This window comes from Streptomyces sp. NPDC058257 (assembly GCF_042881845.1).
Taxonomy (GTDB): domain Bacteria; phylum Actinomycetota; class Actinomycetes; order Streptomycetales; family Streptomycetaceae; genus Streptomyces.
In genome coordinates, this window is sequence record NZ_JBHVXJ010000005.1 from 220,650 (window position 1) to 275,469 (window position 54,820).

Here is a 54,820-nt window from a genome sequence, read left to right on the forward strand (position 1 = left end):
GGTGTTCATCCTCGTGTCAGGGCTGCGCGGCTCGGCGTGGGTGAGCGCGCTCAAGGACATGCTGGTGATCGTCGCCGTCGTGTTCCTCGCCGTGTACATCCCGATGCACTACCTCGGCGGGTTCAGCGACTTCATGCAGCGCATGGTGACCGAGAAGCCCGAGTGGCTGACCTTCCCCGGGCACGAGTCCGGCGGGCGCAACGCCATGTGGTTCCTGAGCACCGTCGTCCTGAACGCCGTGACGATCACCATCTTCCCGACCACCGTCGCCGGTTACCTCAGCGCCAGGAGCCCCAACGCGCTGCGTCGCAACGCGCTGCTCCTGCCTTGGTACCAGCTGCTTCTCTTCGTCCCGATGGTGGTCGGCGCCACGGCGCTGTTCGTGATGCCGACCCTGGGCAACCCCGACCTGGCCCTCTTCAGCCTCGTCACCGACTCCCTGCCCTCACCCGTCGTCGCGCTCATCGGCGTCGCGGGCGCCCTCTCGGCGATCGTGCCGATGAGCGTCTTCATGCTCTCCATCGGCACGCTGTGGGGCCGCACCGTTCTCGGCGGCGGCAACGGCGCCGATCCGCGGGCGCGCCGCCGGGCGCTCGGCACATCCGGCGACGCCCACGACATGCGGGCCAAGCGGCTCTCCCAACTGGTGTGTGTCATCGCCGGGTTGATCGCACTCGCGGGAAGCCTCTTCTATCCGAACACCCTCGTGGAGCTCTCCGTCCTGTCGTACGAGGGTCTGGCGCAGCTCGTTCCCGTCGTGCTGCTCGCCCTGTTCTGGCGGCGGTTGACCGCGCGGGCCGCCGTCTGCGGGATGCTCACCGGTCTCGCGGTGATGACATTGCTGTGGGCCACCGACAACGACCCGTACCACGGTGTGAACGGCGGCATCATCGCCCTCGCCGCCAACCTCGTCGTGCTGCTCGCGGTCGTCTGGCTCGCGCCGGGGCAAGGACCGGCCGCGGTCTCCTCCGCGACCCCGGCCGTCCCGGACGAGGGCACGGCGAAAGCCGCCTTGAAGGAGACCTGATGAGCGATGTCTTCGAGGTGCCGGGACTCCAGGAGCCCGTGGAGATCCGGATCGACCAGTGGGGCGTCCCGCATCTGTACGCCGCGTCGCAGGACGACCTCTTCCTGGCCCAGGGCTTCAACGCCGCGCGCGACCGACTCTTCCAGCTGGACCTCTGGCGGCGCCGCGGACTCGGGCTGCTCGCCGAGGTCCTCGGGGAGCGGTACGCCGAACACGACCGTGCGGCGCGGCTGTTCCTCTACCGCGGTGACATGGCCGAGGAGTGGCGTGCGTACGGGGACGACGCACAACGGGTGACGACGGCGTTCGTCGACGGCATCAACGCGTACGTGGCGCTGTGCCGCGCGGACGCGCGCCGACTCCCGCCCGAATTCGCCCTGTTGACGTACGAACCGGCGTACTGGCATCCCTCCGACGTGGCCCGCGTCCGCAGCCACGGCCTGCAGTACAACCTCCGCGACGAGGTCGCCCGCGCCCTCACCCTGCGCGACCACGGCCCCGACGCGGAGGAGCTGCGCCGCCGCCGTGAGCCCGCCCCGCACCGGCTGCGGGTCCCCGAAGGACTCGACCTGTCCGTCATCCCGTCCGACGTCCTGCGCGTGTACGAGATGGCCACCACGCCACCGTGGGCGGAGGGCGCGGCGCCCCGCCAGGGACTGGACGGCTCCAACAACTGGGTCATCGCCCCGTCCCGGACCGCGACCGGCCGCCCTCTCCTCGCCAACGACCCGCACCGCGGGATCGCCCTGCCCGCCCTGCGCTACCTCACGCACCTCTCGGCGCCCGGCATCGACGCCATCGGGGCGGGCGAACCGGCCCTGCCCGGCATCTCCATCGGCCACAACGGCCAGGTCGCCTTTGGTCTGACGATCTTCCCGATCGACCAGGAGGACCTGTACGTCTACCGCACGAACCCCGCGAACCCGCACGAGTACTGGTACCAAGGCCGCTGGGAGCCGATGAGGCGCGTCACGGAACCGATCCCGGTACGCGGCGGCGGCGCGGTGTCGGCCGACCTGTGGTTCACCCGTCACGGCCCGGTCATCCGTGAACTCCCCGAGAAGAACGCGGCGTTCGCGGTCCGCGCGGCCTGGCTCGGCCCGGGAATGGCCCCCTACCTGGGCAGCATGGACTACATGCGGGCGGCCGACCCCGACGCGTTCGTCACGGCGATGCGCCGCTGGGGGGCACCCGGCGAGAACCAGGTCTACGCGTCCCCCGACGGCACGATCGGCTGGCGCCCCGCGGGCCGTGTCCCCGTCCGCCCCGGCTGGGACGGCACCCTGCCCGTGCCGGGCGACGGCCGCTACGAATGGGACGGCTTCCTGGACGTGGAGGAACTCCCCTCGGTCCGCGACCCGGCCCAGGGCTGGTTCGCCACGGCCAACCAGCTGAACCTGCCGCCCACGTATCCGAACGCGGAGAAGACGGTGACGTACGACTGGTACGCGCCGACACGCCACGACCGCATCACGGAGAGACTGAGCGCGCACGCGGCCTGGACGGTCGAGGACTGTGTAGGACTGCAGACGGACTATGTGAGCCTGCCGGGGCGGCGGGTGCAGGCGCTGCTCGCGGGGTTGCGGAACGGGAGCGCGGCATCCGGGGCTTCCGCGTCCGGCGACCCCCTCACCACCGCCCTGGCCCTCCTGTGCGACTGGGATGCCCGTCTCACCGTCGACTCCCCGGCCGCCGCCCTCTTCGAGGTCTGGTACCGGCGGCACCTGCGGCCCGCCCTGCTTGCGCGTGCCCTCGACGGGGCCGTGGGCGAGGGGCAGCGCGAGCGGGCCCTGGCGCGGATACTGCCCGCCGAGGACGCGGCGGCGGACGCCCGTGTCGATCTGGAGCTCCTGGAGGGTGACCCGGATCCCGGGTTGCTGCTCGGTACGCTCTTGGAGGCGATCGACGAACTCGGCGGGCTGCTGGGCACCGACCCGGCCGCCTGGTCCTGGGGCGCCCTTCACCACGCGCACCCGCACCACCCCATCGCCGCCCTGCTCGGCGGTCCCGCGCCGGACTGGGCCTCCGTGGGCCCAGTACCGCGCGGCGGCAGCGGCGACACCGTGGGAGCCGCCGCCTACGGGCCCGGGTTCCGGCAGACCGCGGGGGCCACCTTCCGGATCGTCGTGGACGTCGGCTCCTGGGACGACTCCGTGGCGATGAACTCGCCGGGGCAGTCCGGCGATCCGGGCAGCCCGCACTACGACGACCTGTTCGCGAGCTGGGCCGCCGACGGTTCCTTCCCGCTCCTCTACTCCCGCGACGCGGTGGAGAGACACACACGGCGGACGATCACACTGCGACCGTCCGCCGCCGCGAAGGCTCAGGGGGTGGCCGACCCGGAGGGCGGATAGTCCACCTCGTACCCGAAGCAGCGGGGACCGGCGAGCGCGAGCCCGTCCGGAGTGATCCAGCGGGGGGGGCGTGGCGCGCGGCGATGACGCTGACACGCAGGCCGTAGCGCAGGCCGTAGCGCAGGCCCTCCGTGGTCACCGGGTCGCTGGTCCCGCTGTCCAGGACGCAGATCAGGTCGGGCATGGTCGCGACGGTTCCCCCCGTCGAGCGTGGCGTGCAAGTTCCCGTCGCGGAAGCCGAGTTCGAGCACCCGCTCGGCATCACCTCGCGTCCCTTCGACACGGGCGTGCCCGCGGGAGCGTGCCCGCGCGCGAAGCCACCTCCGTACGACGGACCACGTCGACCACCTTGCCCGCAGGAGCGGGATGGCGGCCAGCATCGCCCGCGCCGCCGCCACCGGATCACGGTGCGAGGCCCGCGCCTCACGCACCACCGCACCGAGCCGCCGCGCGCGCGATCCGCCCGGCCGCGTGATTGTCGACGGCCTCCACGATGGCCGTGTTGTCCCTGTCGTAGGCGGGCGCCATCGGCGAGTTGGCGATCCCGGCAAGGCCCGGCAGCACCATCTGCGCCTCGGGAAACGCCCGACCCATCGCGTCCCCGTCCACTAGGGGAAGCCCGGCCTCAGGACGGGACGGGACAGGACAGGGCAGGGCAGGGCAGGGCGAAGCCACCCCGGTCACCACCTGGTCCGCCCTCTCAGGCCCCCCGCCGCTACGGGAACTGCGGCTTCTCCGGAGCCATCGAGCGCCCCGCCACCTCTGCCGCCACCCGGGCGTGAATCTCCTCCGGTGAGAGATAGACGTCCGTCATCTCGAAGTCGTTGAGCGTGGCCGGACGTTGCCTCTGGAACCCGGTCCGTACGAAGTCGTCGCCCGCGAGCGCGTTGAGCCCCCAGTTGGCGGCCGTGCGGAAGCGTGCCGTGAAGGTGCGCAGCGCCCCCAAGTGATATCCGCGCGCCACGACTTGGGCGGGCAGCCCCGTCAACTCCACGCCCATCGGCTTCGATACGGCCTGGATGCCGCCGAGGTCGACGACCAGACCCATGTCCTTGTGCCGGTAGGCGGTCAGCGGCTGCCCCTTCAGGGCCGCGGTGACGTTCTTCGCGGCGGCCCATCCCTGCCGCATCGCGTGCTGCGCGGTCGGCGGGCAGGTCGCGTCGCCGCCCTTGACGAGGTCGGGCACGGCCGCCGCGTCGCCGAGCGCGAACACGCCGTCGAGCCCTGGCACCGTCAGATTCGGCTCGACGACCAGGCGGCCCCGGTTGGTCTCGGCGCCCAGCGTGGCGATGAGCGGGCTCGGCGCCACACCGGCGGTCCAGATCAGCGTGTGGCAGGGCAGCGTGCGTCCGTCGGTCAGCGTGACGCTGTCCTCGGTCGCCTTCTCCACCGTCACCCCGAGCGACACATGGATCCCGCGCCGCTGCACTATGGCGAGGGCCTTCTCGCCGAGCCGGTCGCCCAGCTCGGGCATCAACTTCGGTGCCACATCGACCAGATGCCACTTGATCTGTGACGGCTCGAGCCCGGGGTAGCGCTTGACGGCGGCACTCGTCAGGCGGTGCAGATACGCCGCCGTCTCCGTACCGGCGTACCCGCCACCGACGACCACGAACTGCAGCCGGGCCTCCCGCTCGGCCCGGTCCGAGCTCGCGGCCGCCAGGTCGAGCTGGGAGATCACGTGATCGCGGATCCAGGCCGCCTCGGCCAGCGTCTTCACGCCCACGGCATGCAGGTCGACACCGGGGATGTCGAACTGCCGGGTCACGCTGCCCGGGGTCAGGACGAGGTAGTCGTAGCGCTCGACGACCTCATCGCCGTTGATCTTCCGTACGATCACGGCCTTCGCGTGCGGATCCACCCCAATGGCCCCGCCCGGCACGATCGCCGTACGGCGCAGCATGCGGCGCAGCGGCACCGCGACCGACTGCGGGGTGAGCACGCCGGACGCGACATGGGGGAGAAGGGGGAGATACAGCTGATGGTCCTGCGGGCTGATCAGCCGCAGTTCGGCGTCCTGCGCCTTGAGCGTCCGCTCCAGCTTGTGCGCGCACTCCATACCGGCGAAGCCACCGCCGATGATCAGAATCCGGGGACGTTGCATAAGAGATCGCTCCAGGGTTGGGCGAGGGGTCCGGTCAATCCTCCGACGAGGGACTGCCCGGCGCACGTCGGGTGCGCCGGGCGAGTAATCCGAGTACCCCGCAACCGTGACCTTCACGCGCTCTTCCCCGAGCGCTACTTCTCAGAGTCCTGCGTCCCCGAGCCCTGCTCCCCCAGGCTCCGCACGACGACCGAGGCGACGCGCCTGGCGACCGTCGAGATGACCGCGGTGTCGCGCCGCACCTGCGCGAGAAGGAGCGCACCCTGCAACGAGGACAGTACGAGCTCGGCGAGCTCGGCGGCCTCGTCATCGGCGGCGCCCCACCCCCGCAGCGAGTCGGAGAGCCCAAGCAGCCAGGTGTCGTAGGTGAGTTGGCAGACCTCGCTGATGGGCCCGTCACCCCCCGCCTGCTCCAGCGCGACCGTGGCGAGGGGACACCCGTCCCGGAAGCCGGACTCCCGCAACTCGTCGGCGAGCAGCTCACCGACCCCGACGACGGCGTCCCGCGGCCCGGCGGCCGAGCCCACGACCGAGGCCATGCGCTCTCCCAGCTCACCCCCGGCGAGCGCCACCGCCTCGGCGGCCAGCTGCTCCTTGCCCCGCGGAAAGTGGAAGTACAGCGACCCCTTGGGGGCACCGCTCTCCGCGAGGACCTGATTGAGGCCCGTCGCGCCGTAGCCCTGCCGCTGGAAGAGCTCGGCGGCCGTACGCAGGATGCGGGCGCGGGTCTCACCGCGTGGCTTGGTCACGAAGGAGACATTAGACCGACCAGTCTAGAGAGGGCAAGGAGGCGGTGAGCAGGGGTGGGGCGGGAGAGGCCGGCGCGACTCAGATGCCGGGCCGGTAGCGGATGGGGTGGTCCTCCGGCACCTCGACGATGACGATCTTGACGCCGTCCGGGTCGGTGATCCACATCTCCACGAGCCCCCAGGGCTCCTTCACCGGCTCCCGTTCGACCTCCACGCCCCGCGCCACGAAGTCCGCGTGCGCCGCCCGCGCGTCCGCCACCTGGAGCCACAGCTGAAGGCCGGGTACGGGCGGAGTCTGCGAGCGGCCGGAGACTTCGAGGAAGCCGCCGCCGAGGAAGTAGACCGTGCCGCGCTCGGGGCCCGTACCGAACTCGCGGTAGACCGCGAGGCCCAGTGCGTCGCCGTAGAACGCGCGTGAGCGCTCGGGGTCGGTGGGACGGAGGAGGATCCTGCTGCTCAGTACATGCACCATGCAGCCGCACCTTAGTGGGGGGATACCCTCGGCGGTGCCTCGCCCACGCCGCGCCGGACAGCGGCGGGCCAGAGAGATCGGAGAACCCGCCCCATGGACACCGCACCGCGCCCCAGCACGAGCGACCTCACCTTCCGGGACGCCACCGACGCGGACGTCGACGTGCTCGTCTCGCTCATCGAGTCGGCGTACCGAGGCGACTCCAGCCGCGCCGGCTGGACCACCGAGGCGGACATCCTCCAGGGGCAGCGGACCGACTCGCGGGGAGTCGTCGACGTCATCAAGTCGCCCGCGGGCAAGCTGCTCACGGTCGAGCGCGGCGGCGAGGTCGTCGCCTGCTGCCAGCTCGAACACCGCGGTGAGCACGCCTACTTCGGGATGTTCGCGGTGAGTCCGGCGCTCCAGGGCGCGGGCCTCGGCAAGGTGATCATGGCGGAGGCCGAGCGGACCGTGCGCGAGGCGTGGGGCGCGAAGGAGATGCACATGACCGTGATCTCCGTACGTGACGACCTCATCGCGTGGTACGAGCGGCGCGGCTACCGCCGTACGGGAAAGATGACCCCCTTCCCGTACGGCGACGAGCGGTTCGGCATTCCGCAGCGGGACGACCTGCAGTTCGAGCTGCTGGTCAAGCCCCTCACCTGAGCTCGGCCGGGAGGACCGGGCGCGACCCGGAGAACCCGGGCTCGGCCGGGAGGAGAGGTCAGGCCGTGAAGCGGCCCGTCCGCTTGATGTCCGGATAGTCCGTGGTCGCTCCGTCCAACTGCAGCGCGCGCACGAGCCGCAGATCGTCCTGTGTGTTCACGACCCAGCCGATGATCCGCAGGTCGGCCTTCCTGGCGCGCTCGGCGATCTCCAGGGTCAGGCGCCTGATGTTCAGCACGAGGGTGGTGGCGCCGACCGCCGTCGCACGCTCCACCACGTCGGTGCCGTAGCGGCTCGCGACGAGCGCGGTGCGGACGCCGGGGACCAGGCGGGCGATCTCGGCGATCGCCTCGTCGTGGAAGGAGATCACCTCGACGCGGCCGACCAGATCGCGCCGGTGCATCACCTCGGCGAGGGCGCGGGCGGCGGCCACATCCTTGATCTCGGCCTGCAACGGCGCCTGCACGGCGTCCAGGACCTCTTCGAACACGGGGACGCGCTCACCGCGCCCCGCGTCGAGCTCCCGCAGCTCGGCCAGGGTCTTCTCGGCGATCGGTCCCTTCCCGTCGGTCGTACGGGCCACGTCGGCGTCGTGCATGACGACGAGGGCACCGTCCTTGCTCAGATGCAGATCGAGCTCGATGAGATCGAGGCCCGCGGCTTGCGCGGCGATGAAGGACCGAAGGGTGTTCTCGGGTTCGACACCCATGACCCCGCGGTGACCGATGGTGAGGAAGTTCAAGGTTCACTCGCTTCCGTCGACGGCGGCTCGGCGGCCACGCGGCGAGGACGGAGGTGCCACGCGGCAATTGCGCAGCCTAACGGCCCGCCTCGGTGAAGGAACCGCCCGTACGGGGGCGCCCCGAAGAATCGGAGTCGTCCGCTCTCATTCCCACGATCCCGAGCAGGAGCCCGGTGATGACGGCGGCGACAAGGACGGCGCGGGTGCTCACAGGTGCACTGCTCCATACGGCGGGGTCGGCTGACACCGTCCGTCCTACCGGCCGGCGGCCCCGCACCGCGAGCAACGTCACCCGTGGGTGGGCGAGTCCTCGACGGGTTGACCGGAGGTGACGAGGTCGTCCGTTTCCGCGAGATCGGCGAGCATCGCCTCCGCCAGTTCGATCTCCGCCTCAAGACGACGGCCGCTCCAGCGGAGCGCGATCTGCGGATGCGTCCACGCCTCCTGCCCGTCCGCCCGGGCGAGCGCGTCGCGCACCTCCTTCAGCTCGCCTCGCGTGTGCGCGATGTGCTCGATCACCAGGGCCCGCAGATGATCCGGCGCCGCGAGGTGCCCCAGCCAGACCCGGAGCAGCAGCGGGTGCTTCAGGACGGGCGGCCCCGCGTCCTGGGAGCCCCCCGCCCAGCCGACGAGCGCGGCACGGCCCTCCGCCGTGATGGCGTACGACCGCTTCGCGCGGGGCTCCTCGGGTCCCGAGCGCCGCGACGTGGCGTACCCGAGCCCTTCGAGGCGGCGCAGTTCGGCGTAGATCTGGCTGATGGCGGGCGCCCAGTAGAAGTGCCGGAGCGAGGCGTCCGCCCACTTCTTCAGTTCGTACCCGGTCCGCTCCCCGGGGAAGGAGAGCAGGCCGAGCACGGCCCACGCGGTCGGCGGCAGCTCGGTGGGCCGCTGGTGCTTCGGTGAGGTGGGGCGAGGGGCTGCCATACGACTGATTGAAGTGAACGTCACATCGCCGGCGCAAGACATGTGCGGTGCGAAGGGCGTGCGGGGGTATAGGGGGTTCATGAGTGATCTCCCGACGCCGCACATCCGCAGACTGCTCGGCGCCACCGACCGCTTCGCGTTCCGCGGCGTGGCCGCCCGCTCCTGGCCGGCGGCACAGCCCGTCCTGCCCCGGCTGAGCCGCAGTGCCGACCACGGACTGCTGTGGTTCGGCATCGCCGCCGGAATGTGGGCCTTCGGCGGTGCGCGCGGCAGGCGGGCGGCCGTGCGCGGTGTCGCCTCCCTGGCACTCGCGTCGGCCACGGTCAACACCCTGGGCAAGAGCGCGGTGCGCCGCTCCCGGCCGGTCCTCGACACCGTGCCGGTGATACGGCATCTCTCCCGGCAGCCGATCACCAGCTCCTTCCCCTCCGGGCACGCGGCCTCGGCGGCGGCGTTCGCCGCCGGTGTGGCCCTGGAGTCGCGGGGGATGGGCGTGGCCGTGGCCCCGGTCGCGGCTTCGGTGGCCTTCTCCCGCGTCTACACCGGAGTGCACTACCCCAGCGACGTCCTGGTCGGCGCGGCCCTTGGCGTGGGCGCCGCCTACGCGGTGCGCGGCATGGTGCCGTCCCGGGCGCAGCTGCCACCGCCCGCACGGCCCCGCACGGACGCGCCCGCGCTGCCGGACGGTGAGGGCCTTGTCGTCGTGGTGAACCCCTCCTCCGGGGCCCAGCCGCAACTGCTCGACCCGGTCAGGCAGTTGAAGACCGCCCTGCCCCGGGCAGAGGTGATCCTCTACGAGGAGGAAGCGGGGCCCCTGCCCAAGGTCCTGGAGGAAGCGGCCAGGGACGCGGCCCGGCGCGGCGGAGTCTTCGGCGTGTGCGGGGGAGACGGCACGGTGAACGCCGCCGTGACACCGGCCCTGCGGTTCGACGTGCCGCTGATGGTCCTTCCCGGCGGAACGTTCAACCACTTCGCCGCGGACCTGGGCGTCGACACGGTCGCGGACGCCTGCGCCGCCCTCGCCGTGGGCAGTGCCGTACGGGCCGACGTCGGCCGGATCAAGCCCCTGGCCGGGATCGGCCCCGACGGCCGGTCGTACTCCGAGCCGGTGTACTTCCTGAACACCTTCAGCCTCGGCGCCTACCCCGAACTCGTACGCATCAGGGAGGAGTGGTCGCCGAAGGTCGGCGGTCCGCCCGCCGCCATGCTCGGCGTCGCCCAGATCATCCACACGGGGCGGCCGCTGCGCGCGGTGGTGAACGGCAAGGCCCGCTCGATGTGGCTGCTCTTCGCGGGCAACGGCGCCTACCGCAGCACCGGCATCGCCCCGGTGCGCAGGCACGACCTGGCCGACGGTCTTCTCGACGTCCGCATCGCGCACGGCGGGCACTTCGCGCGCAGCCGCCTGCTCGCCGCGGCGGTGGCCGGTCAGCTGGCCAAGACCCGCCTGTACGCGTCCGCCAAGGCCCAGCGCCTGGTGATCTCCGGCCTGCCCGAGGACACACAGATGGCGTACGACGGTGAACTCGCCCCCGCGCCCGCCGCCCTGCTCATCGACAAGCTCCCCGAGGCCCTCACCGTGTACCGGCCGATCGCCGACTGACCGCGGCGCGGGCCCGGAACGCATTACGCCAAGCGGCGCACACTCGGCGTGCGCGCCGGGCCCGTCGCCAGTGTGCTGGCCCTCATGGGCTACGACATAGACAGCCCGCGTGAAGCGGGCACCACACGACGTGACGTACTGAGCGTCGCCGCGGTCCTCATGGCCGGCGGCGCCTTCACGGTGGCGGGACCGGCGCCGCACGCAGCCGCGGAATCCGACGGCGGCTGCGGCGTCGGCTACGACGAGGAGTTCGAGGCGGCTCTCGCCGAGGCGGACGAGGCGATCCCGGAGACCCGCGCGCTCGCCCCTGAACGACCGCCCGGCAGATTCGCCCTGCCGCTGCGCCGGGGCTTTCGCGTCACCGCCCGCTACGGCGTGCGCGGCAACTGGATCGCGGGGCACCACACCGGCATCGACCTCGCCGTCCCGCGGGGAACCCCGGTGCACGCCGTCGGCGGGGGCACCGTCGTCCTGGCGCGCTGGTCGGGCGCGTACGGCAAGGCGGTGACGGTGCGGCTGCGGGACGGGCACTACTCCGTGTACGGGCACCTCTCCCGCATCTCGGTACGCCAAGGGGCCCGGATCGGGACCGGGGACCGGATCGGCAGCAGCGGGGCCACGGGGCGTGCCACAGGGCCCCACCTCCACCTGGAGATCCGGGCCAAGCGGGGCTATGGATCGGACATCAATCCGGTCACCTATCTCGCGAGGCGCGGAGCCCGGCTGCTGTGAGGCGCACGGGGGCGGGTGACTCGATACTTACTGTCGAGTAAGGTCGGCCTCCCTTCGCCACCTCAGGAGGCAGCATGCCCTCGGCATCCCGTTCCCCCATGCTCCTGGCCGGTCTGCTGGCCGGCGCCGGAGTCGCCCACTTCGCCGCCCCGAGACTGTTCGACCACACCGTGCCGCGCTTCCTGCCCGGATCGCCGCGCACCTGGACGTACGCGAGCGCCGTGGTCGAGTTCGGCCTCGCGGCCTCAGTGGCGCTGCCCCGCACCCGGCGGCCCGCGGCGCTGGCCACGGCTGCCTTCTTCGTCGGCGTGTTCCCCGCCAACGTGCAGATGGCGGTGGACTGGCGCCACCGCCCCGCCCCGCTCAAGGCCGCGGCGATAGGCCGCCTCCCGCTCCAGGTGCCGCTCGTGCTGTGGGCCAGGAACGTGGCGGGGGCGGCGCGTCACGCCGACGACGGGTCCTAGCCCACACGAACGCGGCCCGCGACCGTCGTGGAGGTCGTCGTGGTGTGGGCCGGGCGCGCGGTCCGCGTGGGGACGTCGACCGTGTAGGTGTCCACGGTCATGGCCCGCTCGGAGACCTTGAGCACCATGAACCCCACGTCGGAGAAGTTCTGCCAGGCGGCGGGGTGGTCGAAGTGCGCCCGGCCGTCACCGGACTTGGCGGCGGCCCCGCAGACGATCTGACGGGTGCCCGCCGTACGGGTCGTGGGTTCGAGGACCTGGAGGGTGTGGTCGTGCCCGGACAGGATCAGGTCGGCCCTGCCGCACACCACCTGCTCGTACAGCTCCTTGAGGTGGATCCCGCTCGTGTAGTGGCCGATGACGAATCCGTCGTACGAACCCGCGCTGCCGTGCTTGCCGTTGTTCAGGTAGGGATGGTGGCCCAGAACCACCTTCCAGCGGGCCCGTGACGCGGTGAGCGCGGCGTCGAGCCACTGGCGCTGGGCGCGCATGTAGGGGCCGTCCCACCGGTAGCGGGACGACGTCTGGGCGACCGTCGAGGCGACCGGGTTGGTGTCGAGGGCGAAGAACTCCACGACCGGGTCGCCCCGGCCGGGCCCCTGGGACGACGGCAGCGCGACGTTGTAGTAGCGGCTCGGCATGTACCAGCGCGGTGAGGAGAGCGCGTAGGAGACCTCGCGGTCGCCGCGCGAGGGATCACCGCCGCTGCCCGGGATGAGACCCGAGCAGTCGTGGTTGCCAAGGACCATGAGCCAGGGGACGTCGATGCCGGTGTTGGGCGTCTCGAACTTGTCCCGGAACTCGGAGTCGTGGTCGGACTCGGGCCCGTTCTCATAGATGTTGTCGCCCAGGCCGACGGCCAGCGATATCCCTTCGTCACGGCAGACCCGCCGGGCGGCCTCGGTCACGGCGAGCTGCTCCTCGCCACCGGTGCCGGAGTCCCCGGTCACCAGAACGGCGAACTCTCCCCGCCGGTTCGGCTCCTCGGGGAAGGGGAACTTCGCGGCGCCCTGCGCCGCCGTTGCCTGCCGCGCGCCGGACGGCAGCACCGCGAGGGCGGCTCCGGCGGCCGCACCGCCGAGCAGCGTGCGCCGGCCCAGCGCCAGGGCCTGCGGCCCCCACGTGGCGGCAAGGTTCCGGGCGAGCGGCGCGTCGGCCCGCAGCCACTGTTTCTCGGTCAAGTCCGCGCGCGGCGGGACCAGTTCGTCATCGCACATCCGAGCGTTCTCCCATACCGGCGCGGACAGGGGAAGACGATCAGGCGAATTGCCGGTGGCGGTCCGATCACCGGTCACGTGGCCTTCCGGTGCCGCCGAGCTCGTGCAGCGCGGCGCCCACCAGCGTCCGCACTCCCGGCAGCAAGGCCGAGAGATCCGGGGCGAACAGGGGGCTGTGGTTGCCCGGCACGCCGGTGATCTTCTCGCTGAGCTCCTGTCCCGCAGCGGCCTGCCAGGTGGCCCCCGATGTCGAAGGCACGAACCAGAAGTCGTAGGGCACCCCGGCGGGCACGAGGAGGGAGAAGTCCTCGCTGCCCATGGCGGGACCGAAGTCGACCACGCCGGCCTTGCCGAACAGTTCGCGGTGCACGGAGGTGATATCCGCGTCGAGCGCGGCGTCGTTGACAGTGGCGGGGAAGCTCGCACCGATGGTCACCTCGGGCGGCGTGGGGCACCCGGCCGCCTGGCACTCTCCCTCGGCGATGCGGCGGATGGCCGACAGGACCCGCTCGCGCACCGCCATGTCCTGCGTGCGGAGGTTGAGGCCGAGCCGGGCCTCCGCGGGGATGATGTTGGGCCGCTGCCCCGCGTTGAACTGGCCGGTGGTGAGCACCACCGCGTCCGACGCGGACACCTCCCGGGACACCACGGTCTGCAGCCGGGTCACGATGTACGCGGCCGTCACCACCGGGTCGACGGTGGCCTCGGGCCGTGAGCCGTGGCCACCGACGCCGTGCACCACGATCTCCACGTCGTCGGCGGACGACATGATCAGCCCCGGCGTGTGGGAGACGAATCCGACGGGCCCGGGGGCGACGTGCTGGCCGAAGACCGCGTCGGGCCGGGGGAAGCGCTCCTGGAGCCCGTCGGCGACCATCGCGTTCGCTCCGCCACCCGCTTCCTCGGCGGGCTGCCCGATCACCACGAGGGTGCCCGACCAGGTCTCACGGGCCGCCGCGAGGGCCTCGGCGGCGAACGTCAGCCAGGTGACGTGCATGTCGTGGCCGCAGGCGTGCATGACACCGTCGACGGTGGAGGCGTACGGAAGGCCTGTGGTCTCCGTGACGGGCAGTGCGTCCATGTCCCCGCGCAGCCACACCACGGGCCCGTCGCCGTTCGCCAGGACGCCCACGACGCCGGTGCCGCCCACACCGGTGGTCACCGCGTACCCGGCGCCGCGCAGCCGTTCGGCGAGGATCCCGGCCGTGCGGTGTTCCTGGAAGGAGAGCTCGGGGTGGCGGTGCAGGTCCTGGTAGTAGCCCTCGATGTCACTCGACCTCAGCCCCGAGGTGACGTCCAGGGTCTGGCTCGCTGCGGTTGCTGCCTTGGGCATGCGGCTCCTCGCGTTTCGAGACGGTCCTCCTCACCTTCGCACAGGGTGCGCAGCCGGTCCTTGGCGAACTCCACGGGCCCTGCGTCCACGGGCCTTGTGGAGAGCGAGGGGCTCTCCGGCGTGAGGGGGGACCTGGCACACCACGGCTGGCCACTCAGTGGCACGACTCGGCCTTCCTGCAGATCATGCGCGGCGGCAGGCTGGATGACGCGGGGCGGGGAACGATCAGGAGAGGAGAACCGCGATGCGCTACATCAAGCTGCGTGACCTGGAGGTTTCGCGTATCGGTCTGGGCGCGATGGGCATGTCCCACGGCTACACCGACTCCGGGACCGACGAGGCGGAGTCCATCCGCACGATCCACCGGGCACTGGACCTCGGCGTCACCTTCGTCGACACCGCCGAGATCTACGGTCCGTACGTCAATGAGGAGCTCGTCGGCCGCGCCCTGAAGGGGCGCCGTGACCAGGTGGTCCTGGCGACGAAGTTCGGCCTCGTCTCGCACGCGGGCGACGGAGCATGGAACCTCGACAGCGCCCCGGCCAACATCCGCACCGCCGTCGAGGGCTCCCTCAGGCGTCTGGGCACCGATCACATCGACCTGTACTACCAGCACCGCGTCGACCCGGACACGCCCATCGAGGAGACCGCGGGCGCCGTGGCCGAGCTGATCGCCGAGGGCAAGGTCCGCGCGTTCGGCCTGTCCGAGGCAGGACCGGACACCATCCGGCGCGCCCACGCCGTCCACCCGGTCACGGCCGTGCAGTCGGAGTACTCACTGTGGACCCGCGGCCTGGAGGAGCGTGTACTGCCGCTGCTGCGCGAGCTGCGCATCGGCCTCGTGCCCTTCTCGCCGCTCGGACACGGTTTCCTCACCGGCGCGATCCGCTCCACCGACGACTTCGAGGAAGGCGACTTCCGGCACGGCAACCCGCGCTTCACCGGAGAGAACTTCCGGCGCAACCTGCGTATCGCCGACGAGGTCCAGGCAGTCGCCGCCGAAGCAGGTGCCACCCCGGCGCAGACCGCCCTGGCCTGGCTCCTCGCCCAGGGCGACGACATCGCCCCCATCCCCGGCACCAAGCGCGTCCACCGGGTCGAGGAGAACACCGCCGCCGACGGCGTCGAACTGACCCCCGCGCACCTCGCGAAGCTCGGCAGCCTGCCGCAGGCAGCGGGGGAGACCCACCCCGAAGGCGCCCGCCAGATGCTCGAACGCTGACGACCGCCTGATCCGGAGAACTCATCGACTGGATCAACTGACTTCCCATGCAGGAAAGTTGATGTATTCCGGAGACATGCTCCAGTACGCTCCGTGCAACATCGACCACCCGCCGCACGGCGGTCACGTACGGCACGGGGGTGCGCCGGATGAGCCGGGAGCTGGGATTCGAAGGGCTCATCGAGGACGAAGGTTTCTTCCCCCGCCTGCTCGGCCGTAGTGCCCGGGGGCGCGGCGAGAAGTTTCTGTACGGCCCCGACCTGCCCGTCGTGCTGCTCACCGGCGGCCCCGGCATGGGCAAGCAGCGCCTCCTCGAGCTGCTGCGGGACCGGTTCGGGCGGAAGGTTCCGGTGGCGTACGTGGACTGTGCGGACGCACGGTACGCCGAGGAGGCGGCGTGGCGTCCGGCCTGCCGCTCGGAGGCCACGGAGACGATGTACGACATCGCGCTGCGGATGAGCGAGTGGGAGGGACCCGGCGGGGCGCTGTCCGCACCCCGCTTCTTCGCCGGGATGGCGGCGGTGGCGGCGGGCGCACGGCTGCGTCGGCGCGGCCTGGAGGAGGAACTGGCCCGCTACCGCGTCCTGTTGCAGCCGCACAGGGCGCTCGGCAGGTTCATGCGCAATCTGGTGACCGGCTATCTGTCCGCCCTCGCCGGAGTGGTCGCCCCCGCGGCGGCGCCGCTGGTGGGCGCCGCCCTCACGGAGTTCCTGGAGAATCTGGCGAGCACCGGCGCCGAACCGGTGCGCGCCACCTACGGCGACTATCCCGGCGCCGCGGGCAGCGCGGCCACCGGGCTGCGGCTGCTCGCCCACGACTTCCAGCAGAGCGCCGACGAGCGGAGCTTCGCGGAAGGCTTCCTCTTCCGCGCCCTGCGCGAGGATCTGGACGCCGCCTACACCGGATTCGGCGCCGCACTCACCCGGGTCGGCCGCCCCGCGGTGCTGCTGCAGCACGCCAACTGGCCGGTGGGCCGCGGACTCCTGGCGGCGGTGCTCGCCGACCGGGCCCACGGCCACCGTGAGCGCACGGTGCTCGTCGCGAGCGAACGGGCGGCCGAACCCCTCTTCCTGGCCGACGAGCCGCGCACCGAGGAACTCGCGGGCTACCGGCCGGACCAGGAGGAGCCGCCCCACTGGCAGCGACTGCCCGCGCGCGGCCGTCTCGGACAGGGCGTGCTGCTCCTGCGGATGCCGCTGCTCACCACCGAGCACATCAACAAGGAGCTGCAACGGCATACCGGAGCCGCGCCGGAGGCGGCGCGGCTGCGCCGGGCGCAGAGCGCGGTGCACCGGCTCTCCGGCCGCCGCCCCAGGACGGTGCAGCGCCTCGTAGAGTCGGCCGGAGACCTGCCGGAGCTTGGCAACGACCGTGAACTGCTCGACCAGTCCGCGGTGCTCGACGGGGAGTCGATCGCCGTCCGTGACGTCCTGCTCGCCGAGTTGGTGCTCGGACAGCTCCCCGAGCGGCTGCCCGTCGAGCACACCGACCGCTGGCTCGACCTGCTGACCCAGCTGTCGGTCGCGCACACCGGTGACTGCGCCCGCGCCCTGCTGCGCATACCGCAACTGGAACAGACGGCGGGCGGGCTCACCGCGGACGAGGTGGGGCGATACCTCCTGGAGAGCGGCTGGCCCGCCTGCGAGCGGCACTTCATCGGCGACTTCGGTCTCCGGCAGCTGCTCATGAGCAGACTGCACGGGCCGCCGGAGGCGGGCGACGAATGGCGCCGCAACCACGGCCTGCTGCACGCCCACTACCAACGACGCGCCGAGACCCCCGACCGTGCCTTCGGCACCACCGCGGCACACGGACTCAACCACGACCTGGTCGCCCACGGTCCCGAGCGCGCCATACGCCACCTCGCCGTCAAGTTCCCGGTGTACGGCGAGGGCGCCGAGGAGTGGTGCGACCAACTGCTCGCACTGGCCCAGGCCCCTTCACCCGGCGGCGACGACGAGCGGCACGGCCGTATGACGGTGGCCCGGGTCGAAGGCACCAAGCTGGAGCGCCAGCTGGACGAGCTGCTGCACGCCGTATGGCTCTGCGAGGAGCGCACCCGGCCGCCGGACATCGCAGCGGCCGACCGGATGACGCACCTCATGCAGGAGCTGGCCAGGGAGTACGCGGAGGCGGCGCCCGTGCTCACGGCCAGGGCCGGACGGTGGGAGCGCCGCGCCCGCAACCGGCAGCCGCTGCAGTCCTGTTCCTGCACGGCCCACATCGGAGAGGGGAGCTGAGGCGATGTTCCAGACCGCCACCGACTGGCTGCACGAGCACCTGTGGAGCACGCTGCTGAAGAAGATCATCACGTGCGCCCTCGCCGCCCTCCTCGCCGTCGGGGCGTACGGCCTCGTCTCGCGGCTCACCGAGCAGGCGGGCAGCTGCGCCGACGGCGTGACCAAGTCCGGCGGCGAGTGCGTCGGAGTCAACGGCTCCGGCTACGACTTCGGGGAGCCGCAGATCGCACCGGTCGCGGCCCGGATCGCCGAGGAGAACCGCCGCATCGACAAGCAGCCACATGTCACGGTGGCGATGATGCTCCCGCTGCAGCCGGAGTCGAAGGCAGAACGGCGCCAGCTGCGCAGCGAACTGCAGGGTGCCTTCCTCGCGCAGTACCGCGCCAACCGGGAGCCGGGGAAGCCCGTGGTGCGCCTCGTGCTCGCCAATCCGGGCAAGGACTACCTCCGGCAGGACGAGGTGGTGCCGGATCTGGTGCGGATGTCGCGCTCCGGGAGCGACAACCTGCGCGCCGTGACCGGGTTCAACCTCTCCCTGGACGCCACGAAGGAGGCGGTGCGCAGCCTCACCGAGCAGCGGGTGCCGGTACTCGTGGCGCGGGCGTCGGCGAGTTCACTCGCCAACGCGGAGAGCAAGGACGGGACGTACGACTTCAAGGGCCTCGCCCGGATCATCCCCACCAACGAGCAACAGGCAAGAGCCCTCGCCTCCTACAACGGAAGCCGCAAGGACCGGCAGACCGTCCTGGTCCGCGACACCCGGCCCGACCCGTACGTCCGCTCGCTCGCCCGCGCCTTCCAGAAGCTGCCGGAGGACGGCCCGGCGGGACCCGACGACATGACCTTCACGTCGCCCGGGGTCGCCGATCCGGGTGACGTCGACAACCAGTTCAGGCCGACGGTCAACACGATCTGCAACTCGGGCGCGGACACGGTCTACTTCGCGGGCCGCTCGACCCATCTGCGGCTGTTCCTGAAGAGCCTCGCCAAGGAGGCGTGCGCGGAGCGGAAGTTCACCGTGGTTTCCGGTTCGGACGCGGCCTCGCTGAACAACCGGATGACCGACGAGGACTGGGCCGAACTCCGGGACGGCTCGGGCAAGCCGCGCCTGACCGTGCAGTACGCCGCGCCGGCCCATCCCGATGCCTGGCTCGCCGAGGTGCGCAAATGGCAGGCGGACGAGGAGAAGCGGACCGGCAAGAAGCCACCCGAGTCGAAGGCGCCCGGATCGCTGCGCGACCCGTTGGCCGAGCTGCGGCGACTTGAGGACACGGTGGCCGCGCTGAAGGCGGCGGGGCGCGACATCGGCGTCGTGGAACTGGGCGACTCCCGCACCATGATGGTGCACGACGGAGTACGCACGGCGGTCGATGCGATCCGCGGCGCGAAGCCCACCGGGGAGGCCGCGCCCTCCGCCGAGCAGGTGGGAAACCGCTGGGCCACGATGCAGTCGAGGAACCGCGTGAACGGCACCAGCGGCCGTATCTGCCTCACCAAGGCGGGCAACCCGTACGACAAGCCGCTCGCGGTCGTCGAGCTGAGACCGGGCACGAAGGCGGGCCCGGGCACGCTGGACTTCGTGGGCCTGGCCTGGCCGACCGGCAAGCGGCAGCCGGAGGACTGTGTCGTACGGAGCGGGTGAGGGCGAAGGGGGCCGGGGAGCGGCGTCAGCGGATGACGTCGAAGACGTTCTTCTGAAGGCCGTTGGCGTACGCCTCGTGCTCGACGAGCTCCAGCTTCTGGGTGTCCTTGTCCGTGTCGCTGAACAGCCGCTTGCCCGCGCCGAGCAGCAGCGGGAAGACGAGCAGGTGGTAGCGGTCGATGAGACCGGCGTCGGAGAGGTTCCGGTTCAGCGTCGCGCTGCCGTGCACGATGATCGGCCCTCCCTCGGTCTTCTTCAGCGTGGCCACGTCGTCGAGGGAACGCAGGATCGTGGTCTCTCCCCAGTCCGACACCAGATCGCCGTCGGTGAGGCTGGTGGAGACGACGTACTTGGGCATCAGCTTGTACTGCGCGAACTCCTCCATGCCGGGCCAGACCGGGCTGAACGCTTCATAACTGACCCGGCCCAGCATCATCGCCGCGGCCTCCTGCTGCTCCCGGCCCTTGATCTCGAACGCCTCCGGGACGAACTCCACGTCCTTGAAGGTCCACCCGGAGTTCCGGTAGCCGGGCTCGCCACCGGGTGCCTCCACGACACCGTCGAGCGAGACGAAAGCGGTGCTGATCAACGTACGCATCTCAAGATCTCCTGGTTGGTCGCCGAGGGCTGCCGCTCCATTCTCGCGGCTACGGAGATATTGACCGCGCCACACGCGGGAACTAATCGGCGGAGCCGGGCTTGGTCATCCCGGAGTTCGGAAAGGCGTTGTCCGCTCCCGCCTGCTCGCTCTACCCTGGCGCCCAGGCCCGCCCCCAGCCCCCGGAACGGCCCGACCATTCCGTTCGCGCTCCGGCGCCGAGCGGAAGGCACGTCGGTAACTCAGGCTGCCGGGTCCGTACTTCCTTGCAGCGGACGCACGGACACCGGCCGGTCCCGCCGGCTGTGGGATCAGGAGGGCCACTCCCGCGGCCCCTCGGCCACCAGCTGGCGCGGACACCTGCTCCTGGGGCGCCAGGGGGAGCCTGCCCCCAGGAGCGCCGCGGCCGTCGCCGCCGAATTCGGCGGCGGCCGCAGGCTCCGACAGGACTGTCCACTGCCCGGAACCCACCCCGCCCGCCCGACTTCCACGTCCCGGCACGTCACGGTCAGATGCACGGCACCGAGTGCCGGTTCCCTGGGATTCTGTGTGTGGAGGACCTCATGCGGTATGGGGAGATGGTGTGTTGAGGAGGGCTGCCGGGGAGGGCGTGGGGGTATCGGCGCCGCGGTCGGCGTCGTGTTCGGTGCCCTTCAACTCGTGCGGATCGTCTTCCCGCTGCCGCCCGCGGGGTGAGCAGCGGATACGGTGCTCTGGTGACTGATGGGGAGGGGACGGTGCCCGGGACCGCGCTGCTGATTGCGGCGGCGCCGGTCGGCAAGGCCCGTATGGTGGATGCGGCCTCCGTGCTGCCCGTGCTCGCTGCGGTGTCACCGGCGGTGCTCGCCGGGACCGCGACAGCGAGTGTCGTGGAGCTCGCGGACCCGCTGGACGCGCAGACAGTGCTCACCCGGCTGCGTGCGGCCGCGATGGCGCCGGGGCCTTTGACGGTGTATCTGGTCGGGCAGTTGCACCTCGATCGCCGTCAGCAGCTCCAGCATGTGGCGCTCGCGCGGACCACGGCGGCGACGGTGCGCTACACCGGGTTCCCCTGGCACTGGATCGCCCAGGAGCTACGGCTGCGCCCGCCGGGCAGCACGACCGTCATCGCCGATCTGCATGCCGACACGGACAGCTGGCAGCAGCTGGCGCTGCGTCCCCTGGACGTGGGGACGGGCGTGGCTCTGTACGGCCGGGTCGCTCCGCCGCCCGGTCGGCGTGCCGTCGCGACTCCCTCGTACATGAAGGCGCTGGCGACGGTCCTGCGCAGCGGACACCGGCCGCCGCTGCCTGACCTGCACCAGCACGTCGTCGCCCAGGCGTTGGAGGAGGGCGCGACCGACATCGTGCTGTTCGCCGACCCTGCCGCCGCCGTGCCCGGCGGTCTTGGCGGCGGCCTGGGCGGTGGCTTCGGCGCTGGCCTCGGCGGTGGCCTCGGAGGCATGCCGAGCCGAGTGCCGGTGCCCGCCCAACAGCAAGGCCCCACCCCCGACGCACCACCTTCCCAGGCGCCGGCGACCGCGGGTGCGGATCCGCACGCGGCGATCACCAAGGCCGTGGAGGCGGGACGGCACGGAGAGGCCGCGGCCATGGCGGCGGCGTGGGAGCAGGAGGCGCTGCGTACGTACGGGGCGTCCTCGCCCGAGGTGGTGCACTGGATGGAGGTCCGCGGACATCTGGCGATCTTCGCCAAGGACCCGGGCCGCAGCTGCCGGATCTGGCTGGCCGTGGTCTCCGCGAGGCTCGCGGCGGGCCAAGCCCCCGACGCCCCCGATGTCGAGGCCGCCGCGGACCTGGCCCACCACCAGTGGGAGCAGGTGCGCGACCCGGACACCGTGCGAGAACTCGGCCCGGCCCTCGTCGCGTTGCGCCGCCGCGTGCCCGGCCGTCAGCGCGGCACGGTCAACCTCGTCCAGCAGCGACTCGTGCAGTTCCACACGCAGGTCGGCTGAACTCCGCTCTACGGCCGGGACGGCAGCCCGTCGTGGTTCGGTGCGCCGAACCACCTCGGCAACTGGACGACCAGATCCCGCTGATCCTCACCGACCCACGCCACGTGACCGTCCGGCCGCAACAGCACGGCGGGTACGTCCAGTTCCTCACTGACGTCGACGACGTGATCGATACGGTCGCCCCACCCGGCGACCGAGAGCCGGCCGGTCTGGTCGAGGAGCAGCCCGCGGCCTTCGTGCGTCAGCTCGTAGAGACGGCTCTGCTTCAGCTCCACGTCCCGCATCCGCCGCCCGAGCAGTTCGTGGCCCTCACCGAAGTCGTAGCGGACGTCGACCGCGGTGATCATCCCGGTCACGTACCGGTTCACCTCCTCGAAGTCCATCAGCTTGGAGAACAGCTCCCGCAGCGCGGTCGCACCCGGATCGGTCCCGAGCAGCGTGATCTGCGCCCGGGTGTTCTCAAGGACACGGGCCCCCACCGGGTGCCGTTCGGCGTGGTAGGTGTCCAGGAGCCCCTCAGGAGCCCAGCCCGCGACCGCTGCGGCCAGCTTCCAGCCCAGGTTGAACGCGTCCTGCACGCCGAGGTTGAGCCCCTGCCCGCCGGTCGGCGGGTGGATGTGCGCCGCGTCGCCGGCGAGGAACACCCGACCGACCCGATAGCGCTCGGCCTGTCGGCTCGCGTCGCCGAACCGCGAGAGCCAGCGCGGCGCGTGCACGCCGAAGTCGGTGCCCGCGTGGGCCCGCAGCTGCCGTTTGAAGTCGTCGAGGGTCGGCTCGGCCGCACGGTCCTCGGTCACTCCGTCGGCGGGTACGACCACGCGGTACAGCCCGTTCTCGCTGGGGGCCGCCCCGAACCGCAGTTGGGTCGTGCGGACTTCCTCGACGACGGAGGCGATCGTCGCCGGATCCTCGGTCACCTCCATCTCACCGAGGAGCGTTTCGACGGTTGCGGGCCGGCCGGGGAAATCGACGCCGAGCAGCTTGCGCACGGTACTGCGGCCGCCGTCGCACCCGACGAGATAGCGCGAGCGCAGGTGCGTGCCGTCCGCCAGCTCGACGGTCACGCCGGCCCCTGCCCCGTCGCCGGTCCGCTCCTCGGTCTGGTCCTCGGTCTGGCTCAGCCCGACCACTTCGCAGCCGCGCCGGATCTGCGTACCGAGCTCGACGGCACGTTCGTCGAGCAGGCGCTCGGTGACCGGCTGCGGGGTGGCGACGCCGTACGGGTGCGCCGTGTCCAACCGCTCGGGCCACGCCTTGACGATGCCGCCGAAGAGACCGCCGACCTGGAACTTCTCACTGACCGCGAGGAACCGGTCGAGGAGACCGCGCTGGTCCATCACCTCGACGCTGCGCGCGTGCAGGCCCTGACCGCGGGACTGATCGGTCGGCTTCACCGACTTCTCAAGGACGGCCACGACCACACCGTGCAGACGCAGCTCACTCGCCAGCATCAAACCGGTCGGCCCGCCGCCGACCACGATCACATCAAACATGGGGACCCCCGTTCACGACGTTCGTGACGTTGAACGCGACGCCGTCGATGACGTCCTGACATCGCGAGAACAACACACGCACTTCGTGGCTCTCATTTCGTCGGCTGTTGCTCAGGCCGACGATTCTGCGGGAATACCCGGGTCTTGCCGCAAGGCCCCCCATGCGCTATATGTTGAGAGTGGCAAGGAGCACGTACGCTCCTTGCCATTGTCGCGTCCGGCCACGATCGGCGCTCTCCGAGACCGGTCCACCCGGTGCCACGCGCCACTTGCCACTCGTCACACGGAGTGGGCCCGCGGTGCAGGCGCTTCGGCCTCCCAGGCGAAACCGTCCAGGTCGGTGAAGGCCCCGGCGCCGCCGCCGATCACGAGCCGGTGAGATCCGGTGCCCTCGGGCGGGACACCGACGTCCTTGGCAAGGGCTCGGTGCCGGTACAGCGCCAGCTTGAAGGGACCCGAGCCACTCTCGAACTCGCAGTACACGGGGCCGAAGCTCTTCGACACGGCGAGGCCCTGGCCGACGTAGAATCGCTTGGTCGCGCTCATGTCCGCGACTCCCAGCAGGAGCACCATCTCGTCGATCTGCCGGGTGGCGGGGCCGGTGTCCTTCTTCGCCGAGGTCGCGACCTTCCAGATCGCCCCGTCAGGGGCCTGTACGACACCGCCGTACCCCCAGAGCGACTTCGTGGCGGGCTTCAGCGAGGCGGCGCCGGCCTCGATGGCGGTGTCGATGAAGCTGTTGACGTCGGCGGGCTGGGACACGGTGAGCGCCAGCGTGAACCCACGAAAGCCGGTGCTGGGTTCCTGAGAGGCACGCAGCCGCAGCTGTGTGTCCAAACCGAAGGCGGCGGAGTAGAAGCGCTGGGCGGCCGTGGTGTCGGCCACGTCGAGGGTGACGGATTCGATGGATGCCATGACGAACACGCTAGTGAGGGGTCGGGCAGCGGCGCTTCTTCATTCCTGACCGGTATTCCTGACCGGTATTCCTGAGCGGTATTTCCGGCCGGAGTTTCTGACCGGGATACGATCAACTTCATGGGGCGCTCCATACCGATCGAACCGCTGTCCGAGCCACTCGCGGATGGAGTGGTCGCCGTGAGACTGCGGCGCGAGTCGGATCTTCCTGCCATCGGGGCGGCGAGCCACGACCCCCAGACGCGTCGCTGGCTCGACGACGAACCCATGGACGAGGCGGCTCTCGGCACGAGCATGGCGAAGGTCGAAGAAGCGTGGCGCAGCGGCCGGGCGGCCCCGCTCCTGATCGCGGATGCCGAGACGGACGAGCCGGTCGGGATCATCAACCTGCAGTTCCGGGACGACGAGGTGGCGACTGTCGCCTACAGCGTCTTTCCCGCCTATCGCGGCCGGGGCATCGCCCCGCGCGCCGTGCGGCTGCTCGCGGGATGGGCCCTGGGCGACCTCGGACTGACTCAACTCCTGCTCGAGGCCGCCGCGGAGAACACGTCCTCGGTCCGGGTCGCCGAGAAGTGCGGGTTCCAGCGGAGCGACGGTCGCGTCGGGTCGAGCGGGGAAGGCCGGCCCGCGACGGTTGTGTTCGCCCGCACGAAGGAATGACCTCGCACGGCGCTGCTCAGCGGCGCCGTGTTCACCCCTGTGTCTGTTGTGGAACTTCGCTGGGTGGGGAGGCGTTGGCAGGTTGGCAGAGGGACGTGCGGAACGCGTGCGGACGAAGCGAACAGGCAGCCGAGGTGGCACGGATGGCGATGTGGGACCGGATCAAGGACCAGGCCAAGGGGCTGCAGCAGCAGTCGCAGGGGACACGCGGCTCCGGTGGGCACGGGCGGCCGGGGTCAGGATCCGGAGGGGGGTCGAAGGCGCAGCTCGTGGGCGTGCTCAAGTCCCAGCTCACCTCCCTGAAGACGGAGCTGAAGAGCGGCGCCTACCGTGACGCGAGCATGGCCATGTGCGCCCTGGTCGCGGCGGCCGACGGGACGGTCGACCCGGCCGAGCGGCAGCATGTGGAGTCGCTGATCCTGCAGAACGACGTCCTGAAGAACTTCCCGCCGGAGCAGCTGCGGCAGCGGTTCAACAAGCACGCCGACCAGTTGACGTTCAACTTCCAGCAGGGCAAGACCGAGGCCATGCAGGAGATCGCCAAGGCGGCGAAGAAGCCGATGGAGGCCAAGGCGGTCGTGCAGACCGGGTTCGTCGTCGCCGGAGCGGACGGGTACATCGCCCCGGCCGAGGAGCAGGTCCTGCGGGAAGCGTGCGCGGCGCTCGGCGTCTCTCCGCAGGAGTTCGGCCTCTGATCAGGGCTCGATGACCGCACATCGCCCCCCGATGACCGATGACCGTATGACGGGGTGCGCTTCCGTGTGGCCTCCGTGCAGTTGGGGCCCGCACCTCACGGTGCGGGCCCCAACTACGCCCGCGTGCCTGCCCCGTCCGGCGTCCGCGCTTCCCTACCGCGCCCAACCGCCGTGACAGCCGCGTAACTCGCGGCGGCGAGGACCTCGAAGCCGGCGGCCACCACCAAGGCGCCGGAAAGCGACCACGTCGCGATCGGACCGCCGATACCCGCTCCGATCGCATATCCGGTGATCTTCAGACTCGCTCCCGTGGTGAAGATCTGGCCGCGCAGCCGTTCGGGCGCCTCGCGATGACGCACGGCGAACAGCGCGGTCAACTGCGGTCCGGCGGCGGCCCCCGCGAGCGCCATGGCGACGAAGAGCGGGACGGGCGAGACCGTGGCGGCAAGGAGGAACGCGACGGCGAGCACCAGCGTGCTGCCGAGCACCGTCGTGTCGGGGAGCAGCACGCCGGGCCGCCTGGCCACGAGCACGTTCGCGGCGAGGGACGCGACCGCGAGAGCGGCGAGGAAGAAGGTCCCGGCGTTCGCCGTGCCCAACGCCTCCTCGCCGAGAAGGGGGCTGCAGGTGACCAGTACACCGACGCCGATGTACGAGATCACGGAGGTGACCGTGGCGCGGGCCAGGAACCTGGCGCGAACGATGGCGAGGAAGCCGGAGACCAAGTCACCGACGACCGACGTCCGGCGGCGGCGCGAGGAGGCCGCGGGGTCCGCAGGCAGTGTCCACGCGACCGGCAGAGCCAGTGCGATCAGCGCCACGGCTGCTACGACGCCGCTCTCGGCACCGGCGAGCACGGCGACCACCCCGGCGAGGGCCGGTCCCGCCAGGCTCGCGAAGTTGTACGTCATCGCATCGAGCGCGGTGGCCCGCGACAGTCCGTCCGGCTCGACGACCCGGGGAAGCTGTGAGGTCCACCCGCCGGCCAGAGCGGGGCCGAGCAGCCCGCCGAGCATGGCGGTCGCGATGACGAAGGGGAGGGGAAGTCGCCCCAGAATCAACAGGATCACCATCAGCGCTGCGGAGTAGGCGACCAGCGCGCCGGCCAGTAATCGCCCCGGAGCCGCGGCCCTGTCGAGCATGGCTCCGAACACGGGCCCGCCGACCGCGGCCGAGATCGTGATCCCGGACAGGAGCGCGGACCCTGCCGAGGCGGAATCGGTGGCCGCGACACCCACCAGGAGCAGGGCGGGGCCTGACATCTCGTCGCCGGCACGGGCGGTGGCGGCCCCGGCGACGTAGAGCGGCAATCTGTAACGCGTCAGCATGATGTTTACGTTACGCAGTAACGGCTCACTTTGATATAAGCGTTACTCTCTCCCCATGCCCTCCAACCGTGCGCCCGAGGACGACGACTGGTGCACCCGCCACTCCGTCCTGCGGACCGCTCAGCGCGCCGCCGCACTCGTCAACGTCCTGACGACCGTCGAAACGCCCACGCCGGAGGACGTCGCGGCCGTGCTGCGCGCATACGGCGAGGCCGACCCGCTGGACGTGTCCCGCCAGGACGTACGGCAGATGCGGCCTGTGGCGGATTCCCTCCGCGACGTATTCGCCTCCCCTGATGTCGACGCGGCGGCGACCCGGCTGAACGGGCTCCTGGCCGGGGGATCCGGACCGGCACGTCTCACCTCGCACGAGGGCCGGACCCCGTGGCACATCCATCTCGACAGCGACGACGACGCACCGTGGGCGGAGTGGTTCCTCGCCTCCTCCTGCATGGCGATGACCGTCCTCGTCTGGAACCGGCAGCGTCCTCCCGGCGGAGTGTGTGCCGCGCGGCGCTGCACCGACGTCTTTGTCACCAGCGGCGGACCGCCCCGCCGCTACTGCTCGGGTCGGTGCGCCACACGGGAGCGCGTGGCAAGCCACCGCCGTACGCGCCCGTCGCAGTAGGCGTGCCCGACCGACCCGCCTCGGCGTGCCGCGATTACCTCACGTACAGGCCTTGTTTCCTTGCGACCTGACGACTAGTCATATGGCTAATCGAAATAGGGGCGCACGCGAAACCCGTGTGCCCGGGGCCCAACCCCCTGGAGGCCACGTGAAGTTCTCCGTCATATTCGAAGCGCAGCTCGCCGACCCCACCGTCGAGCGGGAGCATCAACTCATCCGCGACAGCGTCGAACAGGCCGTCCTGGCCGAGGAGATGGGGTTCGACCGCGTCTGGGCGGTCGAGCACCACTCCCTCAAGTGGTACGCCCACATGAGCGCCCCGGAGATCTTCCTGACCTGGGTCGCCGCGCGCACAAGCACGATTCGCATCGGGCACGGCGTGGTCTGCATGCCGTTCCGCTTCAATCACCCGGCGCGGGTCGCCGAGCGCGCCGCCATGCTCGATCTGCTGTCCGGGGGGCGGCTCGACCTCGGGGCGGGGCGTGGCGGAACGCTCCAGGAGACGTCGCTCTGCGGCGTCGACAAGGAACGTACGACCCAGGAGGTCGAGGAAGCGCTCCAGATCATCGGGAAGGCCTGGGAGAGCGAGGAGTTGGAGCATCACGGCGCGCTGCTCGACATCGCCCCCCATCCGATCCTGCCCCGCCCGCGCCAGACCCCGCACCCACCGCTCTTCCTCGCCTGCAGCAGGACCGAGACCCTGACACAGGCCGCCGAACTCGGCATCGGCGCACTGGTGATGGGCTTCGCGGGGCCCGATTCGATCGCCGGGATGCGCGCGGCGTACGACGATGCGATCGCGGGTCGCAGCGACGCGCGCTTCGTGTCCAGCGTCGTCAACGACCACTTCTCCGTGCTCTGTCCGACCATCGTGCTCGACGACCGGGAAGCGGCCCGGCGCGTGGGTATCCGCGGGCAGCGGTTCTTCGCACAGTCCATCGGGCACTGGTACGGCGGCGCGGGCATCCCCGACGAGGCGGTGGTCGAAGGGGCCGACGAGGCGGCCGCGATGCGCGAGGCCGCCGAGCAGGTCGTCGCGCGGCTGCACGAGCACGACATCCCCGTGCGGCCCACGTCCACGGCCACCTTCAACGCCGATCACGCCTATGGGACCGCCGACGACGCCATCGCGTACGTGGAACGGCTCCGCGACTCCGGGGCCGACGAGATCATGTGCCTCATCCAGATGGGCACCGTCCCGCAGGAAGCGTGCATGGAGACCCTGCGGCAGTGGGGCGAGAAGGTCATCCCGTACTTCCGCGCCCAGGAGACGGGGTGACGACGGCCGACGCAGGCGGCGACCGCCTCGCCCCGGGCGCGCGGCCCCTCGTGGACGCGCTGAGCGCCGCCTTCCCCGACCTCGGCGGCACCGTCACCGACGCGGTCGAGGCCCGCCGCGTCCTGGCCGCGGCCCCCGCTTCGGCCAAATCCGCACCGCCCGTGGGGGCGGTCGAGGAGCGGGTCATCCCCGGTCCCGTAGGGGCTCCCGACCTGCCCGTGCGCGTCTACCGCCCCGAGGGGCCCCGTAACCGCTCCCACAGCCACCCCCGCCCCACCGTCGTCTTCTTCCACGGCGGCGGCTACACCCTCTGCGACCTCGACACCCACGACGCCACGGCCCGCACCCTCTGCGCCGAGTCCGGCGCCGTCGTGGTCTCCGTCGCCTACCGCCTCGCCCCCGAGCACCGCTTCCCCGCGGCCACCGAGGACGCGTACGCGGCGCTGTGCTGGGCCGCGGCCCGGACCAGGGCGGGCGGTCTCGGTGGCGATCCGGGCGCCGTGGTGACGGCGGGGGACAGCAGCGGGGGCGGCCTGGCCGCCGTCGCCGCTCTGCTGGCGCGGGATCGCCGGGGGCCCGCCGTGGCGCTCCAGGTGCTGATCTATCCCGTGCTCGACGCGGGGCAGGGCAGCGACTCGTATACGTCGAACGCGACCGGCTACTTCCTCACCGCCGCGCACATGCGCTGGTTCTGGGAGCAGTACCTGGGCCCGGACGGCGACGGCACACACCCCTACGCCTCACCTCTGCGCGCGGACGTCGCCGCGCTGCCGCCCGCGCACATCGTCACCGCGGGCTGCGATCCGCTCTGCGACGAGGGCGCGGAGTACGCGCTCAAGCTGCGTCTGGCGGGGGTTTCGGTGACGCGGGGGCACTATCCGGAGATGTTCCACGGCTTCCTGGGCTTCCCGCGGATCCTGGGCGACGCGCGGGCCGCGATGGCAGATGTGGCAGAAGTAGTCGCGTTGGCGGTACGCGGCAGGAAAATCAGCGGTGATGTTGGGGGTGTCACAGGATAATCTCCCGAGCCTCCCCTTGTGGCGGGAACCTCGCACGCATACGGTGTCCTTACGCGAGGTTCTCCCGTGGAGGTTGACAAGTGACGGAAATTCTTGTGCAGAAGGTGACGGAAGGTGCGGTTCCTCCCGCGAGTGGGGGTGTCCCCATGGGAAGGGTCGTGGAGCACCCGGCTTGGCCGATGCTCAAGGACGCCGTGGAAGAGATCCGCCCGTGGCAGTCCGCGGACGGTTCGATCGACTTCGACGCGGAAGGCGCCCCGGCGAAGTCCGTGGCCGAACTCACCGTCGATCGCGCGCTGTCCGCGATCGAGCAGCTCGCCCCGCTCCTGCCGCACGACGCCGCGTACCACCAGGCACTCGGAGCGGACCTGCGGCGCTGGGCGGACGACGGGTTCAAGGTGCCGGACTTCCTCGACTCGCTGCTCGCCTTCCAGCCCGCGGCTGACCGCGAGGACGGCCTGCAGCACCTCGTGGTCTTCCCGATGTACACGCAGAACGGCAATCCGGACCGCAATCTGGAAGCGGTCGTGCTGCGCATGGTCTGGCCCCAGTGGCTGGCCGACCTGGAGCGCACGCGTTACGACAACCCGCTGTTCTGCGGCATCACCTTCGAGGACTTCACCGCCGGGTACGACACGAACTCGGCCGTGCTCTTCCCCGAGACCATCGCCGTGCGCGAAGCCCCCGAGCGCTTCAGCTGGGGCGGCATCTTCTGCGACCGCGAGGCCGCCCGCTTCCGCCGCGTCACCGAGGCCTCCGTCGAGATCCTCGGGCTCGAACTGCCCGACGACATCCGCGAGATGATCGGCGACCAGGACCGCTGCCAGCAGGCGTTCGTCCTGTGGGACATGGTCCACGACCGCACCCACAGCCACGGCGACCTGCCGTTCGACCCCTTCATGATCAAGCAGCGCCAGCCGTTCTGGATGTACGGCCTGGAGGAGCTGCGCTGCGACCTCACCGCCTTCAAGGAGGCCGTGAAACTGGAGGCCGAGGGCGTCCCGCAGGCGCGCGACGTGCAGTACGCCGTCCTCTTCGACCGGATGTTCCGCTTCCCGGTCACGGGCGACCGCGTCAAGAACTACGACGGACTCGGCGGCCAGCTGCTCTTCGCGTACCTCCACAAGCACGACGTCGTCCGCTGGACCGACAACAAGCTGCGGATCGACTGGGAGCGCGCGCCGCAGGTCACCAACCAGCTGTGCTCCGAGATCGAGGAGCTCTACCGCGCGGGCATCGACCGCCCCAAGCTCGTCCACTGGTTCGCCGCGTACGACCTGGTGTCCCAGTACCTCGCCCCGCACCCCGGATCGCGCTGGGCCAAGGGTCCGGACGCCCTGGACGTGCAGCTTCCGCCCCGTAAACTCGTCGACGACGTGCTTCCTGACGAGTTTCCGCTCAGCATGTTCTATGAGGCGCTCTCCAAGAAGCTCAAGCACGTGATCGCCTCCACCAAGGGGATCACCGCGTCGAGCGCCGAGCCGGTCGCCGCGTGAGCGCCCACACCGAGGAGGCGAGGACGATGTCCGCACTTGATGGAGCCGTGGTCGCGGTCGCGGGGGCAGGCGGTCCCGCGGGCCGTGCCACGCTGCTGAGGCTCGCCGAGGCCGGAGCCACGGTCGTGGCGTCCGACGCCGACGCGGCGCGTCTGGCGGAGGCGGTGGACGCCGCGCGGTACGCGCACGGCGGGGCCACCGTCATAGGGGACACGGTCGACCTCCTCGACCTGGGCGCGACCCGGGAGTGGGCCACCCGCACGGAGAAGGAGTTCGGGCGGATCGACGGCCTGGTCCACCTCGTCGGCGGCTGGCGCGGCAGCGCCACCTTCGCCGAGACCGACCTCACCGACTGGGACCTCCTCGAAAAGCTCCTGATCCGTACGGTGCAGCACACCTCCCTCGCCTTCCAGGAGGGCCTGCAGCGCAGCGACCGCGGCCGTTATCTCCTGATCAGCGCGGCCGGCGCCTCCAAACCGACGGCGGGCAACGCCGCGTACTCCGCGTCGAAGGCCGCAGCCGAGGCCTGGACACTCGCCCTCGGCGACGCATTCCGCAAGGCGGGGAAGGGGGAGGGCGAGCAGGGCCTGACATCGGCGGCTGCGATCCTGGTGGTCAAGGCGCTGGTGCACGACGCGATGCGCGCGGAGCGGCCCAACGCGAAGTTCGCGGGCTTCACGGACGTCAAGGAGCTGGCCGAGGCCATCGCCCGAGTCTGGGAGCGGCCCGCCGGAGAAGTGAACGGAACCCGCCTGTGGCTGACCGAGAAGCCGTGACCGCTCGCGACACCCGTGACAGAGACCCCGTGAATCCTCCGAAGACCGACGCGCGCCGTCACCACGACCCGGATGTACGGGGCTTCGCCAGCGACAACTACGCGGGCGCCCACCCGGAGGTGCTCGCCGCCATCGCCCTCGCCAACGGCGGTCACCAGATCGCGTACGGCGAGGACGACTACACGGCCAACCTCCAGCAGGTCATCCGCGGTCACTTCGGCCCCACGGCCGAGGCGTTCCCGGTCTTCAACGGCACGGGAGCGAACGTCGTCGCGCTCCAGGCGATCACCGACCGCTGGGGCGCGGTGATCTGCGCCGAGTCGGCGCACATCCACGTCGACGAGGGCGGCGCCCCCGAGCGCATGGGCGGCCTCAAGCTGCTCACGGTGCCCACGCCCGACGGCAAGCTCACGCCCGAGCTGATCGACAAGCAGGCGTTCGGCTGGGACGACGAGCACCGGGCGATGCCGCAGGTCGTCTCGATCGCGCAGAACACCGAACTGGGCACGCTCTACACGCCCGACGAGATCCGCGCCATCTGCGACCACGCGCACGGACTCGGAATGAAGGTGCACCTCGACGGCTCGCGCATATCGAACGCCGCCGCGTCGCTCGACGTGCCCATGCGGGCCTTCACGAACGCGGTCGGCGTGGACATCCTGTCCCTGGGCGGCACGAAGAACGGCGCGCTCTTCGGAGAGGCCGTCGTCGTCCTCAACCAGGACGCCGTCAAACACATGAAGCACCTGCGCAAGCTGTCCATGCAGCTCGCCTCCAAGATGCGTTTCGTGTCGGTGCAGTTGGAGGCCCTGCTTGCCAAGGACCTCTGGCTGCGCAACGCCCGGCACGCGAACGAGATGGCGCAGCGCCTCGCGGAGGGCGTGCGCGCGGTCCACGGCGTGGAGATCCTCTACCCGGTGCAGGCCAACGCGGTCTTCGCGCGGCTGCCGCACGACGTGAGCGAGCGGCTGCAGAAGCTGTACCGCTTCTACTTCTGGGACGAGGCGGCGGGCGACGTCCGCTGGATGTGCGCGTTCGACACGCGCGAGGAGGACGTGGACGGATTCGTGGCGGCGCTCAAGGAAGAGATGGCGCGCTAGCCGACTGGCACCTCCTGATTGCTGCATAGATATGCGGTCGACCGTAAAAGCATTGACATGCGGTCGATCGCATTTCTATGCTCCCGTCGCATGCAGCTGATCCAGGAAACCCCAGACCTCTCCGCCTATTTGGCCGCCGATGAGGTGGTCGACCACCATCACCCGCTCGTACGCGAGACGGCGGCGCGCCTCGCTGCCGACGCCGCGGATTCATACGCATACGCTCACGCTGCCTACGAGTTCGTGCGGGACGCCATCCCGCACTCGCAGGACTCGGGCCGCATGGAGGTCACCTGGCGCGCCTCCGACGTCCTTCGGGAGCGCACCGGCATCTGCACTGCCAAGTCCCACGCCCTGGCCGCCCTGCTGCGCGCCGAGGACATCCCGACGGCGTTCTGCTATCAGCGGCTGCGTGACGACAACACCAGTGGCTACTCCCTGCACGGCCTGGTCGCCGTACGTCTCGACGGCGCCTGGCACCGGCAGGATCCGCGCGGGAACATCCCGGCCGGGGTCGACGCGCAGTTCCGTCTCGGTGAGGAGCGGCTGGCCTGGCCCGTGGATCCGAAGTCCAATGAAGTGGACTACCCAGTCCTGTATGCTGAACCGAGTCCGGTGGCGCTCCGCGCGCTCAAAGTAGCCCGCGATCGGCAGCATCTCTGGCAGATCTACCCCTCAGAACTGTGACGTACGAACTGTGAGGCATGACGGACCATGACCATCGACCTGAGCGTCTCCGACGAGGTGCGCGCCCTCGCGCCCGGCTTCACCCACGTAGCCATCGAGGCCTACGGACTCGTCAACGGACCCAGCACCGACGAGACCTCGGTCCTCCTCGACGAGGCCGCGCGCCGACTCGCCGAGCGGCTCCAGGGCCGTGCCCCGCACGAGGACCCGCACATGGTGGCCTGGCGCGCGGCGTACACCGCCTTCGGTGCCAAGCCCTCCCGCACGCGCAACTCCGCCGAGGCGCTCGCCAAGCGGGCCCTGGCCGACAGCGGTCTGCCGAGGATCAACACCCTCGTCGACATCTACAACGCGATCAGCGTCGCCCACCTGATCCCGGTCGGCGGCGAGGACCTGGACCACATCAAGGGCGGCATGCGCCTGGTGCGGGCCACCGGTACCGAGGCCTTCGTCACCATGGCCGGGGGCGAGCAGGTCATCGAGCGCCCCGACGCGGGCGAGGTCGTCTGGTGCGACGACGAGGGCGTCACGTGCCGCCGCTGGAACTGGCGCCAGGGGCCGCGCACCCGCCTCACCGAGGAGTCGGTCAACGCCATCTTCCTGCTGGAGGGGATGGGGCCGGAATCCGGCGCCGAGGCCGCGGGCGCGGAACTGGCCGAGCTGCTCGAAAAGTTCAGCCCCGGCGCGCGACTCACAGTCCACGCGCCGGAGCGGGCGTAGTCCGAGCGCCCCTAGAGGTGCCCGGAGCGAGCGCCGGGAGCGAGCCGCCCGGAGTAATCGATTCAGCTCGCCTCGGCGGCCTTCACCTCGGCCGGAGTCGGCGCGGTGCCGCCGAGGTGCGCCGGCATCCACCACGTGTCGTCCGGGCCCTTGGGGCGTACGGGATAGGCGCGCTGAGCGGCCTCGAGGAGCTCCTGGCAGCGCTCGCGAAGGCGCCGGGTGATCGCGCCCGCGAACTGGTCCTTCGGCGCCTCGAGGGGCTCGCCGACGCGGATCGTGATCGGGATGTGGCTGCGCTTGAAGTTGCGCGGCTGCCCCTTGGTCCACAGCCGCTGCGTGCCCCACAGCGCCATCGGGATCAGCGGGACCCCGGCCTCCTGGGCCATGCGCGCGGCGCCCGACTTGAAGCTCTTGAGCGTGAACGACGGGGAGATCGTCGCCTCGGGGAAGACCCCGATGATCTCTCCGGAGCGCAGTGATTCGAGCGCGTGCTGGTAGGCCGTCTCGCCCTGCTTGCGGTCGACGGGGATGTGCTTCATCCCGCGCATCAGCGGGCCGCCGATCCGGTGCCGGAACACCGACTCCTTGGCCATGAAGCGCACGAGCCGCTTCTGCGGCAGCGCCGCGAGGCCGTCGAAGATGAAGTCGAGATAACTGATGTGGTTGCTGACCAGCACCGCACCGCCGGTGAGCGGGATGTTCTCCGACCCCTTGCAGTCGATCTTCAGGTCCCATGCCTTGAACAGTGTTTTCGCGGCACCGATGACCGGACGGTAGACAAGCTCTGCCATGGGTGGGGAGGGCCCTTCGTGTCTGCCTTGGGAGGGGGCTCCCGGCGGGAAGTTACGCAGCCGTAGGTTTTTCGGCGTTGCGCAGATCGTGCCCCAAGAACGGACGGCTGACCACCCATCGTGCCCCGTGGGCGCGAGATTCTCGTCACGTTGGGAATGTTCGCGGACGCGGGGACGCTGAAGACGAGGACGGTTGGATCATGACGCAGGGGCGGGAGGCTGACGTGCACAAACGTGATGCGGGGGACCGGCTCGACGTGCCGGGGCCGGGAACGTGGGCGGGGTACGAACTGGGGGACCGGGCCACGCTCGTGCAGTTCTCCAGCGCCTTCTGCCAGCCCTGCCGGGCCACCCGCCGCGTCCTCGCGGACGTGGCGGACATGGTTGCCGGCGTCTCCCATGTCGAGATCGACGCCGAGGCCGAACTCGAACTCGTACGCGAACTGCGCATCCTCAAGACGCCGACCGTGCTGGTGCTCGACGCGGACGGACAGGTCGTGCGGCGCGCGACAGGGCAGCCGCGCAGGGCCGACGTGATCGCCGCCCTCGGCGAGGCCGTGTGAGGCGCGGTGTGAGGGGGAGGAGAGCGCGATGACACAGGTCCAGGGCTTGCGGAGCCGTCTTCCACATCGCGGAACGGGCTTGACCGCACCCGCCATCTATCGCGAGCCTGCTTCCATGCCTCCGGAGCTCCTTCTCTTCGAGCGCGTCCACGTGGACCTCGCCCGTCATGCAAGTGCGCGCTGTCCGGGCTGCTGAGCAGCCACGGAACCGCTCGTACCTCCTGCAGAAGGACAATTCCATGACGGCCACGCCCGATCTCCGCACACCCCGACTCGCCTCCCCCGATCTCCTGCGCTCCGTTTTCCGGCAGCACGCCGCGGGGGTCGCGGTGATCACCGCCCAGGGCCCGGCCGGGCCCGTCGGCTTCACCGCCACCTCGCTCGTCTCGGTCTCCGCCGAGCCACCGATGCTCTCGTTCGGCATCGGTACGGGGGCGTCCAGCTGGCCCGCGGTCTCGGAGGCCGAACACGTCGGCGTCCACATACTCGGTGAGCATCAGCTCGACCTCGCCACGACGTTCGCGCGCAGCGGCGCCGACCGCTTCGGTGCGGGCACGCGGTGGTACGAGGGGCCCGAGGGTGTGCCCGTGCTCGACGGCACGCTGGCCTGGCTCGTCTGCAAGGTCGCGGCGCGGGTTCCCGCCGGTGACCACCGCATCGTCCTCGCGGAGGCCGTCCTCGGCGACCCCGCGGGCGCGGGGCGGCCCCTGCTCTACCACCAGGGGCGCTTCAACGCGCTGCGCGACTGAAAGTTCCCGGACGACCCTCTCGGCGCCCGATTACAGAGGGTTGGGAAGGTCACAGTTCAAAGCGCTTGCTTAGTGGGAATGCACTGGGTGTACTGGCGAGTAATATTCTGGTCGGAGCGCGGGCCGCCCCGACCGGGATCCGCCCCTTCAGGCGCCTATGCTGCCTGCAAGAAGGCAGTGGCCAGAGCAAGGCAGCAGCCCAGTAAAGACGATGCAGTAGGAGAGCCGGCGTGAGCTTGAGGATCGTTGTCACCGTGAAGTATGTGCCTGACGCCACCGGCGACCGGCACTTCGCCGATGACCTGACCGTCGACCGGGATGACGTCGATGGCCTGCTGTCGGAGCTGGACGAGTACGCGGTGGAGCAGGCGTTGCAGATCGCGGGTGAGGCCGACGACGCGGAGATCACCGTGTTGACGGTGGGGCCCGAGGATGCCAAGGACGCGTTGCGCAAGGCGCTGTCGATGGGTGCGGACAAGGCCGTCCATGTGGAGGACGAGGATCTGCACGGCAGTGACATCATCGGGACCTCGCTGGTGCTCGCCAGGGCGATCGAGAAGGCCGGCTACGACCTGGTGATCTCCGGGATGGCGTCCACGGACGGTACGGCGGGTGTGGTTCCGGCGCTGCTGGCCGAGCGGCTCGGTGTCCCGCAGGTCACGCTGCTCTCCGAGGTGTCCGTGGAGGGCGGTGTCGTCAGGGGCCGCCGTGACGGCGATGCGGCCTCCGAGCAGCTGGAGGCCTCGCTGCCCGCTGTCGTGTCGGTGACCGACCAGTCGGGTGAGGCCCGCTATCCGTCCTTCAAGGGCATCATGGCCGCCAAGAAGAAGCCGGTGCAGGCCTGGGACCTCTCGGATCTGGACCTGGAGGCCGGGCAGGTGGGCCTGGAGGGTGCCTGGACGAAGGTCGAGTCGGCCACCGAGCGTCCCGCGCGCACCGCGGGCACGATCGTCAAGGACGAGGGCGAGGGCGGCAGGCAGCTCGCCGAGTTCCTCGCGGGCCAGAAGTTCATCTGAGCTTCAGCCGCCCCTGAAATCCGCCCCACTTCTTCGTAACCGCAGGAGATTGAAGTCCCATGGCTGAAGTTCTGGTCTACGTCGACCACGTGGACGGTGCCGTCCGCAAGCCCACCCTGGAGCTGCTGACGCTGGCCCGTCGTATCGGCGAGCCCGTCGCCCTGGCGCTCGGCAATGGTGCTGCCGGCACCGCGGCCGTGCTGGCCGAGCATGGTGCGGTCAGGGTGCTGACCGCCGATGCCCCGGAGTTCGCCGACTATCTGGTCGTGCCGAAGGTGGACGCGCTGCGGGCCGCCTACGACGCGGTGTCCCCGGCCGCCGTGCTGGTGCCGTCCTCCGCGGAGGGCAAGGAGATCGCCGCCCGTCTCGCGGTGCGGATCGGCTCGGGCATCATCACCGATGCCGTCGATCTGGAGGCCTCCGACGGGGGCCCGGTCGCGACGCAGTCCGCGTTCGCCGCCTCGTACTCCACCAAGTCGCGCATCTCCAGGGGTACTCCGGTCATCACGGTCAAGCCGAACTCGGTCGCGGTGGAGGCCGCTGCGGCCGCGGGCGCCGTCGAGGCCCTCACGGTCTCCTTCTCGGAGCAGGCCACCGGCACGAAGGTGACCGCGCGTACCCCGCGGGAGTCCACCGGGCGTCCGGAGCTGACCGAGGCGGCCATCGTGGTCTCCGGCGGCCGTGGCGTGAACGGTTCGGAGAACTTCCACCTCATCGAGTCGCTCGCCGACTCCCTGGGTGCGGCCGTGGGCGCCTCGCGCGCCGCGGTGGACGCGGGCTGGTACCCGCACTCCAACCAGGTCGGCCAGACCGGCAAGTCCGTCTCGCCGCAGCTGTACATCGCCTCGGGCATCTCCGGCGCGATCCAGCACCGGGCGGGCATGCAGACCTCCAAGACCATCGTGGCGATCAACAAGGACGCCGAGGCCCCGATCTTCGAGCTGGTCGACTACGGCGTGGTCGGCGACCTCTTCGACGTCGTCCCCGCCCTCACCGACGAGGTCAACACCCGCAAGGGCTGATCTCATCGACCGTACGAGGCCCTCACCCCGCGCTGCGCGGGGTGAGGGCCTCGGCGCGTCACAGGGCCGGAGTCACAGGGTCAGACTCGCCTGCACCGGCAGATGGTCGCTCGGGAACTGCCCGGCAAGGGCGAACGTGTTGATCGCCGCCGAGTGGACACGCGCCTCGGGCGTCGCCAGGATCCAGTCGATCCGGTCGCCGTCCGGCACCAGCGGCTTGTAGCCGTGGAAGGTGGCGTACGCCTTGCTGCGCTCGGCCGCCGCGTCCCACGTGTCCACGAGACCGGCGCCCAGCATCGTGTCGTAGACCTGGTTCTTGTGGGCCGCGACGTTGAAGTCCCCCGTGACCAGGAGCGGCAGGGACGGGTCGAGGGCGGAGATCCGTTCGGAGATCAGACTCGCGGCGCGCGTGCGCGCGTACTGACTGGCGTTGTCGAGGTGGGTGTTGAGGACGTAGAACTCGGTGTCCGTGCGCAGATCGTGGAAGCGGACCCGGGTGACCATGCGGATCGAGCCGCCGCCCCAGGTGTTCGATCCGATGACGTCCGGGGTGTCGGAGAGCCAGAAGTGGTCGTACTCGACCGGGGCCAGTCTGCGGGTGTCGTAGAAGACGGTCATGAACTCGTCGCGGCTGCCACCGGCCCGGCCGGTGCCGATCCAGTCGTAGTGCGGGCCCAGGTCCTCGGCGATGTCCCGTACCTGCTGATAGAGGCCTTCCTGGGTGCCGATGACATGAGGGCGCGCGCGGCGAAGGAGTTCCCGGGTCACCGGACGGCGGTCGGCCCAGGTGTTGGGCGGCGTGGTGCCCGCGTAGCGGAGGTTGAACGACATGACCTCCAGGCGGCGACCCGCCCGTTCCACCGCGTGGGCGGGCGACGCGGCCAGCGCGGTGGTGAGCAAGGGCACCGCGACCGCGGCGAGCGCGGTCTGCAGGCCGAGGCGGCGCGTTACTCGGGTGTCGTTCGGCACGCGATCTCCTTCAATGGGTGACGGTCAGGATGAGGTGCGGGAACGCGAGTGCGGAAGCAGGATCTGAGACACGGGTGAACGGGCGGGGTCCGGCAGACGAGAGGGTGTTGACCAGCGGGAAGGTCGACGGATAACTTCGCCATACGGATTGTTGATTCCGTGAAGCGGAAATATCGAGTGTCCTGAGTGTGTGGTCCCGAGTGTGTGGAGGGTGCAGGAATGGGTCAGCAAGAGAAGGTGGCAACGAGTCTCGCGGGCGCGGTCGGCGAGGGCATCAGCGCTTCCCTCGCCCCGGTGGACGCGGAGCTCGAGCGCCGCTACCCCGGCGACCCCGGCACCCGCCAGCCGGTCCACACCGTGTACGTCCCCGGTGAGCTCTTCGGCGCCGAGACCATCCGTACGTGGGGCGACCAGGCGCTGAAGGCGCTCGACGAGCACGCCCCGGACGCCGCGTCCTTCGCGGCCGTCCTCGGTCTCGCCGACGACCTGGCGGTGCCCGTCTACGACCGCGTGCGCGCCAAGCTGGAGCGCGAGCCGATCGAGGATCTGCGCATCGACTTCGAGGACGGCTACAAGGGCGCCGACGAGGACCAGGACGCCGCCCGCGCGGCCCGCCTCGTCGCCGAGGCCTACAAGAACGGCACGGCGGCCCCGTACATGGGCATCCGCATGAAGTGCATGGAGGAGGCGGTGCGCGACCGCGCCATCCGCACCCTCGACATCTTCCTGTCCGGCCTCATGGAGGCGGGCGGCCTGCCGGACGGTCTCGTCCTGACGCTGCCCAAGGTGACCTACCCCGAGCAGGTCACCGCGATGGTGCGGCTCCTGGAGGAGTTCGAGAAGGCGCGTGGCCTGGAGGCCGGGCGGATCGGCTTCGAGATCCAGATCGAGACCAGCCAGTCCATCCTCGCCACCGACGGCACCGCCACCGTGGCCCGCATGATCGGCGCCGCCGAGGGCCGCGCCACAGGCCTTCACTACGGCACCTTCGACTACAGCGCCTGCCTCGGTGTCAGCGCCGCCTACCAGACGAGCGACCACCCGGCGGCCGACCACGCCAAGGCGATCATGCAGGTCGCGGCGGCGGGCACCGGCGTACGCGTCTCGGACGGCTCCACCAACGTCCTGCCCATCGGCACCACCGAGAAGGTCCACGACGCCTGGCGGCTGCACTTCGGCCTCACGCGCCGCGCCCTGGCCCGCGCCTACTACCAGGGCTGGGACATGCACCCCGGCCACATCCCCACGCGCTACGCCGCCGTGTTCGCGTTCTACCGCGAGGGCTTCGAGCAGGCCGCAGCGCGCCTCTCCGCGTACGCGGCCCACCGCGAGGGCGGCGACGTGGCGGACGAGCCGGCATCGGCCAAGGCGCTCGCCGGATACCTCCTTCGCGGCCTGGACTGCGGCGCCCTCGACGCGGGCGAGGTCACCCGGCTCACCGGCCTGACGCTGGCCCGCCTGCAGAGCTTCTCGGGCCCGCGCCGCGGTGACCTCACGCCCTCCGCCAAGTAACGCGAGCGACTGCCGACGCGCCGCCAACCGTCAGCCCGCGGGTGGTAGTTCGCCGGAGCCGCGCTTGATGAGGCGCGTCGGGAGTTCGATGCGCTCCGGGGCGTCCGACGCGCCGTCGAGCTGACGGAACAGGCGCTCCGCGGCGGTCCTGCCCAGCTGTGCGGCGTCCTGTGCCACGACGGTCACGCCCGGCTGGAGCAGGTCCGCGAGCTCGATGTCGTCGAAGCCGACGAGGGCTACCGGGCGGGTGAGTCCGGCGAGCACACGGACGACCGTCACCGTCACACGGTTGTTGCCGGCGAAGATCGCCGTGACGGGGTCCGGGCCGCTCAGCATCGTCTTGGTGGCCTGGTCGACGCGGTCCGGGGCGGTGAGGCCCAGGGACATCCACTCGTCCTCGACGGGGATGCCCGCGTCCTCCATGGCCGCGCGGTAGCCGCGCAGGCGCTCTATCGCGGTGTGGATGCGCGGCTGGTCGCCGATGAAGCCGATGCGGCGGTGGCCGTGGGCGATCAGATGGGCGACGCCGTCACGCGCGCCGCCGAAGCTGTCGGAGAGCACGACGTCGGCGTCGATCTTCCCCGGGGGGCGGTCGACGAAGACCGTGGCGACACCGGCGGCGATCTCCGGCTCCAGATAGCGGTGGTCGTCACCGGCCGGGATGACGACAAGACCGTCGACCCTGCGTGCGCACAGCGCGAGCACCAACTCCTGCTCGCGGTCCGGGTCTTCGGCACTGGAACCGTTGATGAGGAGCGCGCCGTGCGCGCGGGCCACTTCCTCCACGGCGCGGCTGAGCGGCCCGTAGAAAGGGTCGGCGAGGTCTTCGAGCACGAGGCCGATACTGGCCGTGCGGCCCTTGCGCAGGACGCGCGCGCTGTCGTTGCGGCGGAACCCCAGGGCGTCGATGGCCTCCTGGACGCGGCGTTCGGTGTCCGGGGTGACGCCCGGCTCTCCGTTCACCACGCGGGAGACCGTCTTGAGGCCCACTCCGGCGCGGGCCGCGACGTCCTTCATGGTCGGACGGTTGCCGTAGCGGGGTTCGGGGCGTCGGCTGGTGGTCTCGGCCACGGTGCGCTGTCCTGTCGTCGACGATGGTGAGCTGAAAGTGGTGCGTAAGTGATGTGGCGTCGAGCATAGAACCTGGACAACGTTGTCAGATGCGAGAGAGACTGTCCATCGCATTCTCCGGCCTGCCCCTTCGCAAAAAGGGCGGCCTGCCCTTTCACCTGGAGATCTGACACTGATGCACACGGACCTCGTCGCCGCACTCGACATCGGCGGCACCAAGATCGCCGGCGCCCTGGTGGACGGCCGCGGCCGGATCCTGCTGCGCGCCCAGCGGCCCACGCCCGCGCGCGAGGACGGCGACACCGTGATGCGGGCGGTCGAGGAGGTCATCGGTGAGCTGACGCGCTCCCCGCTGTGGGGCAGGGCGCGCGCGGTCGGTATCGGCAGCGCGGGCCCCGTCGACGCGTCGGCCGGGACGGTCAGCCCCGTCAACGTCCCTGGCTGGCGCGGCTACCCGCTGGTCGAGCGGGTGCGCGCGGCCACCGCAGGACTGCCGGTCGAGCTGGTCGGGGACGGCGTCGCGATGACGGCGGCCGAGCACTGGCAGGGCGCGGCCCGCGGGCACGACAACGCGCTGTGCATGGTGGTGTCCACCGGAGTCGGCGGCGGGCTGATCCTCGGGGGCAAGCTGCACCCGGGCCCCACCGGGAACGCGGGGCACATCGGGCACATCAGCGTCGATCTGGACGGCGATCCCTGCCCGTGCGGCGCGCGCGGCTGCGTGGAGCGCATAGCGAGCGGGCCGAACATCGCGCGGCGTGCGGTGGAGGGCGGCTGGCGTCCGGGGCCCGACGGCGATACGTCCGCCGCCGCGGTGGCCCTCGCCGCACGCGCCGGTGACCCGGTCGCCGTCGCCTCCTTCGAGCGGGCGGCGCAGGCGCTGGCCGCGGGGATCGCCGCCACGGCGACGCTCGTCGAGATCGACGTCGCCGTGATCGGGGGCGGGGTGGCGAAGGCGGGAGACGTGCTCTTCGATCCGCTGCGCCGGTCCCTGCGGGACTACGCCACGCTCTCGTTCGTACGTCATTTGACCGTCGGCCCGGCCTTGATGGGGACGGACGCGGGGTTGGTGGGGGCCGCGGCGGCGGCGCTCAGCCAGGAGGCCAGTGCGGCGGAGTTGCGTCCTGCTGTGGGGAGTTGACGGATTCTGGACGCTCGCTCCTCCTGCCGGGGAGAGGGCTGTCGACTGCGGTCCGGTCCTGACTTCCCCGGCCCGGACCGCAGTTGACTGTCCCCGCAGCTCAGGTCAGCAGCTGAGTACCGGCTCAGCCCAGTCCGCGTGATCGGAGTCCCCGCCGTCGCCGCCGTCCGTGACCACGAGGCGTACGACCTGGGCGCCGGTCACGTCGGCCGAAAGGCTGTGCGCGGCATCGGCGTTGGTGAGGACGCCGGTCGACGCGGCCTTCTTGCCGTCGGCCCAGATCTCGAAGGCGACTGTTCCCTTGGGGTCCTTCTCGTCGTCGACGCCCACCTGCGCGGTGACCTTCTCGCAGGAACCGCCGGTGTAGTACTCGACGGCGCTGTCGGCGTGCACCCCGAGCCCCTTGGCGTGGACCACCCCGCCGATGGTGATCGGATGGCCGTCACCCGCGGCGCTCTCGCCGTTGCTGGTGTCCTTCTCGACAGGGCCCCAGCCGTTGACCGCCGACATCCACGGCAGATCACTCACCGCCGAGTCGCCCGCGGGCGGCGCCACGACGACGTGGGCCGTCAGGGGCAGCACGTTCTCGGCGCGGGCGCCGCCGGGGGAGCGGTAGGTGGTCCTGAGCGTCAGGTCGTACGCTCCCGGGGCCGCGTCCCGAGGTGCGGTGACCGACCACGACGTGCTCAGCGACTTGCCCGTGCGCAGGGATTTGGCGGACGGGGGCGAGGTCGCCCGGATCCGCCATCCGGAGGGGCCCGTGAAGGCGGCTGACACCTCCTGCGCGGAGGTGCGGCCGAGGTTGGTGACCTTCGACGTCAGCTTCTCGGACTTGCCCGACTCCACCAATGGGTCGCTGTCCAGGCCGAGTTCGACGGCGGGCGGGTTCTTGGCCCACTTGCCGTCCGCCGCGACGCGCAGCAGGACGGTGCCGTGCGCCGGGACGGTCGCCGAGATCTTCCCCGCCGTGTTGTAGCTCTTGTGCTGCCACAGGTCCCGCAGGGTGTAGCCATCGGCGTCCGGGAGTCCGACGGCCTTTGCCGACGTGGCGATGGACCGGGCGGTGCCCGTCTCGTTGAAGAGCGCGACCGTCCGGCTGCCGTCCTTCATCTCCTTGGCGACGACCCAGCGGCCGCCGTCCGACGAAAGGACCTCGCCCTGCTTGCCCAGGGGGTCCTGGTCGACGGCGATGACTTCCTTGTTGCCGATGATCTCGAAGGTCTCGGGCGTGGCCTTGCGCAGGTCGGAGCCGATGAGCAGCGGTGAGGCCATGATCGACCACATCGAGAAGTGCGTACGGTACTCGGTGTCCGTCATGCCGCCGTTGCCGACCTCTAGCATGTCCGGGTCGTTCCAGCGGCCCGGGCCCGCGTGCTCGTCGAGCGGCAGGTTCTGCTTCATGATCGAGAGCATCGAGCTCCAGTTGTCGCTGATGTCGCCGGTGGTGCGCCACAGATGCCCTACGTCGGCTGCCCACTCCCAGGGTTTGTTCTCGCCCCACTCGCAGATGCTGTAGACGATGGGGCGCCCGGTGGCCTTCAGCGCGTCGCGCATCGCGATGTACCGCTTCTTGGCGTCGACGCCTTGGTTGTTGCAGTTGTCGTACTTGAGGTAGTCGACGCCCCAGTCGGCGAACTGCCGTGCGTCGCTGACCTCATGGCCCAGTGCGCCGGGGAACCCCACGTCGCTACAGGTCTTCGTCCCGGCACTGGTGTAGATGCCGAGCTTCAGACCCTTTCCGTGCACATAGTCGGCAACTCCCTTGATCCCCTGGGGGAATCGCTCGGGGTCGGGCACCAGCTTGCCGTTCGCGTCCCGATCGGGCAGCGCCCAGCAGTCGTCGAGATTGACGTACCTGTAGCCGGCGTCCTTGAGGCCCTTCTCGACGAAGAGGTCCGCGATCCCCTTGACCATCGCCTCGTCGAACTCGGCCCTGCAGTGGGTGGAGTTCCAGTTGTTGAAGCCCATGGGCGGGGTGAGGGCGAGGCCGTCGGGGAGCTTGGCACCGGGTGCCGATGGCCTCTCGACCGCGCTCTGGACTCCTGTGCCGCTCGTCTCGCTCGTGCCGCTCGTCTCGCTCGTGCCGCTCGTCTCGCTCGTGCCGCTCGTCTCGCTCGTGCCGCTCGTCTCGCTCGTGCCGCTCGTCTCGCTCGCGCCGCCCGTCTCGCTCGCGCCGCCCGTCTCGCTCGCGCTGCCCGACTTGCTCACGCTGTCCGTCCGGCTCGTGCCGCCCGTGTCGCGTGCCGCCGCCGGTGCGGCGATCCCTGCGGTGCACAGCAGTGCGGCGGCCAGCGACCCGACGACTCTTCGGCGCGTGGTGAGGGGTGAGATGTGACGCATCGTTACATTCCTCCGTACTCGCAGAGTTGGGGGGACTGCATGTACGTGTCAGAGGTGCGCGCTTACGGTAGGCCGTGTTGGACTCTGTTGGAAGAGGAGTCGTAACGGTTCGCGCGCCTGGCGCCAAAACCTTTTCCGGCGTGGGCAGTTGAGAGTGGCATCCAACCCTTGCGTTCGGTTGTGTTCGGTTGCACCCCGAGGAGGGGGACATGGCACAGTCATCATTCATGAGCCCTGCCACGCCTCAAAGCATGTCAGGACATCGGATGTCACGGCGGAATGTCCTGCGTGGTGCGGCCGCCGGAGCCGGAGCCGTCACCCTTCCGGCCCTGCCCACGGTCCTGGTCTTCCTGCTCCTGCAGCGGCACTTCATCGCGGGGCTGACGCTGAGGTCGGGCAAGCAGACTCCCAGCACTTTCCAACCGGTCAGGGAGCCTGGCGTGTGGCGCATCGTCTTCTACGTGAACGTGTGGACGGTGTCCCTGTTCCTCGCCGCCGTCACGGTACTGGCCGTCGGGCTCGGCGTGTGGCGTCGCTCCTCGCCTCGCCGTCAACGCCGCGTCGCCCGGGCGCTATGGCTGGCGTGCCTGGCCGCGACGCTGGCGGCCACCGTGATCCCGGACCGGCCGATCGGTTCCGGCGTCCGTTACGTGGTGATGATCCCGGGCGAGGGATTGTGGGGAAACACTTTCGACTACATGTACGCCAGCGAACGCCACATGATCGTCGTCCTGCAGGTCGCCAACGCCGCCATGTTCGTGCCCCTGGGGCTCTTCGCCTACGCGGCCGCACGGCGTCCCTCGCCCACCGGAATCGTGCTGGGCTGCCTCACCTTGAGCGTGACCATCGAGGCGGTGCAATTCGTCATGAACGCGGGCCGGGTCGTCGACATCGACGATGTCATGTTCAACACCGTCGGCGCCCTGATCGGCTGCCTGCTGGCGAGGGTGGCCTGGGCGATGACGGGGCGAGGTGCTGAGAGTGACGTGAGGCGGCACGCCGTGCGGGCGCGTCCACTCCGTGTTTGGCTGCTGGATCAGTTCGGAGGCTGACGCCTCGCCCGCCATCGGCGCAGACGGTCACTTCCGGCGGCGCAGGAACAACCAGATGCGGGCGGCCATCGAGCCGATGACCAGGACGCCGACCGCGATCTGCAGCCAGCGCGGAAGGGCGCCCGCTCCGGGGAGATACAGGGCGAACGGCATCACGGGCGCCACCGCCGACTGTCGGCGATGCCCGCGACCGTCCAGTGGTCGGCGTTCAGGTCATCCACCTCTGCCCCTTTTGTCGTCTGCCTCCATGTCATCGTGACACAGAGGCAGAGTCGATCTGCCGTGAACGCACTCCACGTCGTCGCCCTCGTGCGGACCGGAGCCGCTTCGTACCCGGTTCTGCCGGATGCCGGACGCGTGCCTTGTTCAGCTCCGTGGACTCAGTCACGCCACGGCGGACCGGAACAGCCGGTCCGCCTGGGGCGCGGGGTCGGGACAGTGCTCGGTGGCCAGGACGATGCCGACGATCAGCGTGATCGGCTCGGCGGCAGTGATGCCTTTCGTGACCCCGGCAACTTCTCCTTGCATACGCCCTCTTGCCGCCCCTACCCGGCGCTTGCACTCTTTGAAGTGCGTACATCGCGATCCGTGACCGGGGGAGGGGCGGATGACGGAGCAGGATGGCGGCTTGGCCGAGCCCGACGAGCCTGGAGTCCCAGTACTGCGAGACCGGATTCTCCTGCACACGCGCACGGTGGCCGCGGCAGAGGCGGTCGACGATGTCATCGGCGGGACCGTGCTCTGCAGCACCCAAGCTGTTGAACGGGCCAAAGACGCCGGGCGCAACCTCCAGGGTCCCCTGCTGCTCGACCCGGGCCGCTATGAGAAGCATGTAGCCGGCTCCGCCGACAGTTTCTACGTGAAGCCGCGAGACGATGATGGCCCCATGCTCTACGCACCACGGCGCGACGCCGGTTATCCCGGGCGCGAGCAACTGGACGCCGGAGCCACAGCCGTCCTCACCCCGACCCGGTACTTCACGATCGGAGACATTCACGCCGTCACAGCCGCCACACGGCGGGTGCGCGAACTCGACCCGGAAAAGGTCATCTTCACCGTGCCGCTGGCGGCCCCATGGCTGCGATCGGACCAGACCATCCGCTGGTTGATCGACTCCCTCAACCTGGTGCCTCACGTAAAGGCGATCGCTCTGGGCTCCCCGAGCGATCCACTGCCGGACCTGCCCACGGCACAACGCCTGCGCGATCTGATCGACGGCATCCACAACGTGGCACTCATCCGCACCGGGCTCGCCGGCCTCGACGCCTATGCCCGCGGCGCGGCCTTCGTCTCCATCGGTGTCCAGAACTCATGCCGGGCCTTCTGGCCGCCCGACGCAGGACACCCCGAAGCCAACCCGCGAGGGACACCGAAGCCCTACGTCCTGCACCCGGTCCTGATGGAGTATTTCCCCGGTGGCGATCTCGCTCACCTGTATGGACACGGCAGACCCCCCGAATGCCCGTGCGGCGTCTGTCACGGTCAGCCCTACACACGGTTCGTCGGCGACGACCCCGACGACGTCGAAGAAGCCGAACAGCACAACTTGGCGACCTGGCTGCCCTGGGCCGAGGAACTCCAGCGAGCGTCACCCGGCGGCGCACGCCGCGACCTCTGGCAGCGACGCTGCTATCGGGCCGTCGACGCCCGCGAGGCGATCGAGCGGCGATGGCGCAGCCGACGCAGTCCGCCCCAATCCGCGGCCCTCACCCTGTGGGCGACCGAAAGGGACTGACAAGGCCGGGCGCCGCGGGCAAGCCGAGGATCTGACCGTACGCGTGCTCGGCGAACCGCCAACCGGCCGACGTCTCCCACACCTCCACAAGCGGCTCCGCCGGCGCAAGGACCCGGGGCTCGCCCACGCCTTGCCAGTGCACGACCCCGGTACTGAACCGGACCGCCTCCGCCAGCAACTCCTGCGAACCCCCGGCCGGGCAGTCAAGCCACATCGCCTGCGGAACGTAAGCGCCGAACGGCATCGCGTCCAACCCCTCCACGCGAGCATGCTCGGCGCGCACCACCGCCAGGTCCACCGACAGCGGCGGCACCGCAAGGCGCTCCACCAGATCTCCGCGTCGCACCCATGCGTGCGACGACTCACCGCGTCGCAACAAGCGCTGGTCTCGACCCGCGAGGGAACTCCACAGGGTCGGCCGCTTCACCGGCAGCTTCAACAACGCATCCAGCATCCCCAGGTCATCCAGCGGCCCGCCGCCCACAGCCGTCCGGCGGGCATGCTCCTCCTCGTTCAGGCGGTACACGAGCACCACCTCCACGCCCCACAACGTCACCTCGGACAGACGAAACCCCAGCGGGAGCTTTCCGCCCGATACCCCTTCGACCACCCGCTGCGCACGCACACTCGCGGACACGAAACCGGACATGACAACCTCGGCTGACTCGACGACACCAAGCACGCAACCACACAAGTGCCCGGCCCCGAGACAGAAACGGCGAACACCTCACAGGGGTGCGGAGCAACGGTCCTCAAGGGGGGGCGACGGCCGCGAGCGGCGATTACGCCGCCTCCACGATCTCCGCAGGCGTCGACTCCGCCCGCGAGACGGTCGTCCACTCGGCGACGAGTCCCTCGTACCGGGCCCGGGTCTGCCCGTACAGCCAGCCGCCCGTCTCGATGAGGAGCTCCCTGATCTCGTCGTTCACCACGGCCGCAGACCGTGCGGTACCAGGCGAGTGGGGAGTGGGAGGCATGGTGTTCAGTCTAGGCGCCGGGTTCGGTGCGGCCGAGGACGCGGTGAGAACGGCATATGACGATCACGCGATCACGGCTGCGGTGCCTCCGGCGGGAAAGGTCCGGTGCGGCTGCATCTCCACGGGCCCTTCGGGGTGAAGTTCCTTCAGAACACACGCCGCGCCGTCACTGGAGATCCCGCATCCACCGCACACAACCACCACCGACGGCGGCCGCTCGCAGGGCGGGTACGTGCCGTCGGCAATCCGTTCCGCCATGGCCGCGTACACCTGCCGCGACCTGGGCAGATATCGGTTCTCACCTCATGATCGAACGCCAAGTCGACTCACTCCACCCGGCGGGACGAGTGTGCCCATCTCACCCATCACTCCTCTTTCACCTGTCGGGCCAGAGTGTGCTGACCGGCATGCAAAACCCCCGGAGCGTCGACATGTACCAGCCTACGGAGCACCGCCACATCAGCGGCCAGGAACTGACCGCCCTCATCGACGAGTCGATGGCAGTCTGCCGAAAGCTGCCTCCTCGCGAGCGCCTCGCCAAGCTGAACGAACAGCTGCGGACCGAACTCGCCCGCCTCACGCCGACAGTGCAGGCCCAGGCCGACGGGATGAACCGCGGAACGACCGACTGGTACGGCAGGCGGCGCGCCGTCGACGCGACCCGTAACGCGCTCGCCGACGACCTGAGCGGCAACCCGCTCGTCGCGTCGATGGCCGTCGCCGAACTCGGCCGACGCCTGAACGAACTCAGCAACTACGTGACGGGCGGCGGCCCGTCCTGACCGGTGTGACGAGTGGGTGTGATGGCGTCCGTCCGCATGACCCGCTCCGTGTCATGGGCTGTCATATCCCGCACCGGACGGCGGGATTGAGATCGTCGGAGCGTGGCCACCGACAACCCCCGGCAGACGGAGCGCTCCGCGTGAAAGCCCCGAAGTACGTGCGTGACATTCCCGGCCTGTGCTGGGACGAGAGGCCTGGTGACGTCCTTCACTGCACCCTTGAGCAAGACCATGCCGGCGACCACTTCCACGCCTACACCAGAACCAGGTGGCCCAACCGTGCCCGCGCCGTCCGGTCCGCGACGCGGCAGCGGTGAGGCCGAGTGGGGAGGCGAGTTCACACGGGGTGCGAACGGAGTGCATATATGCACTCGGTGCGCACACTCCCGTCAGTGGCGTGTGCGGGGCACTCTCATGAAGCTGCCTGGACCCCGCAGCACTCCGCGGAGCCCGTGGTGCCCCTGCCGCGGGCTCACTCCTCCGCCAGCGCTTTCGCCAGGGTGGGAACCGGCAACAGCGTGGGAGTGAGGCCCGTGAGACGCAGGATGCGGAGCGTCAGGCGGTGGGTGCAGACCACGGAGAAGTGAGCGCCACGTGCCGTCGTGCGGCGATGTGCGCGGGACAGAATGGCGATTCCGGAGCAGTCGAAGAACGTGGTCCGGGTCAGATCGATGACCACTGTTGGCGCGGTGCCACCGGTGATGGGGTCGATGAGTGGTGCCATCCGCTGGTAGGCCAGCAGGTCGATCTCACCGCGCAGTTCGATGACGACCGCGCCGTTGTGGTCGTACACATGGGGCTGCTGGTCGGAGTCCTCGAAGGCGAATTCGTTCAGGGCATCGAGTTGCACGTGTCCCCCAGTAGCGACGTTCGGCCGGATCCACGCGGCACCGGGGTGCATCGGGAGAGCCGGATTCATGAGGTCACCAGGGGCTGGGGCGCCTGGCGGATCACGCTAGCGGGGGAGGGCGTGGCTTGGAGTGAGGGAACGATTCATGCGCGGCGACTGCCACCCAATGGGGTGAAGTGAAAGCGAATCGCTTGACATTGGATGGCGTTTTGCGATTCGGGCTGTGGCGGTCTCATCAGGGCTGGTTTCCGCAGCAGGGTGTTCCGGGCAAGCCACAGAGGGCCGACGGAAGAGGGGGAACCGTGATCGTCTGGATCAACGGCGCGTTCGGTGCGGGCAAGACCAGCGCCGCACAGGAACTGATCGAGCTGATCCCGAACAGCACACTCTTCGACCCCGAGGTCATCGGTGGTGGACTGCCGCACCTGCTGTCGCCCAAGCGTCTCGCCGAGGTGAGCGACTTCCAGGATCTGCCGATCTGGAGGCGACTCGTCGTGGACACCGCGGCGGCCCTGCTCGCCGAGGTCGGTGGCGTCCTCGTGGTGCCCATGACCCTGCTGCGGCAGGACTACCGCGACGAGATCTTCGGCGGCCTCGCCTCGCGCAGAATCGCCGTACGCCACGTCGTCCTGACCCAGGATGAAACGATCCTGCGGGAACGAATATCCGAACGCCCCGTCCCCGATCTCCCGGACGGCGAGACGCGCGTACGGCAGTGGTCGTTCGACCACATCGAGCCGTACCGCGCCGCACTCGCGGGCTGGCTCGGCACCGACGCGCACCGCATCGACACCGGCGCGCTGACCCCCTGCGAGAGCGCCGAGCGCATCGCCGACGCCGTACGCACCGGGTCCGCGTCCGTCTGCGACATCGTGCAGACCCCGCAGCCCACCGCGGAGACGCTCGCGGCCGGGGTGCTGCTCTTCGACGAGCGGGACCGGGTGCTGCTCGTCGACCCGACGTACAAGGCCGGATGGGAGTTCCCGGGCGGCGTCGTCGAACAGGGTGAGGCGCCCGCGCGAGCGGGCATGCGCGAGGTGGCCGAGGAGACCGGCATCCAACTCGCCGACGCCCCCCGGCTCCTCGTCGTCGACTGGGAGCCGCCCGTACCGCCCGGCTACGGAGGGATGCGGTTCCTCTTCGACGGCGGGAGCCTCGACAGCGGCGCGGCCCGGCAGATGCTGCTGCCGGGCCCCGAACTCCGCGACTGCCGCTTCGTCACCGAGGAGGAGGCGGCCGGGCTGCTGCCCTCCGTACGCTACGAGCGGCTTCGCTGGGCGCTGCGCGCGCGGGAGCGCGGGGTCGCCCTGTACCTGGAGGCCGGGATCCCCGTCGGCGACCAATGACCACGGGAGCCGGCAGAGCCCGCTCCGGGTCGGCACATACCCCTCCCGCCCGGTGGCTCAGCTCGCCGCGTACTTCTGGAGGAACAGCGCCTCCGCGACCGAGAGCCGCTCCAACTCCTGCGGCGACACGCTCTCGTCGACCGCGTGGATCTGGGCCTCGGGCTCGCTCAGGCCGATCAGCAGGATCTCCGCCCTGGGGTAGAGCGCGGCGAGGGTGTTGCACAGCGGAATCGAGCCGCCCTGGCCCGCGTACTGCATCTCCTCGCCCGGGTACGCCTCACCCATCGCCTCCGCCATGGCCGCGTACGCCGGGCTCGTGGTGTCCGCGCGGAACGGCTGGCCCTGCCCGATCTGCTCGGTGGTCACCTGCGCGCCCCACGGAGTGTGCGCCTCCAGGTGCGCCTGAAGGAGCTTGGTGGCCTCGGCCGCGTCCACGCCCGGCGGCACCCGCAGGCTGACCAGCGCCCGCGCGCCCGCCTGCACGGACGGCGTCGCGCCGATCACCGGCGGGCAGTCGATGCCGAGCACCGTGACCGCGGGGCGCGCCCAGATGCGGTCGGCGACCGTGCCCCTGCCGACCAGCTGGACACCGTCGAGGACCTTGGCGTCCTTGCGGAAGTCGGCCTCTTCGTACTGAAGCCCGTCCCAGACCTCGTCGCCCGTGAGCCCGTCGACCGTCGTCGAGCCGTCGTCCGCGCGCAGCGAGTCGAGCACCCGCACCAGCGCGGCGAGCGCGTCCGGGGCCGCGCCGCCGAACTGTCCGGAGTGCAGGTTGCCCTCAAGAGTGTCGATGCGCACGCGAAGGAGAGTCATGCCGCGGAGCGTCGCGGTGACCGTCGGAAGGCCCACCCGGAAGTTGCCCGCGTCGCCGATGACGATCGTGTCGGCCGTCAGAAGGTCGGGGTGCTTCTCGGCGTACCGTTCGAGGCCGCCCGTGCCCTGCTCCTCGGAGCCCTCGGCGATCACCTTGACGCTCACCGGGACACCGCCGTTCGCCTTCAGGGCGCGCAGCGCGAGCAGGTGCATGAGGACCCCGCCCTTGCAGTCGGCGCTCCCGCGTCCGTACCAGCGTCCTTCGCGCTCCGTCAGCTCGAACGGCGGGGTGGTCCACGCCGCCTCGTCGAGCGGCGGCTGCACGTCGTAGTGCGCGTAGAGCAGCACGGTGGGGGCGCCCTCGGGGCCAGGAAGCAGGCCGTACACCGACTGCGTGCCGTCCGGGGTGTCGAGCAGGGCCACGTCCTGGAACCCCTCGGCGCGCAGCGCGTCCGCCACCCAGTTCGCGGCGGCGGCGCTCTCGCTCTTGGGGAACTGATCGAAGTCCGCCACCGACTTGAAGGCCACCAGTTCAGTGAGCTCCGCCTTCGCCTTCGGCATGAGCGAGGCGACGGTCTCGGCGATCGGATTCGGCGACATGGGCACGCTCCTCGTAGGTGCGACGTTCTACGTATGTGGGTGTTGTGATCCTCCCACAGGAGGGTGCCGGAGGTGCCCGCCGTAGGATGCCTTGGAAAGCGCGGCCAACAGCTGGATCGGGAGCGGTAGACCAACGTGAGCAGCGAGAACTCAGCGGACGACGCGCAGTACGTACCGGCGGATGACGCGCAGTACGTGTGGGACGTCGTCGTGGTGGGAGCAGGGCCGGCAGGGGCGTCGGCGGCGTACGCGGCGGCCGTCGCGGGACGCAGCGTCCTCGTCCTGGAGAAAGCCGAACTGCCCCGGTACAAGACGTGTGGCGGCGGCATCATCGGCCCCTCGCGCGACGCGCTCCCGCCCGGGTTCGAACTGCCCTTCAGGGACCGGGTGCACGCGGTGACGTTCTCCCTGGACGGCAAGTTCGCCCGCACCCGCCGCTCGAAGCAGATGCTCTTCGGGCTGATCAACCGCCCCGAGTTCGACCAGCAACTGGTCGAGCACGCACAGAAGGCGGGCGCCGAGGTGCGCACCGGCGTCACCGTCGCGCGCGTGGAGCAGCACGGCTCCGCGGTGCCCGACCGGCGGACGGTCGCCGTGGTCCTGCAGGGCGGCGAGACGGTGCTCGCCCGCGCGGTCGTCGGGGCCGACGGCAGTGCGAGCCGCATAGGGGCACAT

At 70.6% G+C, this 54,820-nt stretch carries 55 protein-coding genes and 1 pseudogene (2 of these 56 only partly in view); 32 read left to right on the forward strand and 24 right to left on the reverse strand.

From position 1 onward, the window contains the following. Window positions 1-1,027, forward strand: partial view of a sodium:solute symporter gene (locus ACFVXC_RS15870; RefSeq protein WP_389905664.1) — the 3' portion only. It extends 515 nt beyond the left edge of the window; 1,027 of the gene's 1,542 nt are visible here — the last part of the coding sequence; the start codon falls outside the window, past its left edge; its stop codon occupies window positions 1,025-1,027. Beyond that, the gene (locus ACFVXC_RS15875; RefSeq protein WP_389905666.1) at window positions 1,027-3,381 is read left to right on the forward strand and encodes a penicillin acylase family protein; all 2,355 of its coding nucleotides are present in this window, start codon (window positions 1,027-1,029) and stop codon (window positions 3,379-3,381) included. Before ACFVXC_RS15870 ends, ACFVXC_RS15875 begins: the two co-directional genes overlap by 1 nt. Here the strand turns inward: ACFVXC_RS15875 and ACFVXC_RS15880 are convergent. The 5 genes from ACFVXC_RS15880 to ACFVXC_RS15900 all read right to left on the reverse strand — a co-directional run bounded on the left by ACFVXC_RS15880 (window position 3,320) and on the right by ACFVXC_RS15900 (window position 6,706). After that, complete coding sequence (locus ACFVXC_RS15880) at window positions 3,320-3,643, reverse strand: hypothetical protein (protein WP_389905947.1); 324 nt, start codon at window positions 3,641-3,643, stop codon at window positions 3,320-3,322. The genes ACFVXC_RS15875 and ACFVXC_RS15880 overlap by 62 nt on opposite strands. Before the next feature lie 161 nt (window positions 3,644-3,804). Next, entirely contained in the window at window positions 3,805-3,975 is a 171-nt protein-coding gene (locus ACFVXC_RS15885; protein ID WP_389905668.1) for a DUF917 family protein, read from the reverse strand. 121 nt (window positions 3,976-4,096) lie between these two features. After that, complete coding sequence (locus ACFVXC_RS15890) at window positions 4,097-5,485, reverse strand: NAD(P)/FAD-dependent oxidoreductase (RefSeq protein ID WP_389905670.1); 1,389 nt, start codon at window positions 5,483-5,485, stop codon at window positions 4,097-4,099. Window positions 5,486-5,619: 134 nt separating this feature from the next. Then, window positions 5,620-6,234 carry a TetR family transcriptional regulator gene (locus ACFVXC_RS15895; protein WP_389905672.1) on the reverse strand — a complete coding sequence of 205 codons (615 nt, stop codon included), beginning with the start codon at window positions 6,232-6,234 and terminating at the stop codon, window positions 5,620-5,622. A 79-nt stretch (window positions 6,235-6,313) separates the two neighbouring features. Further along, entirely contained in the window at window positions 6,314-6,706 is a 393-nt protein-coding gene (locus tag ACFVXC_RS15900; protein ID WP_389905674.1) for a VOC family protein, read from the reverse strand. A 93-nt stretch (window positions 6,707-6,799) separates the two neighbouring features. Here ACFVXC_RS15900 and ACFVXC_RS15905 point away from each other — a divergent pair, with 93 nt between their 5' ends. Further along, entirely contained in the window at window positions 6,800-7,351 is a 552-nt protein-coding gene (locus tag ACFVXC_RS15905) for a GNAT family N-acetyltransferase (RefSeq protein ID WP_389905676.1), read from the forward strand. Between the two features lie 58 nt (window positions 7,352-7,409). Here ACFVXC_RS15905 and ACFVXC_RS15910 read toward each other — a convergent pair whose 3' ends face one another. From ACFVXC_RS15910 to ACFVXC_RS15920, 3 genes are all read right to left on the reverse strand, one after another. Next, on the reverse strand, window positions 7,410-8,093 hold the full coding sequence (locus ACFVXC_RS15910; protein ID WP_389905678.1) for a glycerophosphodiester phosphodiesterase: 684 nt from the start codon (window positions 8,091-8,093) through the stop codon (window positions 7,410-7,412). A 76-nt stretch (window positions 8,094-8,169) separates the two neighbouring features. After that, window positions 8,170-8,304 carry a hypothetical protein gene (locus ACFVXC_RS15915; protein ID WP_389905679.1) on the reverse strand — a complete coding sequence of 45 codons (135 nt, stop codon included), beginning with the start codon at window positions 8,302-8,304 and terminating at the stop codon, window positions 8,170-8,172. 77 nt (window positions 8,305-8,381) lie between these two features. Beyond that, a complete protein-coding gene (locus ACFVXC_RS15920; protein ID WP_389905680.1) occupies window positions 8,382-9,017 on the reverse strand; it encodes a PadR family transcriptional regulator in 636 nt (211 codons plus the stop codon). Window positions 9,018-9,096: 79 nt separating this feature from the next. Here ACFVXC_RS15920 and ACFVXC_RS15925 point away from each other — a divergent pair, with 79 nt between their 5' ends. From ACFVXC_RS15925 to ACFVXC_RS15935, 3 genes are all read left to right on the forward strand, one after another. Further along, on the forward strand, window positions 9,097-10,620 hold the full coding sequence (locus tag ACFVXC_RS15925) for a bifunctional phosphatase PAP2/diacylglycerol kinase family protein (RefSeq protein ID WP_389905682.1): 1,524 nt from the start codon (window positions 9,097-9,099) through the stop codon (window positions 10,618-10,620). 84 nt (window positions 10,621-10,704) lie between these two features. Next, complete coding sequence (locus ACFVXC_RS15930; protein WP_389905684.1) at window positions 10,705-11,352, forward strand: M23 family metallopeptidase; 648 nt, start codon at window positions 10,705-10,707, stop codon at window positions 11,350-11,352. 74 nt (window positions 11,353-11,426) lie between these two features. Continuing rightward, on the forward strand, window positions 11,427-11,816 hold the full coding sequence (locus ACFVXC_RS15935; protein WP_389905685.1) for a hypothetical protein: 390 nt from the start codon (window positions 11,427-11,429) through the stop codon (window positions 11,814-11,816). Here the strand turns inward: ACFVXC_RS15935 and ACFVXC_RS15940 are convergent. Continuing rightward, window positions 11,813-13,033, reverse strand: a complete 1,221-nt coding sequence (locus ACFVXC_RS15940; protein WP_389905687.1) for a metallophosphoesterase — start codon at window positions 13,031-13,033, stop codon at window positions 11,813-11,815. The genes ACFVXC_RS15935 and ACFVXC_RS15940 overlap by 4 nt on opposite strands. Before the next feature lie 67 nt (window positions 13,034-13,100). Then, window positions 13,101-14,366, reverse strand: a complete 1,266-nt coding sequence (locus tag ACFVXC_RS15945) for an amidohydrolase (protein ID WP_389905689.1) — start codon at window positions 14,364-14,366, stop codon at window positions 13,101-13,103. Window positions 14,367-14,610: 244 nt separating this feature from the next. Between ACFVXC_RS15945 and ACFVXC_RS15950 the strand changes: the two genes are divergently transcribed. The 3 genes from ACFVXC_RS15950 (at window position 14,611) to ACFVXC_RS15960 (ending at window position 19,470) form a co-directional block, all read left to right on the forward strand. Next, entirely contained in the window at window positions 14,611-15,588 is a 978-nt protein-coding gene (locus tag ACFVXC_RS15950) for an aldo/keto reductase (protein WP_389905691.1), read from the forward strand. 149 nt (window positions 15,589-15,737) lie between these two features. Beyond that, complete coding sequence (locus ACFVXC_RS15955) at window positions 15,738-17,828, forward strand: hypothetical protein (RefSeq protein ID WP_389905693.1); 2,091 nt, start codon at window positions 15,738-15,740, stop codon at window positions 17,826-17,828. Window positions 17,829-17,832: 4 nt separating this feature from the next. Further along, window positions 17,833-19,470 carry an amino acid ABC transporter substrate-binding protein gene (locus ACFVXC_RS15960; protein WP_389905695.1) on the forward strand — a complete coding sequence of 546 codons (1,638 nt, stop codon included), beginning with the start codon at window positions 17,833-17,835 and terminating at the stop codon, window positions 19,468-19,470. 25 nt (window positions 19,471-19,495) lie between these two features. On the opposite strand, the gene ACFVXC_RS15965 is transcribed toward ACFVXC_RS15960, so the two are convergent. Continuing rightward, window positions 19,496-20,068 (reverse strand): dihydrofolate reductase family protein, encoded by a 573-nt coding sequence (locus tag ACFVXC_RS15965; RefSeq protein ID WP_389905697.1) that lies wholly within the window; start codon window positions 20,066-20,068, stop codon window positions 19,496-19,498. A 737-nt stretch (window positions 20,069-20,805) separates the two neighbouring features. On the opposite strand from ACFVXC_RS15965, the gene ACFVXC_RS15970 reads away from it, so the two are divergent. Beyond that, entirely contained in the window at window positions 20,806-22,020 is a 1,215-nt protein-coding gene (locus tag ACFVXC_RS15970) for a hypothetical protein (RefSeq protein ID WP_389905949.1), read from the forward strand. 8 nt (window positions 22,021-22,028) lie between these two features. Here the strand turns inward: ACFVXC_RS15970 and rox are convergent, their stop codons facing one another. Next, entirely contained in the window at window positions 22,029-23,513 is a 1,485-nt protein-coding gene (gene rox / locus ACFVXC_RS15975; RefSeq protein WP_389905698.1) for a rifampin monooxygenase, read from the reverse strand. Window positions 23,514-23,792: 279 nt separating this feature from the next. After that, window positions 23,793-24,428: a glyoxalase gene (locus ACFVXC_RS15980; RefSeq protein ID WP_389905699.1), complete on the reverse strand. Its 636-nt coding sequence runs from the start codon at window positions 24,426-24,428 to the stop codon at window positions 23,793-23,795. A 120-nt stretch (window positions 24,429-24,548) separates the two neighbouring features. Here ACFVXC_RS15980 and ACFVXC_RS15985 point away from each other — a divergent pair, with 120 nt between their 5' ends. After that, the gene (locus ACFVXC_RS15985; protein WP_389905700.1) at window positions 24,549-25,088 is read left to right on the forward strand and encodes a GNAT family N-acetyltransferase; all 540 of its coding nucleotides are present in this window, start codon (window positions 24,549-24,551) and stop codon (window positions 25,086-25,088) included. A 143-nt stretch (window positions 25,089-25,231) separates the two neighbouring features. Further along, entirely contained in the window at window positions 25,232-25,783 is a 552-nt protein-coding gene (locus tag ACFVXC_RS15990) for a tellurite resistance TerB family protein (RefSeq protein ID WP_389905702.1), read from the forward strand. Between the two features lie 113 nt (window positions 25,784-25,896). On the opposite strand, the gene ACFVXC_RS15995 is transcribed toward ACFVXC_RS15990, so the two are convergent. After that, a complete protein-coding gene (locus tag ACFVXC_RS15995; protein WP_389905704.1) occupies window positions 25,897-27,111 on the reverse strand; it encodes an MFS transporter in 1,215 nt (404 codons plus the stop codon). A 55-nt stretch (window positions 27,112-27,166) separates the two neighbouring features. Between ACFVXC_RS15995 and ACFVXC_RS16000 the strand changes: the two genes are divergently transcribed. The 8 genes from ACFVXC_RS16000 to ACFVXC_RS16035 all read left to right on the forward strand — a co-directional run bounded on the left by ACFVXC_RS16000 (window position 27,167) and on the right by ACFVXC_RS16035 (window position 34,816). After that, a complete protein-coding gene (locus ACFVXC_RS16000; protein ID WP_389905705.1) occupies window positions 27,167-27,739 on the forward strand; it encodes a CGNR zinc finger domain-containing protein in 573 nt (190 codons plus the stop codon). Window positions 27,740-27,887: 148 nt separating this feature from the next. Continuing rightward, complete coding sequence (locus tag ACFVXC_RS16005) at window positions 27,888-29,018, forward strand: LLM class flavin-dependent oxidoreductase (RefSeq protein WP_389905707.1); 1,131 nt, start codon at window positions 27,888-27,890, stop codon at window positions 29,016-29,018. Next, window positions 29,015-30,037: an alpha/beta hydrolase gene (locus tag ACFVXC_RS16010; RefSeq protein ID WP_389905708.1), complete on the forward strand. Its 1,023-nt coding sequence runs from the start codon at window positions 29,015-29,017 to the stop codon at window positions 30,035-30,037. Before ACFVXC_RS16005 ends, ACFVXC_RS16010 begins: the two co-directional genes overlap by 4 nt. Before the next feature lie 80 nt (window positions 30,038-30,117). Continuing rightward, window positions 30,118-31,533: a DUF6421 family protein gene (locus ACFVXC_RS16015; protein WP_389905710.1), complete on the forward strand. Its 1,416-nt coding sequence runs from the start codon at window positions 30,118-30,120 to the stop codon at window positions 31,531-31,533. Window positions 31,534-31,559: 26 nt separating this feature from the next. Then, a complete protein-coding gene (locus ACFVXC_RS16020) occupies window positions 31,560-32,309 on the forward strand; it encodes an SDR family NAD(P)-dependent oxidoreductase (protein WP_389905712.1) in 750 nt (249 codons plus the stop codon). A gap of 29 nt (window positions 32,310-32,338) precedes the next feature. Beyond that, window positions 32,339-33,409 carry a threonine aldolase family protein gene (locus ACFVXC_RS16025; RefSeq protein WP_389905713.1) on the forward strand — a complete coding sequence of 357 codons (1,071 nt, stop codon included), beginning with the start codon at window positions 32,339-32,341 and terminating at the stop codon, window positions 33,407-33,409. A gap of 90 nt (window positions 33,410-33,499) precedes the next feature. After that, the gene (locus tag ACFVXC_RS16030; RefSeq protein ID WP_389905715.1) at window positions 33,500-34,096 is read left to right on the forward strand and encodes a transglutaminase family protein; all 597 of its coding nucleotides are present in this window, start codon (window positions 33,500-33,502) and stop codon (window positions 34,094-34,096) included. A gap of 27 nt (window positions 34,097-34,123) precedes the next feature. Next, complete coding sequence (locus tag ACFVXC_RS16035; RefSeq protein ID WP_389905716.1) at window positions 34,124-34,816, forward strand: B3/4 domain-containing protein; 693 nt, start codon at window positions 34,124-34,126, stop codon at window positions 34,814-34,816. Between the two features lie 62 nt (window positions 34,817-34,878). Here ACFVXC_RS16035 and ACFVXC_RS16040 read toward each other — a convergent pair whose 3' ends face one another. Next, window positions 34,879-35,607 carry a lysophospholipid acyltransferase family protein gene (locus tag ACFVXC_RS16040; protein WP_389905718.1) on the reverse strand — a complete coding sequence of 243 codons (729 nt, stop codon included), beginning with the start codon at window positions 35,605-35,607 and terminating at the stop codon, window positions 34,879-34,881. Window positions 35,608-35,807: 200 nt separating this feature from the next. Here ACFVXC_RS16040 and ACFVXC_RS16045 point away from each other — a divergent pair, with 200 nt between their 5' ends. From ACFVXC_RS16045 to ACFVXC_RS16060, 4 genes are all read left to right on the forward strand, one after another. Continuing rightward, the gene (locus ACFVXC_RS16045; protein WP_389905720.1) at window positions 35,808-36,170 is read left to right on the forward strand and encodes a TlpA family protein disulfide reductase; all 363 of its coding nucleotides are present in this window, start codon (window positions 35,808-35,810) and stop codon (window positions 36,168-36,170) included. Between the two features lie 239 nt (window positions 36,171-36,409). Beyond that, complete coding sequence (locus ACFVXC_RS16050) at window positions 36,410-36,919, forward strand: flavin reductase family protein (RefSeq protein WP_389905722.1); 510 nt, start codon at window positions 36,410-36,412, stop codon at window positions 36,917-36,919. Between the two features lie 230 nt (window positions 36,920-37,149). After that, on the forward strand, window positions 37,150-37,935 hold the full coding sequence (locus ACFVXC_RS16055; protein ID WP_389905724.1) for an electron transfer flavoprotein subunit beta/FixA family protein: 786 nt from the start codon (window positions 37,150-37,152) through the stop codon (window positions 37,933-37,935). Window positions 37,936-37,994: 59 nt separating this feature from the next. Then, on the forward strand, window positions 37,995-38,957 hold the full coding sequence (locus tag ACFVXC_RS16060; RefSeq protein WP_389905725.1) for an electron transfer flavoprotein subunit alpha/FixB family protein: 963 nt from the start codon (window positions 37,995-37,997) through the stop codon (window positions 38,955-38,957). 72 nt (window positions 38,958-39,029) lie between these two features. On the opposite strand, the gene ACFVXC_RS16065 is transcribed toward ACFVXC_RS16060, so the two are convergent. Beyond that, window positions 39,030-39,926, reverse strand: a complete 897-nt coding sequence (locus ACFVXC_RS16065) for an endonuclease/exonuclease/phosphatase family protein (protein ID WP_389905727.1) — start codon at window positions 39,924-39,926, stop codon at window positions 39,030-39,032. A 219-nt stretch (window positions 39,927-40,145) separates the two neighbouring features. Here ACFVXC_RS16065 and ACFVXC_RS16070 point away from each other — a divergent pair, with 219 nt between their 5' ends. Next, window positions 40,146-41,438, forward strand: coding sequence for a DUF6986 family protein (locus ACFVXC_RS16070; RefSeq protein ID WP_389905729.1), 1,293 nt, complete (start codon window positions 40,146-40,148; stop codon window positions 41,436-41,438). Window positions 41,439-41,468: 30 nt separating this feature from the next. On the opposite strand, the gene ACFVXC_RS16075 is transcribed toward ACFVXC_RS16070, so the two are convergent. Continuing rightward, window positions 41,469-42,455, reverse strand: coding sequence for a LacI family DNA-binding transcriptional regulator (locus ACFVXC_RS16075; RefSeq protein WP_389905951.1), 987 nt, complete (start codon window positions 42,453-42,455; stop codon window positions 41,469-41,471). Between the two features lie 229 nt (window positions 42,456-42,684). On the opposite strand from ACFVXC_RS16075, the gene ACFVXC_RS16080 reads away from it, so the two are divergent. Then, window positions 42,685-43,650: an ROK family protein gene (locus ACFVXC_RS16080; protein ID WP_389905731.1), complete on the forward strand. Its 966-nt coding sequence runs from the start codon at window positions 42,685-42,687 to the stop codon at window positions 43,648-43,650. Window positions 43,651-43,755: 105 nt separating this feature from the next. On the opposite strand, the gene ACFVXC_RS16085 is transcribed toward ACFVXC_RS16080, so the two are convergent. Beyond that, window positions 43,756-45,990, reverse strand: a complete 2,235-nt coding sequence (locus ACFVXC_RS16085; RefSeq protein WP_389905733.1) for an NPCBM/NEW2 domain-containing protein — start codon at window positions 45,988-45,990, stop codon at window positions 43,756-43,758. 305 nt (window positions 45,991-46,295) lie between these two features. Here ACFVXC_RS16085 and ACFVXC_RS16090 point away from each other — a divergent pair. Next, a pseudogene (locus tag ACFVXC_RS16090) lies at window positions 46,296-46,391 on the forward strand (carbohydrate ABC transporter permease); the annotation flags it as partial. A 318-nt stretch (window positions 46,392-46,709) separates the two neighbouring features. Beyond that, entirely contained in the window at window positions 46,710-47,042 is a 333-nt protein-coding gene (locus ACFVXC_RS16095) for a VanZ family protein (protein ID WP_389905953.1), read from the forward strand. A gap of 27 nt (window positions 47,043-47,069) precedes the next feature. Here the strand turns inward: ACFVXC_RS16095 and ACFVXC_RS16100 are convergent, their stop codons facing one another. Continuing rightward, a complete protein-coding gene (locus ACFVXC_RS16100; protein ID WP_389905734.1) occupies window positions 47,070-47,195 on the reverse strand; it encodes a hypothetical protein in 126 nt (41 codons plus the stop codon). Window positions 47,196-47,426: 231 nt separating this feature from the next. After that, entirely contained in the window at window positions 47,427-47,570 is a 144-nt protein-coding gene (locus ACFVXC_RS16105; RefSeq protein ID WP_389905736.1) for a hypothetical protein, read from the reverse strand. A gap of 79 nt (window positions 47,571-47,649) precedes the next feature. On the opposite strand from ACFVXC_RS16105, the gene ACFVXC_RS16110 reads away from it, so the two are divergent. Beyond that, on the forward strand, window positions 47,650-48,777 hold the full coding sequence (locus ACFVXC_RS16110) for a hypothetical protein (RefSeq protein ID WP_389905737.1): 1,128 nt from the start codon (window positions 47,650-47,652) through the stop codon (window positions 48,775-48,777). Here the strand turns inward: ACFVXC_RS16110 and ACFVXC_RS16115 are convergent. Beyond that, window positions 48,749-49,459, reverse strand: coding sequence for a hypothetical protein (locus ACFVXC_RS16115; RefSeq protein ID WP_389905739.1), 711 nt, complete (start codon window positions 49,457-49,459; stop codon window positions 48,749-48,751). The two genes, ACFVXC_RS16110 and ACFVXC_RS16115, sit on opposite strands and share 29 nt — an antisense overlap. A gap of 100 nt (window positions 49,460-49,559) precedes the next feature. After that, a complete protein-coding gene (locus tag ACFVXC_RS16120) occupies window positions 49,560-49,754 on the reverse strand; it encodes a hypothetical protein (RefSeq protein ID WP_389905740.1) in 195 nt (64 codons plus the stop codon). 431 nt (window positions 49,755-50,185) lie between these two features. Here ACFVXC_RS16120 and ACFVXC_RS16125 point away from each other — a divergent pair, with 431 nt between their 5' ends. Further along, entirely contained in the window at window positions 50,186-50,536 is a 351-nt protein-coding gene (locus ACFVXC_RS16125; protein ID WP_389905742.1) for a DUF6415 family natural product biosynthesis protein, read from the forward strand. A 472-nt stretch (window positions 50,537-51,008) separates the two neighbouring features. On the opposite strand, the gene ACFVXC_RS16130 is transcribed toward ACFVXC_RS16125, so the two are convergent. Next, a complete protein-coding gene (locus tag ACFVXC_RS16130; protein WP_389905744.1) occupies window positions 51,009-51,386 on the reverse strand; it encodes an STAS domain-containing protein in 378 nt (125 codons plus the stop codon). Window positions 51,387-51,688: 302 nt separating this feature from the next. Between ACFVXC_RS16130 and ACFVXC_RS16135 the strand changes: the two genes are divergently transcribed. Further along, on the forward strand, window positions 51,689-52,732 hold the full coding sequence (locus ACFVXC_RS16135) for an NUDIX domain-containing protein (RefSeq protein ID WP_389905746.1): 1,044 nt from the start codon (window positions 51,689-51,691) through the stop codon (window positions 52,730-52,732). A gap of 57 nt (window positions 52,733-52,789) precedes the next feature. On the opposite strand, the gene ACFVXC_RS16140 is transcribed toward ACFVXC_RS16135, so the two are convergent. After that, a complete protein-coding gene (locus ACFVXC_RS16140) occupies window positions 52,790-54,145 on the reverse strand; it encodes a dipeptidase (protein ID WP_389905748.1) in 1,356 nt (451 codons plus the stop codon). Window positions 54,146-54,280: 135 nt separating this feature from the next. On the opposite strand from ACFVXC_RS16140, the gene ACFVXC_RS16145 reads away from it, so the two are divergent. Further along, window positions 54,281-54,820, forward strand: the 5' end (the start) of a protein-coding gene (locus tag ACFVXC_RS16145; RefSeq protein WP_389905750.1) for a geranylgeranyl reductase family protein. It continues 687 nt past the right edge of the window; 540 of the gene's 1,227 nt are visible here — the first part of the coding sequence; it begins with the start codon at window positions 54,281-54,283; the stop codon falls past the right edge of the window.

What these genes read in the sequence shown, in the direction of transcription:
- ACFVXC_RS15875 (WP_389905666.1), top strand. Translation starts at nt 1,027, where the DNA reads ATGAGCGATGTCTTCGAGGTGCCGGGACTCCAGGAGCCCGTGGAGATC.
- ACFVXC_RS15880 (WP_389905947.1), bottom strand. Translation starts at nt 3,643, where the DNA reads ATGCCGAGCGGGTGCTCGAACTCGGCTTCCGCGACGGGAACTTGCACG.
- ACFVXC_RS15885 (WP_389905668.1), bottom strand. Translation starts at nt 3,975, where the DNA reads ATGGGTCGGGCGTTTCCCGAGGCGCAGATGGTGCTGCCGGGCCTTGCC.
- ACFVXC_RS15890 (WP_389905670.1), bottom strand. Translation starts at nt 5,485, where the DNA reads ATGCAACGTCCCCGGATTCTGATCATCGGCGGTGGCTTCGCCGGTATG.
- ACFVXC_RS15900 (WP_389905674.1), bottom strand. Translation starts at nt 6,706, where the DNA reads ATGGTGCATGTACTGAGCAGCAGGATCCTCCTCCGTCCCACCGACCCC.
- ACFVXC_RS15905 (WP_389905676.1), top strand. Translation starts at nt 6,800, where the DNA reads ATGGACACCGCACCGCGCCCCAGCACGAGCGACCTCACCTTCCGGGAC.
- ACFVXC_RS15920 (WP_389905680.1), bottom strand. Translation starts at nt 9,017, where the DNA reads ATGGCAGCCCCTCGCCCCACCTCACCGAAGCACCAGCGGCCCACCGAG.
- ACFVXC_RS15925 (WP_389905682.1), top strand. Translation starts at nt 9,097, where the DNA reads ATGAGTGATCTCCCGACGCCGCACATCCGCAGACTGCTCGGCGCCACC.
- ACFVXC_RS15930 (WP_389905684.1), top strand. Translation starts at nt 10,705, where the DNA reads ATGGGCTACGACATAGACAGCCCGCGTGAAGCGGGCACCACACGACGT.
- ACFVXC_RS15935 (WP_389905685.1), top strand. Translation starts at nt 11,427, where the DNA reads ATGCCCTCGGCATCCCGTTCCCCCATGCTCCTGGCCGGTCTGCTGGCC.
- ACFVXC_RS15940 (WP_389905687.1), bottom strand. Translation starts at nt 13,033, where the DNA reads ATGTGCGATGACGAACTGGTCCCGCCGCGCGCGGACTTGACCGAGAAA.
- ACFVXC_RS15945 (WP_389905689.1), bottom strand. Translation starts at nt 14,366, where the DNA reads ATGCCCAAGGCAGCAACCGCAGCGAGCCAGACCCTGGACGTCACCTCG.
- ACFVXC_RS15950 (WP_389905691.1), top strand. Translation starts at nt 14,611, where the DNA reads ATGCGCTACATCAAGCTGCGTGACCTGGAGGTTTCGCGTATCGGTCTG.
- ACFVXC_RS15955 (WP_389905693.1), top strand. Translation starts at nt 15,738, where the DNA reads ATGAGCCGGGAGCTGGGATTCGAAGGGCTCATCGAGGACGAAGGTTTC.
- ACFVXC_RS15960 (WP_389905695.1), top strand. Translation starts at nt 17,833, where the DNA reads ATGTTCCAGACCGCCACCGACTGGCTGCACGAGCACCTGTGGAGCACG.
- ACFVXC_RS15965 (WP_389905697.1), bottom strand. Translation starts at nt 20,068, where the DNA reads ATGCGTACGTTGATCAGCACCGCTTTCGTCTCGCTCGACGGTGTCGTG.
- rox (WP_389905698.1), bottom strand. Translation starts at nt 23,513, where the DNA reads ATGTTTGATGTGATCGTGGTCGGCGGCGGGCCGACCGGTTTGATGCTG.
- ACFVXC_RS15980 (WP_389905699.1), bottom strand. Translation starts at nt 24,428, where the DNA reads ATGGCATCCATCGAATCCGTCACCCTCGACGTGGCCGACACCACGGCC.
- ACFVXC_RS15985 (WP_389905700.1), top strand. Translation starts at nt 24,549, where the DNA reads ATGGGGCGCTCCATACCGATCGAACCGCTGTCCGAGCCACTCGCGGAT.
- ACFVXC_RS15990 (WP_389905702.1), top strand. Translation starts at nt 25,232, where the DNA reads ATGGCGATGTGGGACCGGATCAAGGACCAGGCCAAGGGGCTGCAGCAG.
- ACFVXC_RS15995 (WP_389905704.1), bottom strand. Translation starts at nt 27,111, where the DNA reads ATGCTGACGCGTTACAGATTGCCGCTCTACGTCGCCGGGGCCGCCACC.
- ACFVXC_RS16000 (WP_389905705.1), top strand. Translation starts at nt 27,167, where the DNA reads ATGCCCTCCAACCGTGCGCCCGAGGACGACGACTGGTGCACCCGCCAC.
- ACFVXC_RS16020 (WP_389905712.1), top strand. Translation starts at nt 31,560, where the DNA reads ATGTCCGCACTTGATGGAGCCGTGGTCGCGGTCGCGGGGGCAGGCGGT.
- ACFVXC_RS16030 (WP_389905715.1), top strand. Translation starts at nt 33,500, where the DNA reads ATGCAGCTGATCCAGGAAACCCCAGACCTCTCCGCCTATTTGGCCGCC.
- ACFVXC_RS16035 (WP_389905716.1), top strand. Translation starts at nt 34,124, where the DNA reads ATGACCATCGACCTGAGCGTCTCCGACGAGGTGCGCGCCCTCGCGCCC.
- ACFVXC_RS16040 (WP_389905718.1), bottom strand. Translation starts at nt 35,607, where the DNA reads ATGGCAGAGCTTGTCTACCGTCCGGTCATCGGTGCCGCGAAAACACTG.
- ACFVXC_RS16045 (WP_389905720.1), top strand. Translation starts at nt 35,808, where the DNA reads ATGACGCAGGGGCGGGAGGCTGACGTGCACAAACGTGATGCGGGGGAC.
- ACFVXC_RS16050 (WP_389905722.1), top strand. Translation starts at nt 36,410, where the DNA reads ATGACGGCCACGCCCGATCTCCGCACACCCCGACTCGCCTCCCCCGAT.
- ACFVXC_RS16060 (WP_389905725.1), top strand. Translation starts at nt 37,995, where the DNA reads ATGGCTGAAGTTCTGGTCTACGTCGACCACGTGGACGGTGCCGTCCGC.
- ACFVXC_RS16070 (WP_389905729.1), top strand. Translation starts at nt 40,146, where the DNA reads ATGGGTCAGCAAGAGAAGGTGGCAACGAGTCTCGCGGGCGCGGTCGGC.
- ACFVXC_RS16075 (WP_389905951.1), bottom strand. Translation starts at nt 42,455, where the DNA reads ATGAAGGACGTCGCGGCCCGCGCCGGAGTGGGCCTCAAGACGGTCTCC.
- ACFVXC_RS16080 (WP_389905731.1), top strand. Translation starts at nt 42,685, where the DNA reads ATGCACACGGACCTCGTCGCCGCACTCGACATCGGCGGCACCAAGATC.
- ACFVXC_RS16085 (WP_389905733.1), bottom strand. Translation starts at nt 45,990, where the DNA reads ATGCGTCACATCTCACCCCTCACCACGCGCCGAAGAGTCGTCGGGTCG.
- ACFVXC_RS16095 (WP_389905953.1), top strand. Translation starts at nt 46,710, where the DNA reads ATGATCGTCGTCCTGCAGGTCGCCAACGCCGCCATGTTCGTGCCCCTG.
- ACFVXC_RS16100 (WP_389905734.1), bottom strand. Translation starts at nt 47,195, where the DNA reads ATGCCGTTCGCCCTGTATCTCCCCGGAGCGGGCGCCCTTCCGCGCTGG.
- ACFVXC_RS16105 (WP_389905736.1), bottom strand. Translation starts at nt 47,570, where the DNA reads ATGCAAGGAGAAGTTGCCGGGGTCACGAAAGGCATCACTGCCGCCGAG.
- ACFVXC_RS16110 (WP_389905737.1), top strand. Translation starts at nt 47,650, where the DNA reads ATGACGGAGCAGGATGGCGGCTTGGCCGAGCCCGACGAGCCTGGAGTC.
- ACFVXC_RS16120 (WP_389905740.1), bottom strand. Translation starts at nt 49,754, where the DNA reads ATGCCTCCCACTCCCCACTCGCCTGGTACCGCACGGTCTGCGGCCGTG.
- ACFVXC_RS16125 (WP_389905742.1), top strand. Translation starts at nt 50,186, where the DNA reads ATGTACCAGCCTACGGAGCACCGCCACATCAGCGGCCAGGAACTGACC.
- ACFVXC_RS16140 (WP_389905748.1), bottom strand. Translation starts at nt 54,145, where the DNA reads ATGTCGCCGAATCCGATCGCCGAGACCGTCGCCTCGCTCATGCCGAAG.